Genomic DNA, 45,628 nt, shown 5'->3' with positions numbered 1-45,628 from the left:
ACGCCGCTCCTCCATCTGCTCGGATGTTAGATGCGTCGGCCGCCAAACGTCGTCATCCATCGCGCGCCTCCTCACGAGGATCGACATCACCCTATGTTACACCACCTCCGTGAAGATCATTAGACAATGGCCTAATGGGCTCAAGGCAGCCCGCCATGCTATGGCCAGCCTTCTTCAATCCGCTCTTATGTTTCCCGCTAGATAGAAATCATGGACTTATCCACCGCGGCGCTTCTCGCCGCCTCGGGCCTTGCGGCCGGCCTCGTCAATGCGATCGCAGGCGGCGGCACCTTCTTTACCTTCTCCGCCCTCGTCGCTGCAGGTCTTCCGCCCGTGGTCGCCAATGCAACGAGCGCCGTGGCGGTAACGCCCGCCAATCTGTCCAGCGCATGGGCGTACCGGAAAGAACTCGCGACCAATGTCAGGCGCTTTGCGGCGCTGGGCATCGTCAGCCTCATCGGCGGCGTGGTCGGCGCTTACATTCTCACCGTCACCAACAACGATGCCTTCCGACAGCTCGTGCCGTGGCTCCTGCTTTTTGCGACCCTGCTCTTCGCTGCAAGCCCGAAGATCGTGGCGCTCGCCCGCGCCATCGGCAAGCATGAGGGACACCATCCCTCGACGAAGGCCTGGGCCACGGGCCTCGCGTTCCAGACAGGTGTCGCCATCTATGGCGGCTTCTTCGGTGCGGGCATGGGCATCGTCATGTTGGCGGCGCTTGCAATCACCGAGGGTGACGATTTCCATCTGATCAATTCCGCGAAGCATCTGTGCTCCACGCTGATCCAGCTCGTGGCCGTGATCCTGTTCATCGCAGCCGGTCTCGTGAGCTGGCCCGAGACCTTCATCGTCGGTGCAGCCTCGGTGATCGGCGGTTATCTCGGTGTCGTCTTCGGCCGTCGCCTGCCGGCAAGCGTGATCCGCTGGCTGGTGATCGCGGTTGGCGCGACACTGACACTGTATTTCTTTATCCGCTGAATTCGCTAACCATACTCGAAATAGAATGAGATCGGGCGGCTTTTTGCGGGCTGCTGCCCGATTCACGCCACAACCATGCTCCTTCCTGCGACGTCTCGATTCTCAACGCTCGCGAAAAGGAAATGCTCGTGGCCGAATCCCAAAACCTGTCCGGACTCGACGGAACGCAATCGGTAAGCGCTCTCGGCCTGCGATGGGCTGCCCTGCGCGGCATGCTGAACTCGCCGCTGATCATGGCCGACGAACAGCGCCCGCTGCGCGACGAGCTCCTGCGTGAGCTTGCGGCCATCGAACAGGATTTCAGCGATCTGCCATCGCGCACCACAACGGAGATTTCCGCGAAACTCGATATCGCGAAATCGGCACTTCGGGAGCGCATTCAGAACGGGGAATCCTGGCTGGTCGATCTGATCGAAAGCATTCAGTCAGATCTTCACAGCGTCGCTCAGAAGCCGTCCGTGACACCTGCAGCGACCGCCAGTCGCTCGCCGGCCAATCTCAGCCGCCCGCAGCAACAGCGTTCCGACGAGACGAGCTCCTCCTCGACATCGCCGAGTTCTTCGACGAACTCCACGAGTTCGGAAACTGCCACCTCGTCGGCGGCCTGATCTTTTGAAAGCGCCGCGCTCGAGCCTATCGATCGCGGCGCCGAAAAATGCCGGTCTTTGTTACACAAGTCCGGGATCGATGGTGCTCTTTCTCTCGAGCCATGCGGGAACGGGCAGGCTCTTCGAGCGCAGGAAGTCCGGGTTGAAGAGCTTGGACTGATAGCGCGTCCCGTAATCGCACAAGACGGTCACGATGGTGTGGCCTGGCCCGAGCTGCTTGGCGAGACGGATCGCGCCCGCCACATTGATGCCGGATGATCCGCCGAGGCACAGACCTTCATATTCCAGCAGATCGAAGATGACCGGCACCGCCTCCTCGTCCGGAATCTGGAAGGCGACATCGATCGGTGCATCGACCAGATTGGCCGTGATGCGGCCCTGACCGATGCCTTCCGTGATCGACGAGCCGGACGCTTTCAACTCGCCGGTCGTGTAGTAGCTGTAGAGAGCCGCGCCCAAAGGATCGGCAAGGCCGATGACGATCTTCGGATTGCGCCGCTTCAGCGCCATGCCGACACCGGCCAGCGTACCGCCCGTGCCGACAGCACTGACGAAGCCGTCGACCTTGCCGCCCGTCTGCTCCCAGATTTCCGGCCCCGTCGTCTCGATATGCGCCTGCCGGTTCGCCACGTTGTCGAACTGGTTGGCCCAGATGGCCCCGTTCGGCTCCGATTCAGCGAGGCGCTCCGCCAAGCGTCCTGAGACCTTCACGTAGTTGTTGGGATTGGCGTAAGGCACGGCCGGGACTTCGATGAGCTCGGCGCCCGCGAGCCGCAGCATGTCCTTCTTCTCCTGGCTCTGCGTCTCCGGGATCACGATCACGGTCCGGAAACCGAGGGCATTGGCGACGAGCGCTAGACCGATGCCGGTATTGCCGGCGGTTCCCTCGACGATCACGCCGCCCGGGCGCAGAGCGCCGCGTCTCACTGCATCCTGAATGATGAACAGGGCGGCCCGGTCCTTCACCGACTGGCCGGGATTCATGAACTCGGCCTTGCCCAGGATGGTGCATCCAGTCAGTTCGGAGGCACGGCGAAGCTTGATCAGGGGTGTACTGCCGATAGCGGCAGGGACATCGGGCTGAATGGTCATGATACCTAACTGCGGGCTGGGATACGTTAGCGGGGGAGAACCGGGTGTAAGCCATTCGGCGAGAATGTTCACGACCGATATTCACGTTTATATTATGTGATTAAAATTAAAAATACAATCCTTGACGTTCTTTATGTCGAACTACATTGTGCCCCTCACGAGGGGCTGATGATCCTGGCCATCACTCACCGTTACGAAAGCTCAGGAGCGACCATGTCCAGCTCTGCAGTGGCTTCGCCTCTTTCCGTCGGAAACCGTGCGAGCTTGTCCATCAATACCCCGGCCTCCCTGGCGGCCGCCGCCGGCATCATCGGCGGCGCGGCTCTGCTGGGCGCCATCATCAACCCACGACAGGCCGCGCTTTACGTGCTCGGCGCGGCGCTTGGGCTCGTGCTCTATCACGCCGCCTTCGGATTCACCTCGGCCTGGCGCGTGTTCATCGCGGATCGTCGTGGCGAGGGCCTGCGGGCGCAGATGGTGATGCTGGCGATCGCCTCCATCCTGTTCTTCCCCGTCCTCGCCTCCGGCTCCCTCTTCGGACAGTCCGTAGCCGGCAACGTCTCGCCGGCCGGCCTTGGCGTGATCTTCGGCGCCTTCATCTTCGGCATCGGCATGCAGATGGGTGGCGGCTGCGCCTCGGGCACGCTCTATACGGTCGGCGGCGGTTCCACCCGCATGGTGATCACGCTCGCCGCCTTCATCGCCGGCTCCGCCATCGGGGCGGCGCATCTGCACTGGTGGGTCGCGCTTCCGAGTCTGCCGGCGATCTCGATCATCAAGACCTGGGGTCCCTGGACGGCTTTGGCCGTGCAGCTCGCCGTCTTCGCCCTCATCGCCGCCGTGACCGTCGTGTTCGAGAAGCGCCGGCACGGCCGCCTCATCGCGGCCGATCCATCCCCACGCGAGGGCCTTTCGCGCTTCCTGCGCGGGCCATGGCCGCTGGTGGCGGGTGCGGTGGCGCTGGCTCTGTTGAACTTCGTGACGCTCTATCTCGCCGGCCGTCCCTGGGGCGTAACCTCGGCCTTCGCCCTCTGGGGTTCGAAGATCGCCGCCGCCATCGGCTTCGACGTCGCGAGCTGGCCCTATTGGTCCACACCGGCCCGCCAGGCCGAGCTCCACGGCAGCATCTTCAACGACATCACGACGGTGATGGATTTCGGCATCATCCTCGGCGCGCTTCTTGCCGCCTCCCTGGCCGGCCGCTTCGCTCCCACCTGGAAAGTCCCGCTGCGCTCCGCTATCGCGGCCGTCGGCGGCGGCCTGCTTCTCGGCTATGGCGCACGGCTGGCCTATGGCTGCAACATCGGCGCCTATTTCTCCGGCATCGCATCCGGCAGCGTGCACGGATGGGTCTGGCTCGTTGCAGCCTTTGCCGGCAACGTGGTCGGTACGCGACTGCGTCCCCTCTTCGGTCTTGAGGTGGAGCGCGTGAAACTCACCGGCTGCTGACAAAGAGGGCCTTTCAGTTGTTCTGAAAGGCCCTCTTCCTTTCGAGACCACGCCCCGCCAAGAAAAGGACTTATAGGTCTTCTACTTTCTACAGGAACTCTGCTCACTCGTTTCGAACGGAAACGGCGATGATGGGATTCGGCGGGAGGTTCCTTCGGAAACAGGAGAGGGCCATGGGTCCTCTGCTGATCGCGTCCCTGATCGTGAGCCTGCTCGGCCTGCCCGTCGCTGCCTGGTTCGATCTGCGCGCGCTGTCGGAGCGCATGCTTCAGGCCCAGGTCGGTGACATCAACCGGGTCATCGACGAGGTCCGCGCCTTCTACGGCAGCGACGTGGTCGAACGCATCCTTTCAGCCTCCGGACCGATCACGGTTACGCACAATTATCGCGACATTCCAGGCGCCATTCCCATCCCGGCGACCCTCTCCATCGAACTCGGCAAGCTCATCAGCAGCAAGAACGATGCCGTGAAGTATCGCTTTGTTTCCGACCATCCTTTCAAGGGCCGTGAAGCGCGAGCCATCGACAGCTTTGGGCAGGATGCACTCTCCCGTCTGCGTGCAGATCCCAAGCAGCCCATCATCGAGGTCTCCGGCTCACTGCTGGAGCGCCAGATACGCACGGCCGCACCGGTGATCATGGGACCGGTCTGCGTCTCCTGCCACAACGCGCATCCTGACAGCCCGAAACAGGATTGGAAGGTCGGTGACGTTCGCGGCATACAAGAAATCTCGGTTACCCAGCCCATTGCCAGCAATGTGTTCTCGTTCAAGTACCTTTTGTCCTACTTCGCTTTCATTGTGCTGGCAGGGCTGATCCTGATCGTTCTGCAGCGGCGGCAGACAAGCCTGATCCGCGGCATGAACCGGGAATTGTCGGAAGCCAACGACTTCCTGGCCAGCGTTTCGGCAAAGCTTGCCAAATATCTCTCCCCTCAGGTCTACAAGAGCATCTTCAGCGGCGAGAAGGACGTCACTATTGAGACCGAGCGCAAGAAGCTGACGATTTTCTTCTCGGATATCAAGGATTTCACTGCCATCTCGGAACGGCTGCAGCCGGAGGATCTGACGGCTCTTTTGAATGAGTACTTCACCGAGATGTCGGCCATCGCGCTTCGCCATGGCGGCACGGTCGACAAGTTCATCGGCGATGCGATCCTCGTCTTCTTCGGCGACCCAGAAACGAAAGGCGTCAAGGAGGATGCCCGTGCCTGTCTGCGCATGGCTGTCGACATGCAACAGCGGCTTGAGGTGTTGAGCGATCAATGGCTCCGGCGCGGCATTGAACATCCCTTCCGGGCCCGCATGGGAATCAACACCGGCTATTGCAATGTCGGTAATTTCGGCAGCAACGACCGGATGGAGTACACGATCATCGGGGCCGCTGCGAATCTCGCCGCACGGCTGCAAACCATCGCCGAGCCGGGAGGAATCTGCCTCAGTTACGAAACCTATGCACTGGTGCGCGATCTGGTGCAGGTCGAGCCTCTTGCACCGATCGGCATGAAGGGCATCGGCCGCGAGATCATCCCCTATGCCGTCAAAGGCCTGTCGGGGGACTTGTCTCCAAAGTCTTCGGTGATCCGGGAGCACGCAACCGGGCTCGAATTGTTCATCGACCCGGATGCCATGAGCGAGGGCGGGATCGAGCAGGCCAAGAGGCGCCTGTCAGAGGCGCTCGCCGTGCTGAACCTGCGGACGAGTTGACGGCTGCTCCCGTCCTCCCGATCAGGAAGCGACCTTTTCTTCGGTCATGGCGCGAGCGATCACCTCCTTCACCGTCTCATAGGGCTGAGCACCGGCGACGAGGTAGGCCTGCGCTCCGGCCGTCACGATCAGCGCGGGAACACCCGAAATGCCGATCTGTCGTGCGAGCTGCTGGTCCTCGATCACGCGCTGTTCGTAGCGACTGCTCGTGAGAGCCTCGCGCAGATCATCCGCATCGAGCCCGATGGATCGTCCAATGTCGAGCAGGACCTCGATGTCGGCGAGATCGCGCCCGTCTTCGAAGAAGGCCTTGAACAGAGCGGCGTTCATGGCGTCGAGCTGGCCTGCCTCGCGTGCACATTCGGCCGCCTCATGGGCTTTGCGGCTGCGCGGCTGAATCGGCGGCAGCTTCAGGACCATGCCGCGCTCCTGCGCCATCGGATAGATGGACTGGCTCCAGACCCGGTGCAGGTAGTCCGCATCGGGATCGAGCGTCGGCTCAGGCTCGGGCCGGAGTTCGAAGGCGCGCCAGTCGATCTCGACACGATTGCCGAGTTCGTTCCGGATCCGCTCAAGAACGGGTCGTTCGAGATAGCAGAACGGGCAGACATAATCGCTCCAGACCAGGATCCGGACGGGGTTGTCTTTCGCCATGAGCGCTCTCCTTCGGGCAATCCTGTCAATGCATCAATGGCCGGCAGGTTTTTCCGTGTCCGGATCTGACTGCTTGAGCGACTGGATCAGGCTGCCCAGAGCCCGGAAGTCGCCTTTCCGGGTCGATGTGCGGCGCCAGGCCAACCCGACGGTGCGCATGGGCGCGTCTTCCGGAAATTCGATCAGAGCGACCCGCTGCCGGTCGACCTCGGTTTCGGCGCAGAGTTCGGGAAGGAGCGTGATGCCGTGGCCGGCTGCTACCATCTGCATGATGGTGGTGAGCGATGCGGCGCCGAGCGCTTTTCGCGCCTGCATGTTGGCGATGTGGCAGAACTGCAGGGCCTGATCCCTGAGGCAATGTCCTTCTTCCAGCAGCAGCAGGCGCTCCTGCTCGATGCGGCTGCGCAGATCGCCGGTCGTCCAGCCCTGCGCCGCCTGGCTCTGCACGGCGATAAGGAAGCGATCCTGGAAGAGCGCCATGGTTTCGACCTGAGGCTGCTGGATCGGCAGTGCGAGAAGAGCCGCATCGAGATCACCCCGCACCAGTTCCTCGACCAGTGCTGCGGTCTGCGTCTCGCGGATCTGGAGATCGAGGGCCGGATACTGCTTGTCCACCTCGGTCAGGATTGCCGGCAGAAGGTAGGGCGCAATCGAAGGAATGATCCCGAGGCGGAGCGGGCCCGTGAGCACACCCTGATACTGATGCGCGTAATCGGACAATTCGCGCACCTGATTCAGGATCGTCTCGGCCCGCGATGCGATCTCCTGTCCAGCCGGCGTAATGGCAACAGAGTTTCCTCTCCGTTCGACGAGATCGACGCCGAGTTCGCGCTCCAGCTCCTTGATCTGCATCGAGAGCGCCGGCTGGGTGACGGCGCATTGATCGGCTGCCATGCCGAAATGCTTCGTGCGCGCGAGTGTTTCGAAATATCGAAGCTGTCGAAGAGTGATCATGACACCGATAAGAATAACTGATCGCAGTTTGTAATCAATACAATTGGACCTTATCGAGTCCTCCCGGCATCTTGCGCCGACCTCAACGGGGACGACCATGACAAAAACAACGACCATGACCACCACGGCCGGCGCGCCGATTGCCGACAACCAGAACAGCCTCTCGGCCGGCGCCCGTGGCCCGCTGCTGCTCCAGGACTACCAGCTGATCGAGAAGCTCGCGCACCAGAACCGGGAGCGCATTCCGGAGCGGGTGGTCCATGCCAAGGGTTCGGCCGCCTATGGCACGCTGACGATCACCAACGACATCACCAAGTATTCCAAGGCGAAGGTCTTCTCGGAAATCGGTAAGCAGACGGAAGTCTTTCTGCGCTTCTCCACCGTCGCCGGCGAGCGCGGCGCGGCCGATGCCGAGCGCGACGTGCGTGGCTTCGCGCTGAAGGTCTACACGGAAGAGGGCAACTGGGACATCGTCGGCAACAACACGCCGGTGTTCTTCGTGCGAGATCCGGTGAAGTTCCCCGACTTCATCCGCACGCAGAAGCGCCATCCGGCCACGAACCTGCGCTCTGCCACCGCCATGTGGGATTTCTGGTCGCTCAGCCCCGAGACGCTGCATCAGGTGACGATCCTGTTCTCGGATCGCGGCCTGCCGCAGGGCTACCGCTTCATGCACGGCTTCGGCTCGCACACCTATTCGTTCATCAACGAGGCCGGCGAGCGTTTCTGGGTGAAATTCCACTTCAAGTCCATGCAGGGCATCAAGACCTGGTCGAACCGCGAAGGCGAGGCTGTCGTCGCCAAGGATCGCGAGAGTGCCCAGCGCGATCTCTACGAGGCCATCGAAGGCGGCGACTTCCCGCGCTGGAAATTCTGCGTGCAGATCATGCCGGAGACGGACGCGGAAAAGACTTCGTACAACCCATTCGACGTCACCAAGGTGTGGCCGCACGGCGACTACCCGCTGATCGAGGTCGGCATCCTCGAGCTCAACCGCAATGCGCAGCACTACTTTGCCGAGGTCGAACAATCCTCGTTCTCACCGTCGAACATCGTGCCCGGCATTAGCTTCTCGCCGGACAAGATGCTTCAGGGCCGCATCTTCGCTTATGCGGATGCGCACCGCTACCGCGTCGGCACGCATTACGAGGCGCTGCCGGTGAACAGCCCACGCTGCCCGGTCCATCACTATCATGCCGATGGCTCAATGCTGTTCGACATCCCGAACCGCGGCAATGCTTACTATGAGCCGAGCTCCTTCAACGGTCCGGTGCAGACGCAGCGTGCCGCCGAGCCGCCGCTCAAGATCTCGGGCGATGCCGATCGCTACGATCACCGCGCCGGCAACGACGACTACAAGCAGCCGGGCGACCTGTTCCGCCTCATGACGCCGGACGAGCAGAACCGGCTCATGGACAACATCGTGGAAGCGATGCAGGGCGTGCCGCAGGAGATCGTGAAGCGCCAGATCGTGCATTTCTACCTCGCCGACAAGGCCTATGGCCTCGGCGTGGCGGATCGCATGGGCCTCAAGGGCGCCGTGCTGATCCAGGCTGCGGAGTAAGCGAATAAAAAGCCGTAGGGGCAAAAGAAGCGGCCTGGGAGCAATCCCGGGCCGTTTTATGTTCAGGCCGGCACAACGGGCACAACCCTTGACGTCATGGCCGGCCTTGTGCCGGCCATCCCGATGGATTGAAGCGCCGCGCTCTTCCGATCGGGATCACCGGCACGAGGCCGGTGATGACGTGAGCGGAATCATCAGCGCTTTACAGGCCAGTCCTCGGGATGAGGGCACGGAGTGTTCTCAATCAGAAAAGCCCCTCGCCCTGCAGGAACGGGTTGCTTTGCCGCTCCTGGCCGATAGTGCTCATGGGGCCATGGCCGCAGATGAAGGCGATGTCGTCGCCGAGCGGCAGCAGCTTGTCCTTGATCGAGCAGATCAGCACCTTGCCGTCGCCGCCGGGAAGATCCACGCGCCCGACGGAGCCCTGAAACAGCACGTCGCCGACAAGAGCGAAGCGCTGCGTCGCCGAGACGAGCACGACGCTGCCCGGCGAATGGCCGGGGCAATGGAGCACGTCGAGGGTGAGATCGCCGACGGTGATCGTGTCGCCCTCGTTCAGCCAGCGATCCGGCGTGACGGCGCGGGCCGGGAATCCATAGGCCTGACCCTGCTCCGCAAGCCGCTCCAGCAGAAGGCGATCGGCCTCGTGCGGACCCTCGATCGGTACGCCGAGTTCCTCGCGCAGCTCGGCTGCTCCGCCAGCATGATCGATATGGCCGTGCGTGAGGATGATCTTCTCCACGCTCACGCCTGCTTGCTTGATAGCTTCGCGGATATGGGGAAGATCGCCGCCGGGATCGACCACGGCAGCCTTTTTCGTTTTCTCGCACCACAGCAATGTGCAGTTCTGCTGGAAAGGCGTCACGGGAATGATGGTGGCGCGGACGTCTGGCACGGGAGATTCCTTCATCTGTCGCATCCACACATAGGCGTTGCGGAGGTTCCTGGAAAGGCACGCCTCTATTGACCTGACGGAGCCCGGCTTCACATAGTCCCTCACCGAATCATGAGGTAAGGACACGAGCATGGAAACCAGGGCCGCCGTGGCGTGGGAGGCTGGCAAGCCGCTCACCATCGAGACCATTCGCATCGAGGGCCCGAAGGCCGGCGAGGTGCTTGTGGAAGTAATGGCAACCGGCGTGTGCCACACGGATGCCTATACGCTCTCGGGGCTTGATTCCGAGGGCAAGTTCCCGGCGATCCTCGGCCATGAGGGCGCGGGCATCGTGCGCGAGGTCGGCCCCGGCGTCACCACCTTGAAACCCGGCGATCATGTGATCCCGCTCTACACGCCCGAATGCCGCAACTGCAAATCCTGCCTGTCGCGCCGCACCAATCTCTGCACCGCCATCCGTTCCACGCAAGGACAGGGCCTTATGCCGGACGGCACCAGCCGCTTCCGCTGCGACGGCGAGACGGTGTTCCACTATATGGGCTGCTCGACCTTCGCGAACTTCACCGTGCTGCCGGAGATCGCGCTCGCCAAGGTGCGCGAGGACGCGCCCTTCGACAAGATCTGCTACATCGGCTGCGGCGTCACCACCGGCATCGGCGCAGTGATCTACACCGCGAAGGTGTGGCCCGGCGCGAATGTGGTGGTGTTCGGTCTCGGCGGCATCGGCCTCAACGTGATCCAGGGTGCGCGCATGGTCGGTGCCGACAAGATCATCGGCGTCGACATCAACCCGGCCAAGGTCGAAATGGCCAAGAAATTCGGCATGACGGATTTCATCAATCCGAACGAGATCGGCACCGACAAGGTGGTGCAGGCGATCGTCGATCTCACCGGCGGCGGCGCGGATTTCTCCTTCGATGCCACGGGCAATGTGAACGTGATGCGCCAGGCCCTCGAATGCTGCCACCGCGGCTGGGGCGAGAGCATCATCATCGGCGTGGCGGAAGCGGGCAAGGAAATCTCCACACGTCCGTTCCAGCTCGTCACCGGCCGCGTGTGGAAGGGCACGGCGTTTGGCGGCGCGCGTGGCCGCACGGATGTGCCGAAGATCGTCGACTGGTACATGGAGGGCAAGATCAACATCGACGATCTGATCACCCATAAGATGCCGCTCGACGAGATCAACACTGCCTTCGACCTGATGCATGAAGGCAAGTCGATCCGCTCGGTCATCATCTATTGATCAAGGAGCGGATCGTTGAGTTTCGAGGTCGTCTCGCAATCGCGCTGCCTTAACGGCACGCAGTTCGTCTATTGCCATGCCTCACAAGAGACTGGCACGCCCATGCGCGTGGCGGTCTTCGTGCCGCCGCAGGCAAGGAACGCTAAGGTGCCGGTGGTGTGGTTTCTCTCCGGGCTCACCTGCACGGAGGAGAACTTTACCGTGAAGGCGGGCGCGCAGCGGGTGGCCTCGGAGCTCGGCCTGATGCTCATCGCTCCGGACACGAGCCCGCGCGGCGAAGGTGTGCCGGATGATCCCGAGGGAGCTTACGATTTTGGTCTCGGAGCTGGCTTCTATGTCGATGCGACGCAGGAGCCCTGGGTACGAAACTACCGCATGCGCTCCTATCTGGAGCGCGAGCTGCCGGCTCTCATCGCCGAGAACCTGCCCGCCGACATGAGCCGCCAGGGCATCACCGGCCATTCCATGGGTGGCCACGGAGCGCTCACGATTGCGAAGCGCAATCCCGGTCGCTTCAAGGCCGTTTCCGCCTTCGCACCCATTGCCTCGCCCGTGAATTGTCCTTGGGGCGAGAAAGCACTGTCGAACTATATCGGGGCTGATCGCTTCGCCTGGCGCGAATACGATGCCTGCGCATTAATCGAAGGCGGCGCATGTGTGCCTGATCTGCTGGTCGATCAGGGTACGGCCGATAGTTTTCTCGACAATCAGCTGAAGCCGCAACTGTTGCAGGAGGCCTGCGCCAAGGCTGGCCAGCCTTTAACCCTGCGGATGCAGGAAGGCTACGATCATTCCTACTTCTTCATCGCGACCTTCATCGAGGATCATCTGCGCTGGCATGCCGAGCGGCTTAGTTTGTAACAAGCCGTTTTCAGGCCCTGTCGAACAGCTCCGGATGCCGGAGTTGCAAGGCCTGGATCAGGGCCAGGGTCTTCATGTCGGCAATGGAGCCCTGATTCAGGAGGCCGACAAGCTCGTCGACGCTGATTTCCAGCACCTCGATTTCCTCGTGCTCCTCGGTGAGCCCGCCACCTTCGCCGACCCGGTCATCGCCGGTATAGGGCGCCAGGAACAGATGCAGGCGCTCTGTCGTCATGCCTGGGGCTGACCAAGCCATTCCCGCCGGCTCCAGCTTGGCAATGCGGAGGCCCGCTTCCTCCATGGTCTCACGCTTGGCGCAGGCTTCAGGCTCGTCTCCATCAAGCAGGCCCGCCACGGCTTCCAGGAGGTCCGCGTGACCCTCCACATGCATGACGGGCGCGCGGAACTGCCGGATCAGGATGACTGTCCGCCGCTCCAGATCGTAGGGAAGCACGGCGGCAGCATCGGTGCTGTTCAGAACCTCCCGCGACATGATTCGGCCATCCGGCATCTGGACCGTGATCTTGAGGAGCTTGCGCCACCCCTCATAGAGAGTTTCGACCTGTTTGATCCGGTAGCCTGCCACGTCCCGCTCTCTCCTGTTCGACGTTCCAAAGCTTAAGACAACCCGCGAAACGCTCAAGTTATTCCGCAGGTTTCTTTGAAGCAGAGTAGCGGGTTCGTGCGTTAAGGGCAGGCAATGGTGGAGGAGAGTTGCGTGCATGAGGATCTGGTAGCCGCCATCCGGAAACGACAGGCCATTCTGTTCGCCGGCGCCGGGGTCTCCATGACGGTCGGCCTGCCCTCATGGAGCACTCTGATCGAACACATTGCCGATGAGCTGGAGATCGATCTGTCGGAATTCCGAGGAGCCGAACTCAACCATCTGACGCTTGCGGAATATTATCGCATCAAACAGGGCAGCATCGGCCCGCTGCGCAGCTGGATGGACCGGAACTGGAGCATTCCGGAGGAAGCCCTGCAATGCTCGCGCGTCCACGAGATCATCTGCAAGCTCGACTTCCCGATCATCTACACCACGAACTTCGATCGCAACCTGGAGACCTCGTTCGAGCTGCAGGGCAAGGAATACGTGAAGATCGTCAATGCCAAGGACATCGCCCGGATCCGCTCGGGCATTCCGCAGATCGTGAAGTACCATGGCGATTTCGACGATGACGGGTCCATCGTCATCGCGGAGACCGACTATCTCGAACGTCTCTCCTTCGAGTCGCCCCTCGACATCAAGTTCCGCTCGGACGCGCTCGGCAAGACCATCTTGTTCATCGGCTACAGCATGAGGGATCTCAACATCCGCTTCCTGCTGCACAGGCTTTGGAAAACCTGGGCTGATTCCGGATACGAGCGGGACAGGCCGCAATCCTATGTGTTCGTGCTGCGTCCGAACCCTGTCGAGCAGGCGGTTCTGGAGCAATGGGGCCTGCAGGTCCTGACGGAGAAGGACTGCCCACCAGAGCAGGCGCTTGAGAGATTTCTTGCCAAGTTGAGCGAAGCCGTTGAACGGGGGGAGGACAGTGGCTGATTTTGCATCGGCACGGCCTTGTGCCAATGTGGCGCCTTTCTCATTTCCAAGATGACTTCATGGCCGCCTCAACCAAACGCCGTCTTTCCCTTCGCGATGTTCTGACCGACGGACGCATCGCGCTCATGCTGCCGCTGGGCTTCTCCTCGGGGCTCCCCTTCCTGCTCGTCTTCAGCACCCTGTCAACCTGGCTCAGGGAGGCCGGCATCTCGCTAACGATCATCGGCATGCTGAGCTGGGTGGCGCTGGCCTATTCCCTGAAATTCCTCTGGGCTCCCATCGTCGACCGCTATGACGTTCCGGGCCTCTCCCGCCTGCTCGGCCGCCGCCGCGGCTGGATGGCCCTGTCGCAGTTCGGCGTCATGGCCGGCCTGATCGGCATGGCCCTCACGGGCCCCCAGATAAGCATGCCGCTCACGATCGCGGCGGCCGTGCTGATCGCCTTCTCGTCGGCGACCCAGGATGTGGTGATCGACGGCTGGCGCATCGATGCGGCGCCGACGGAACGCCAGGGCATGATGGCGGCAAGCCTTCTGCTGGGCTATCGCCTCGCCCTCATCTGCGCCGGCGCCGGTGCGCTCTACATCGCCCAGTTCGCGAGCTGGCCCAGCGCTTATTTCGCCATGACAGCGCTCATGGGCGTCGGTCTCGTGGGCACATTGCTCGCCCCGCGCATCGACGAAGGGCCGGCACGCAAACACCTTCCCTTTGTCCAGGCGATCATCGAGCCGCTGACCGATCTGTTCCGGCGCAAGGGCATGATGCTGATCCCGATCCTGGCGCTCATCGCCTGCTACCGCCTGCCCGATTTCGTTGCCGGGATCATGGCGAACCCGCTCTATATCGACCTCGGCTTCTCCAAGGCCGACATCGCCAATGTATCGAAGCTCTACGGCGTCTGGATCGGCATCATCGGTGCCTTCGGCGGCGGCCTCGCGCTGACCCGTCTTGGCCTGTGGTGGACCCTACTCATCGGCGCGTCCATCGCCGCCGGCTCCAACCTGATGTTCTCCTGGCTTGCCGCCGGCAACGCCACGATCATGGGCCTGACGCTCACGATCAGCGTCGACAATTTCGCGCAAGGCTTCGCGGGCGCAGCGCTCGTCGCCTACATGTCGGGCCTCACCTCGCCGGGCTTCGCCGCGACGCAGTACGCCCTTCTGAGCTCGCTTTACGCTCTGCCCGGCAAACTCATCGGCGGCGCCTCGGGCGCGGTGGTGGATGCCTTCGGCTATCCCCTGCTCTTCACCGGCACCGCCGCCATCGGCATCCCGCTGGTCTTCCTGTGCCTCATCGTGCGGCGGGATACGATGAAGACGGTCGAGGAGAAAGAGGAAGCGGCCGAGATGACCGGAACGCCGGTCGGTGCCGGATCGAGGGCATAAATTCAAACGTCATCCCGGACAGAGCGAAGCGAAGATCCGGGATCGTAGGATAAGTAAAGCACTGTCATCCCGGGGCCGCGCGGCGGAGCCCGGGATCCATAACCACGATCTTCGATCGGTTCGGCACCGTCAGCGGATATGGATCCCCGCCTTCGCGGGGATGACACTGGTGGTTTAGGCGCCACATCCTGCACACGATCCCGGATCGGCTTTCACCGTCCGGGATGACGCTATTCAAGGGGCGATCAGACCCACCCGCCATCCACAAGGTAAGTCTGCGCGGACATGGCGCTGGAATCGTCCGAGCCGAGGAAAAGCGTGAAATTGGCGATGTCCTGCGGCACGAGCTTGCGCTTCACGCATTGGCGCTTGAGCAGTTCCTTCTCGCCTTCCGGCGTGAGCCAGAGGTCGATCTGGCGCTGGGTCATGATCCAGCCAGGAACGAGACAATTGACGCGGATGTTCTTCGGTCCGAGCTCGCGCGCCAATGCGCGGGTGAGACCGACGGCGGCGGATTTCGCGGTCTTGTAAGCCGCGAAAGAATCGTCGCTCACCATGTAGCTCGTCGAGCCCATATTGATGATCGAGCCGCCGCCCGCCTTCTCCATGTCCGGCAGCACGGCTTGGGCGGCGAAGAACTGATGATCGAGATTGGTGGCGAAGCGCTCCCGCCAATATTCCGGCGTCACCTGATCGATGGTGTGGCGATCGTCACGCGCGGCGTTGTTGACGAGAATCGTGATCGGCCCGACCGCATCGCTGGCGCGCCGGATGGCTGCCTGAAAAGCCGGGATATCGCGCACGTCGCTATGCTCGAAATGCACGCGCTCGCCGAGTTCCTTCGCCAGAGCCTGCCCCGCTTCAGCATTGTAGTCGAGGATGGCGACCTTGCTGCCCTGCGCGTGGAACGAACGTGCGATGCTCTCGCCGATACCACTCGCGCCACCGGTAATGAGAACAGCCTTGTCCTTCAGGGAGCCGTAAATCGTCTGGGTCATCAATCTTCACCTTATTCCAATGAACGTGCTGTCATCCCGGGACTGCATAGCAGAACCCGGGATTGCTTGACGAGGTTGGCACCTTAATTCTGCGACCTGTCCCGGACCTCCGCTCACGCTTCGCCCGGAATGACGCGAACGGAATCAGATCGCACCCGGTCCTGGCGTAGCTCCGGGCGGGCATTTGCCGAGGATGATCATGCCGAGCACCTCGTCCTGCGTGACGTCCTGCACATTGGCCGAGCCGACGAGCTTGCCGTTCTTCATCACGCTGACGCGGTCGGCGAGGCCGAAGACATCGTGGATGTCGTGACTGATGAGGAAGATACCGATCCCTTCCTTTTTCAGCTGCAGCACAAGATCGGCCACCTGCTGCGTCTCGGCGGGACCGAGCGCCGCTGTCGGCTCATCCATGATCAGCACGCGGGCATTGAAGTAGATCGCGCGCGCAATCGCAACCGATTGGCGCTGACCGCCGGAGAGCGCTTTCACAGGCTCCTTGAAGCGGCGGAAATGCGGATTGAGACGCGCCATGACCTTGCGCGTCTCGGCCTCCATCGTCGCATCATCGAGGGTGCCATAGGGCGTGAGGACTTCCCGTCCAAGGAAGATATTTCCTGCTGCGTCGATGTTATCGGCGAGCGCGAGCGTCTGATAGATCGTCTCGATGCCGTAGCGCTTGGCATCGCGTGGCGTCGAGATGTCGGCATGCTCGCCATTCACGTAGATCTCGCCCGCATCCGCCTTGTAGGCGCCGGAGAGGATCTTGATCAGCGTCGACTTGCCGGCGCCGTTATGGCCGAGCAGGCCCACCACCTCGCCGGGGCGCAGATCGACGGAGACGCCGTCGACAGCTTTGATGCCACCGAAAGCGATGGAGATGTTGCGCATCTCGACAAGAGGCGCCGTTCCATTCGTATGCATGATGCGCGTCCCTTACTTGATGCGACGGCGATAGAGACTATCGACCCACACCGCCAGCACGAGAACCGCGCCAACGACGATGTTCTGCAGCGGTGTGTCGACACCGAGCAGCACCATGCCCGACTGCAGCGACTGCATGACGAGCGCGCCGAGCATGGCGCCAGCGATGGTGCCGATGCCGCCGGCGAGCGACGTGCCGCCGATCACAGCAGACGCGATCACGTAAAGCTCGTCGAGGGTGCCGGCTGCGTTCGTTGCAGCATTGAGACGTGCGGTCGAGATGCAGGCGGAGATGCCGCAGAGCAGGCCCATCAGGCCGAACACCTTCATCAGCGTCCAGCGGGTGTTGATACCCGACAATTCCGCCGCTTCCGGATTGCCGCCGATGGCGAAGACATAACGGCCGAAGCGCCGGCGAGTCGCAATGAAGGTCATCACCAGACCAACGACGACCGCGATCAGCACCGGCAGTGCGACACCGTGCGGAATGAACAATCCGCCTTCGGGCCACGCAATGCCGTTCGCTTCGGCCCAGCGGCGCGCCGTACCGGCGGGCAGCGGATAGGCATTGGCAATGGCGGCGGCTCCGAGCACGGCGACGCAGGCGATACCGGCAATCACCGCATCCGCCCAACCGGGACGCACCGGGAAGCCGAAACTCAGGCGGCGGCGGCGGGCAAGGCCCAAAGCCACGATGATGCCGCCGCAGGCAATCGCGGCAATGATCCAGGTGGCGGTCGCGCCGAGCGCACCTTCCACACCGCCGCCGAAAGCCTTGAAGCGGGTATCCATGGGCGCGATGGTCTGGCCGGTCGTGACCCACCAGGCCGCGCCGCGCCACACGAGCAGGCCGCCGAGCGTGACGATGAAGGAGGGAATGCCGAGATAGGCGATGAGCCAGCCCTGGAAAAGGCCGATCGATCCGCCGACGATAAGCGCGATCAGCACGGCGAGCGGTGCGGTGAGCCAATGTTCCAGCCCGAGATAGGCCGGCAGCCACTGCACCTGCGCGACGCCGATGATCATGCCGACGACGCCGAGGATCGCGCCGACGGAGAGATCGATGTTGCGCGTGACGATGACGAGCACCATGCCGGTCGCCATGACCGCCACGGAGGCGGTTTGAACCGACAGGTTCCAGAGATTGCGCGGGGTAAGAAAAACGCCGCCGGAGAGAATGTCGAAGCCGATCCAGATCACGGCGAGCGCCGCCAGCATGCCGAGCATGCGGACATCGATCTCGAGTTTCGACAGGAGCGAGCCGGAAGCGGTGCTCGGCGGGGCAGTCGTGGCAACAGGTGCAGTCATGACGTCACGCTGAAAGGCGAATGAAAAGTCTCATGAAAAATGTCATCCCCGGCCAAAGCGTCAGCGGAGGGGAAGGATCCATTACGCAGAGCGTCGAATGGATCCCTCCCCTCGCCAAAAGGCTAGCCGGGGACGACAAGGAGCAAGCCCCGATCAGTTGCAGGCCTTCACGGTGCCCGCCTTCACGCCCTGGCAGACCACGTCCTTGGTGACCCAGCCGGCATTGATGACCACGTCGAGATTATCCTTCGTGATCGCAACGGGCGTGAGGAAGAGAGCGGTCATGTTCTGCTTCTTCGGACCGAGGTTCCAGGGCTTTGCACCCTGGATCTCGGTGAGCTTCTTGCCGCCCGCGAGCTGCACGGCGATCTCTGCTGCGTTGCGGCCGAGTTCGCGGGCATCCTTGAACACCGTGACGGTCTGCGTGCCAAGCGCCACGCGGTTCAGAGCCGCCTTGTCGGCGTCCTGACCGGAGACCGGCACGGAACCGGCGAGGCCCTGCGCTGCAAGAGCAGCAATCGCGCCGCCCGCGGTGCCGTCATTGGCGGCGATCACCGCATCGATCTTGTTGTTGTTCTTGGTGAGGAATTGCTCCATGTTCCGCTGCGCATTGGCGGGGAGCCAGCCATCCGTATAGGCCTCGCCGACATTCTTGATCTTGCCGGAATCGATCGCACTCTTAAGCACTTCCATCGAGCCCTGGAACAGGAAGTTGGCGTTCGGATCGGCGCCCGAGCCCTTGACGAAGGCATAATTGCCCTCGGGCTTCACTTTCAGCACGTCGCGGGCCTGAAGGCGGCCGACCTCGACATTGTCGAAGGTGAGATAGAAGACCTGCGGAATTTCGATGAGGCGGTCATAGCCGACGACCGGAATGCCTTCTGCGACCGCCTTCTCGACGGCCGGGCGCACCGCATCCGCGTCCTGCGCCAGCACGATCAGCGCCTTGGCGCCGCGGGAGATGAGGCTCTCGATATCGGTGAGCTGCTTGGACGGCGAGGATTGCGCATCCGCCGACACATAGGTGCCACCGGCTTTCTCGACGGCGGCCTTGATAGCGGCCTCATCGGTCTTCCAGCGTTCTTCCTGGAAGTTCGACCAGCTGACGCCGACGACCGGACCCTTCTGGGCGAAGGCGGCGGTGGCGGACAGAGCCAGAGCGGCAAGACTGATCAGTGCGTGTTTCTTCGATAGCATCGGCTTCCTCCTGGACCTTGCGTTCCCTTTACAAGTCCCTTGCTCATGACAGGCTGTCGGTCCGAGGCGGATCGACGATATGGCTCGCTCTGCCATGCTTTATATTTCGAGCGCGGAAATAATTATCTCAGCCGTTCCTGGCTTCAAGCACCTTCAGGCTTATATTTTCGTCTGATACCCATCTAACTTGGAATTGTTTTATTCATAAACCGAACAAATGAACGCGATGACCATGCTTTCCCTCTCTCCTCGTGAAACGGCCCGGCGGCGCCTGCTCGATGCTCTGCGTCGGGAAGGCCCCATGGCGCGGGTGGAGATCGGCCAGCATCTCGGCATGAGCCCGGCGAGTGTCTCCGACCTGACGGCCAGCCTCCTCGATGAGGGCATCCTGGTCGCGGAAGAGACGACGGACCCGGCCTCGGGCCTGATTCGCGGGCGGCCCAAGACGCGCCTTTACTTTGCGGAAACCCTGGGATCGGTGATCGGCGTCTGGACCGGCTTCAACCGCATCGAGCTGCGGCTGGTGGACAGTGCGGGACGCAACCGGGCGAGCCGGCACATCGAACGTCCCTTGCGCAATCTCGGGGCGGAAGAACTGATGAATGTGCTGGCGGAGACGATCACCGTCTTCGCCGAGGAGACCGGCGCACACAACGTGAAGGCCGTAGGCCTCGCCTGCCAGGGCTATGTGGACACGCGGGACGGCATCGTCGCCTGGAGCCCAGTGCTCGGCACCCGCGACCTGCCGCTGGCTTCGGGCCTCGGCGAGCGCCTCGGCAAGCCCGTTCTGATCGAGAACGATGCCAGCGCCATGGCCTTCGCCATCACGCAGCGGAACTCCGATCTGCGATCGGGACGCACGGCCTGCCTGATGATCGGCGACGGTGTCGGCCTCGGCTTTCTCATCCAGGGCGAGCTCTATCGCGGCGCGCGTTTCGGGGGCAGCGAGTTCGGCCATGTGCGCCTGCGCCGAAGCGGTCCGCAATGCCGCTGCGGCGGGCGCGGCTGCATCGAGGCTTATCTCGCCGATTACGCGCTCCACCGGGACGCCCAGCTCATCGATCATCGCCCCGCCCCGACCCTGCTGCTGCCGAGCGAGGGCGCCATGGGCTCCATCGTCGAGCAGGCCCGCGCGGGCGATCCCGCCCTCCTCAATCTCTTCCAGGCCGCCGGCGAAGTGTTGGGCGATGCGGTCGGCATCCTGATCCAGACGCTGGAGCCCGACCACATCGTCATCTGCGGTCCCGGCACCCGCGCCATGGACCTGCTGCGCCCCTCCTTCGAGGCCGCGCTGGAGTCGCAGACCATTCCGGAACTGCGGGCGCTCGCTGCCATCCACGTGATGGAATCCTCCATGGACCTTCTGACCGAAGGCGTGGTGATGCAGGCCCTGCGCGAACTCGACCTCGACCTCGCGCGCCTGAGGGCTGCCTGAGGCTCATCCCAAAAGAAAGTGCCGCCACAGCCTTCGCCGGGCGGCACATCTCGCTCAAGTCTCTGCGTGGTCGACTCAGATCACGTAGAAGTCGTGGTAATAGAGCTTGGTCTTGTTGGAGATCGTGGCGATCTTCACCTGCGCCTTCGAGCCGGTGCCGTCCTGGTCGTAGTAGAGCGCGCCGGTCTTCTTGTCGTAGACGATGCGATCCTCGCGATCCTGCGCCTTCTTGCCCTCGACGAACATGTCGGACTTGAACTTCTTCGGCTTGGAGAGCGAGCCCGAACCCAACTTGGTGAAATACTTGTTGTCGAGATAGAAGCTGTCATCCGAAGACCTGAAGTCGTAGATCCGATCTACGTTCGTGCTCTTGTTCAGGCGTGTGTCGAACACGAACACGTCCTTGCCCGAACTGCCATACAGCTTGTCGTTGCCGGTCCCGCCGAAGATACGGTCGTTGCCGAACTCGCCATAGAGAGTGTCATTGCCGTTGCTGCCGTAGATCGTGTCGTTGCCGGCTTCGCCACGGAGCGTATCCGCCCGTGACGTGCCGCGGAGCGTGAACGGCGTCGTCTCGTCTGTGTAGTTGGTCACGGTGATGTTCACCGTCAGGCTCGTGACACCGCCATAGGGATCGCTGGCCAGGATCGTCACCTGCTGCACGGGCCTCGTCTCGAAGTCGAGCGGCCCGGTCACCACCAGGCTGTTGCCGATGATGCCGAAGGACCCGCTCGAGCCCGGCGCCAGGCTGTAGGTGATCCTGTCCCCGTCGAGATCCGTGGCCGCCAGCGTGCCCACCACCGCGTTCCCGGGGGCGTTTTCGGCGATGACGGCGTTCGACAGCAACAGCCCCGTGGGGGCGGCGTTGACGAACTCCGTCCCATCAGCGAACTGCAGCTGTCGCACATCCTTGAGCAGATCGGTGCCATCCGGGCCAGTGACCGTGGTCGTGCCGTCAGCATTGCGGGTGATCATCGACTGCGCACGGCTGCCCGAGAACACCGCCGTGTTGAGGCCGGAACCTCCGTCCAGCGTGTCGTTGCCAGCTCTGCCCATCAGGATGTCATTGCCATCTCCGCCCAGGATATGGTTGGCGGAGATATCGCCATACAATGTGTCGCCAGAGCTGGAGCCGATCAGGCCGTCGATCTCATCGTAAATATCACCTTCCGCATCGCCGGTTCCGGCGACACTGGCAAAACCAACCGGTGCGAGGTTCGCTGCATTGGTCAGGTCCGCGACTACAGCTGCACCGGCATTGGCATAGCTGGCATAGTCAGCGCCTCCCTGTACTCCAACGAGACGATCACCTCCGTCGCCACCCTCCAATGTATCGGAACCACCGCCATTCCCGCGGAGAATGTCGGCCCCAGCGCCGCCGATCAGCACATTATTGTTCGCATTACCTATGAGGAGGTCATGATCTGCAGAACCTATCAATCCTTCGATCGAGTCGTAGGTATCGCCCGCTGCGTCGCCCTCATTACTATCGGGATTCTCGAGTGAAGCCTCGACCCCGATTGTGGCGTCCTGGTAGGAGGCATAGTCGAAGCGATCACCTCCGTTCAGCGTATCGGCTCCGACGCCGCCCACCAGCGTGTCGCTGCCGCCCTGGCCCCAGATCAGGTCGTCGCCGCCCCGGCCCTTAATCAGATCGTTTCCGTCGTTGCCGGCAATCCAGTTGTATGTCTCGGTGCCCGTCAGGATGTCCGAATGTTCGGAGCCGACCAGGTTCTCGATGCTGTCGTAACTGTCTCCCTCAGCGTCGCCGGCGTTGTCGTTGGCATCCTCAGGCCTCAGGCTGGCGGTCACTCCGGCTGTGGCACCCTGATAGGAGGCCGTATCCCCGACATTGGCTCGGGCCTTGGTGTCGGACGGCGACAAGTTGTCGAAACCGCCGCTCAAAATATCTCTACCGGCTCCGCCGTACAGCCAGTCATCCCCGTCTGCGCCCTGGAGATGATCGTTTCCGGTGCCACCATTCAGCGTATCATTGCCGCCCATACCAGACAGCTGGGTTCCCCCGTCACGCCCGGTCAGCACGTCATTGAGGCTTGAGCCGCGCATACCCTGGATGTTGACGTAGGTATCGCCAAGGGCCTCACCTGTATTTCCCACTGAGCCCTTGAGGTTGGCGGTCACACCCGCCACGGCATCAACGTAATCGGCCCAATTGAATCCGGCTCCGCCATCGAGGCGATCCGCACCGGCGCCGCCGTTGAGGAAATCGTCTCCGGTGCCGCCATAGAGCGAGTCGTTGCCGGCCTTCCCATTCAGGGTATCGACCTGGCCCACGATATCCGTTCCGACATAGATGTCGTTGTGAGAGGTTCCGTTCACCGTGACGGCGATTTCGCGAGCGTCGATGGTCTGATTACGGATCACGCCATTGCCATCGGTTCCGTCATCCCAAACAATCGAGATGCGCCCGTCGGGAAGCTCCGTGACCGAGGTGATCCCACCTTGGTCTCCTTTTTGAAGAGCACCGTCATTAATCAGCTTGGGCCCGACGATTGTTCCATCGGCCTTGACCAGTTGCAGATAAATATCGCCGTTGTCGTTCCCGACCCAATCCTCATAGATGACGGCGTATCCGCCTGCGAAACCACCTTTTGTCAGGGCAACGATTTCAGGAGGATATTCCGTCCATGTTCCATTTTGCTGCAAGGAGCCTGTCGCTACTTTGCCTCCATTGGCATCATAGACCTGCGTGGAAAACTTTCTTGCATTCCCCTCCTGCCAGCTGACGACAAAGCCGCCATTGGACAACGCCGTTATTTTAGGCTCATTTGCATTTTGACCGCTGGCATTCCCCGTTAGCACAGTGACTGTGTTGTTGGTCCCTACAAGGGCGACCTTGATAACGCCACTTTCTTCCCACGTGACCGCATGCCTGCCATCCGCAAGCTCCGTGACATCGGGCTGGGTGACGCCTGAACCTGTTACAATGTTGAATTGAGTGCCATCCTGCCGCTTGAAATGGATGACACCTTGCGTGTCATTGCTTGCAGCCCAGACAGCGACCCATTCGTTACCGTCCGATGCAAAGGACGGAAAGTCATTTCTGGGAAGCCCAGTGGTGGTCGGCGACGCAATGGTAAAAAGCCCACCGTCCTTCGCGCCCGTAACCGAAAACTTTTGAGCTTGGACCGTTGCATTGGCGCCGCTCCACCCAACGATAAAGCTGCCATCGTCGAGGACTGTCACCTTGGGGGCCCTCGGCGTCCCGACCGTACTTGCAAGATCCTGTCTGGCACCGACAGGATTCCCCAAGCCGTCATAAACCTGCACGCAGGTAACGCCCCTTGAATCCCAAACAACGACGTAGCCACCGTTAGGCAGGGCCGCCACAGTGCTCTCATCCGCACCATTTGGACCTGTAACCGTTTTAGGATTGCCCCACTTCTCGATCGCCATAATTCTTCTCCCTAAAATTGCCAACGCCCCGGCCTGCCCTGCAATGGAATCACGGCGACCATTGTGATGTTGTAATATGCAGTGGCGAGATTTAATGCAAGGTTATAGCTTGTAAAGGGGTGGCCTGGTGCGTTGCCGCACATGGCAAAGCTTAAGATTGACCATCAGGAGCCAGCATTCGTTACGTCATGGGAAAATAGTATTGAATTTCAAAGGCTTCTGTACCGACAGGATCTCTGCGATCCGGGTCCCGAAACCTGTCCTTGCATAATCGACGCACCCTGGCCTCAAGGGCCTGCGGGATTGGATCCGAGCGCGGACCCTTCCGCGCGATCCAAAATGGCAACGCCATAGCCATCCGCCCCCGGACTCGCTATCTCTTCCCCGTGAGCAGCCCTTCAAGCCCCCGAGACCCGATGTCCTCGTCCTCCCGTCCCGTCCAAGCCGGCGACCATGTCTTTCTCGTCGACGGCTCCTCCTTCATCTTCCGGGCCTATTTCCAGTCCATGAACCAGGACCAGAAGTACAATGCCCGCTCTTCGGACGGCATGCCGTCGGGAGCCGTACGGCTCTTCGTGTCGAAGCTCCTGCAATTCATGCGCGACGGGGCGGCGGGGTTGAAGCCGACCCATCTCGCCATCGTGCTCGACAAGTCCGAGGGCTCGTTCCGCAAGGAGCTTTACGAGGATTACAAGGGCCACCGCCCGGATGCGCCGGAGGACCTGAAGGTCCAGATGCCGATCATGCGCGAGGCGATCCGCGCCTTCGGGCTCGAGCCGGTGGAGCTTCAGCGCTACGAGGCGGACGATCTCATCGCCACCTATACCCAGCAGGCCAAGGCCCGTGGGGCGGATGTACTCATCATCTCCTCCGACAAGGACCTGATGCAGCTCGTGGGGCCGAAGGTCTGCTTCTACGATTTCGAATCGGGCTCCAAGGGCAAGCCCGGCTACCGGCCCGAGCGCAATCTCGACGAGGCCGCCGTCATCGAGAAGTGGGAGGGCATTCCGCCGGAAAAGATCGGCGACGTGCTGGCTCTCATGGGCGACACATCGGACAACGTGCCGGGCGTGCCGGGCATCGGGCTGAAGACCGCCGCGCAACTGATCAAGGAATACGGCGATCTCGAAACGCTGCTGGAGCGCGCGCCCGAGATCAAGCAGCCGAAGCGCCGCGAGACGCTCATCAACAATGCGGAAGCCGCGCGCCTGTCGAAGAAGCTCGTGACGCTCGATTGCGAGGCGCCGGTGCCGGTGCCGCTCGACGATCTGCGCCTGCCCGAGCCCGATGCCAAGACGCTGATCGGCTTTTTGAAAGCCATGGAGTTCAACACGCTCACCCGGCGCGTGGCGGAGCTCTACGATGCCGATCCGGCCGCGATCGCGCCGGATCAACGCCTCATGCCCGGCGGCGAGGCGATCCGCTGGACCGGCAACGGCACCGGCGTAACGGCGCCCACCGACGATGCCGTGCCCTTCTTCGGAAAGGTCGATACCACGGCGGGCGAGGTCGATCCCTTCGCCGGTCTCGACCTGCCGGAGACCAGCACCTTGCGCAAACCTGTCGAGGGTCTCGGCACGCCCTCGCAGCTTGCGGGAAAGCGCGTGACGGAAGCCTCATCCGCTCCCTTCGACGTCACCGCTTACGAGACCGTCACAAGCCTGGAGCGCCTGAAGGAATGGGTCGCTCTGGCGCGCGAGCAGGGCTATGTCGCGGTCGATACGGAAACGAGCGATCTCGATGCGAACCGCGCCGATCTCGTCGGTTTCTCGCTCTCGGTTGAGGCCGGCAAGGCCTGTTACGTGCCGCTGCAGCACCGCGATGAATCGGATCTCTTCGGCGGCGGCCTCGTGAAGGGTCAGATCCCGATCACCGATGCGCTGGACGCCATCCGCCCGCTTCTCGAAGATCCATCGGTTCTCAAGATCGGGCAGAACCTGAAATACGACTGGGTCGTGTTGAAGCGCCACAACATCGACGTACGCCCGTTCGACGACACGATGCTGATCTCCTACGTGCTCGATGCCGGCAAGGGCTCGCACGGCATGGACGAGCTCTCGCGCCGCCATCTCGGCCACTCGCCGATCAGCTTCTCGGAGGTCGCGGGCACGGGCCGGAACAAGGTGACCTTCGACAAAGTCGAGATTTCGAAGGCCACCGCCTATGCGGCGGAAGATGCGGACGTGACCTTGCGCCTGTGGCAGGTGCTGAAGCCGCGGCTTGTCTCCGAGCACCGCGCCACGGTCTATGAGACGCTCGAGCGCCCCATGGTCGATACGCTGGCCCGTATGGAGATGCGCGGCATCATGGTCGACCGGCAGATCCTCAGCCGTCTCTCGGGTGATTTCGCGCAGACGCTGGCGCGGCTCGAGGACGAGATCCACGAGATGGCGGGAGAAAAATTCGCGCTCGGCTCGCCGAAGCAGATCGGCGACATTCTCTTCGGCAAGATGGGTCTGCCCGGCGCGAAGAAGACACCGTCCGGTCAATGGGCCACGCCCGCAACCCTCCTCGATGAACTGGCGCAGGCCGGCCACGAGCTGCCCGCAAAAATTCTCGAATGGCGGCAGCTCTCCAAGCTGAAATCGACCTATACCGATACGCTGCAGGAGCACTTGCATCCCGAGACCAAGCGGGTGCACACGTCGTTCGCGCTGGCAGCGACGACGACGGGACGTCTCTCGTCGTCCGATCCGAACCTGCAGAACATTCCGATCCGAACGGAAGCCGGCCGCAAGATCCGCCGCGCCTTCATCGCGCCGGAAGGCCACAAGATCATCTCGGCCGATTACAGCCAGATCGAGCTGCGCATCCTGGCGCATATCGCCGACATTCCGCAATTGCAGGAGGCTTTCGCGGAAGGAATCGACATTCATGCGGCCACCGCCTCTGCTATGTTCGGCGTGCCGCTCGACCAGATGACGGGCGATCTGCGCCGTCAGGCGAAGACCATCAATTTCGGCATCATCTACGGCATCTCCGCCTTCGGCCTCGCCACACGCCTCGGCATCGGCAATGCGGAAGCCTCGGCCTTCATCAAGCAGTATTTCGAGCGCTTCCCCGGCATCCGAACCTATATCGATGAAACCAAGAAATTCTGCCGCGACAAGGGCTACGTGACGACGCTGTTCGGGCGCGTCTGCCATTATCCGCAGATCAAGTCGTCGAATCCGTCCGAACGCGCGGGCGTGGAGCGCCAGGCGATCAATGCGCCCATTCAAGGCACCGCCGCCGACATCATCCGCCGCGCCATGGTCCGCATGGAAGACGCGCTCAAAGCCCAACGCCTCTCCGCCCGCATGCTGCTGCAGGTGCACGACGAACTGGTGTTCGAGACGCCCGACGACGAGGTCGAGGCGACGCTGCCGGTGATCTCGCGCGTGATGACGGAAGCCCCGTTCCCTGCCGTGACGCTCAAAGTGCCGCTCGCCGTGGAAGCGCGGGCCGCGCAGAACTGGGACGAGGCGCATTAGGCGGGCAGATGACTGCGCAACTGTGAAGAATTCCGCTCTCAGGATCCGGTCGGCGACAGCCGACGATGCCGACACGATTTTCAGCTTCGTCGCCGGGTTGATCGACGATCATCGTCCCGGCCAAACGCCCTGGACCTCTGCCGAGCGGATCAAAGCCGATGGGTTCGGGCCTGATCCGCTGTTCGAAGCGCTCATTGCGGAACGCGGCGGAAAGGCTGTCGGCTTCGTTTCGCTCTTTCGCGGCTATGCCGGCTGGCGCGGCAAACCCATGGGTATCGTTCATGCCTTGTATGTCGTACCTGAAGCACGCCGTACGGGTGCAGCACGCGCATTGATGGCGGCCGTTGCAAGGGTTGCGCTGGAGAGGGATTGGATCCGCGTCGAACTCTTCGTCGAGGAAGAGCGACCGGCGATCCGCTTCTACGAATCCATCGGCATGCGCGACCTGCATCATCGTCATATGCGACTGGAAGGCGCGGCCCTGGAGCGTCTGGCTCACGACGCCCTTTGACATTCGAATCTGCTGCTCCACCCTCTTCAGGCGATGCATCGTTGGAAGAGAATGGACGCGCCTCATGCCTTACGAACTCTACTACTGGCCCAATATCCAGGGACGCGGCGAGTTCGTGAGGCTGGCGCTCGAAGAGGCTGGGGCTGATTATGTCGACGTGGCGCGACAGCCCAAGGGGATGGCCGCCATGATGCGGCTGATGGAGGATGCGGAGCAACCGCCTTTCGCGCCGCCCTTCCTGAAGGATGATGAGACCATCATCGGCCAGACGGCGGCGATCCTGCTTTACCTTGGTGCCCGACACGGGCTTGCCCCCAAGGATCCGGCAGGCGGGCTCTGGACGCATCAGATCCAGCTCACCATCGGCGATTTCGTCGCCGAGGCACATGACACGCATCATCCGGTCGGGGCCGGCCTCTATTACGAAGATCAGAAGGAGGAGGCGCTCCGGCGCTCGGAAGAATTCCGCGACAGCCGTATTCCGAAATTCCTGAACTGGTTCGAGACCATCCTCACCCGCAATCCTGAAGGCGGCCATCTCGTCGGCCGCGCCCTCACCTATGCCGATCTGTCCCTGTTCCAGGTCGTCGAAGGGCTGACCTACGCCTTCCCCAAGGCGACGAAGCGGGCCCTGAAGGGCGCTCCCCATGTGGCAGCCCTTCACAATGTCGTATCGGAAAGGCCGCGCATCAAGGCTTATCTCGCAAGCCCCCGGCGCATCCCCTTCAACGAGGAAGGGATTTTCCGCCGCTACCCCGAGCTGGACGGGTAAGCGCCTCGAATTGCTTGCAAAAATTCACATTGACCAGTCACCGGGCAGTCTTTGCCTTTCATAAGACTGTCATCTCCGGCCCGTAGGACTTGCACATCTTAACAATACATCGTTTCATGGCTAAATGCTTTCACGCGGAAGCCGGAAAAGCGAACGAAGCGCGAGGACCTATCATGGCTAATGTCTGGATCAACGAGTTTCACTACGATAATAGTGCCGCAAATGACCCGAACGAATTTATCGAAATTGCAGGCTTTGTGGGCACCAATCTGAATGGTTGGAAGATTCAGCTCTACAATGGCAGCAATGGTCAAGTTTACCATACGTTCGACCTGACTGGTACGATCCAAGGACCGTCTGAAAGCGCTTTTGGTTTCATCGGTATCGACCCACCCAGCACGAATTTCATTCAGAACGGCGGACCCGACGGAATCGCATTGATCGACGCGGCCGGAAACGTCGTCGAGTTTTTGAGTTATGAGGGAGCTTTTAAAGCCACTGACGGCGCTGCAGCTGGAATGGACAGCACAAATATCGGAGCTTTCGAAAATGGCGGCGGCTCGTCCACAGGGTCGCTCCAGCGCCAGGGAGTTGGCTATGACTCGGAGGATTTCGATTTATGGACCGCTTTTAGCGCTGTCGGTACGGCGACAAAAGGCGGTGTGAATACCGGCCAAACATTTGAGCTTCCAGCAGGCCAAAGTCTTAGAATTTCAGCTGATACGGCCATCACCGAAGGCAGCGACGGTACGACAACGGTTACATTCACAGTTACGCGCTTCAACCCGGGTGAAGACGTTACATTCGACTGGAGCTTGGCAGGCCTTGGTCAAGATGGTTGGGCATCAACTGACGATTTCACAGGGCCTACCAGCGGAAGCTTTACCTTTACGGGAACCCGAACCACCTACGACATTACCGTTACGGTTAGTACTGACAAGCTATACGAATTGAACGAGCGATTCTCTGTTGTTCTGTCAAATGTCACCCCCGGCGTGACAGTCATACAGTCGTCCGCGACCACGACGATCATGAACGATGATCCAGTGCGGATTTACGATATTCAGGGCTCTGGCCTGACGGCTGCAAGAAATAACCAAGTGGTCATGACTACTGGTATCATCACCGGCATCTAGATGATTGGCGAGAGCCGAGGTTTCTATATCCAGGATGCAACAGGTGACGGCAATACGGCGACTTCCGACGGCATCTTTGTGTTCATGGGATCCGATTGGATACCAAACTTCGAGGTGGGAGACGAAGTTTTCGTTAATGGCAAGGTCACTGAATTTAATGGCCTGACACAAATCACTAAAGTCAGCGATACAATTCCTGTTACCGTCAGTCTCATCGACAGAGGCAACGCGCTTCCTGAGGCCGTTCTGATTGGGCCTAACGGCATAACGCCCCCGACCGATACAGTTGCAAATGCAATCGCGTTCTACGAAGCTCTGGAAGGCATGCGCGTAACGGTCGAGCCGACACGGGTCGTCGGCGCACCTAACAACTTCGGCGAGGTCTATACGGTTATCGAAGGAGCATACGACTCCGATAGCCTCAATGACCGTGGCGGGCTCTCGATATCAGAGGAAGGCGACTTCAATCCGGAGCGGATTCAGTTCGATAATATCCGCGATTCGCTCAACATGCCGATGGTCGATGTCGGTGCCCGGCTGGGTGCACAGACCGGTATCATGTCCTACGGCTTCAGCAACTATGAGGTCTTGATCAGCACTACGCCTGTCGTAACACAAACCTCGAACCTTCAACCGGAGGTCACCAGCGTCACAAGGCCTAACGAGTTTTTCCTTACCTTTGGTAACTACAACGTAGAGAATCTCGACATCAACGATGATGACGGCGACGCCGATATCGATGGAGGCCAGTTCGCTGCCGTCGCCAACCAAATCGTCAACAACCTGGGTGCGCCGGCTGTGCTGGCCCTTCAGGAGGTCCAGGACGACTCCGGCTCCGTCGACAATGGCGTGACATCTTCCCACAAAACTCTGCAGAAGCTGGTGGACTACATCAAGGCCGCAGGCGGCCCAGAGTACAAGTTCGCCTATCTGGAGCCCGTGAACAATAAAGATGGCGGACAAACCGGTGGTAATATCCGTCAAGCCTTCCATTATAACGATGATGTGGTGGATTTCGTCGCGGGATCATTAAAACGCATCGTCGACGATCAGCCTACAGTCGATGGCGACGCATTCGAGGCCAGCCGCAAGCCACTGGTCGCACAATTCGATTTTCAGGGCGAGCGCTACACCTTCATCAATAACCATTTGAACTCCAAGAGCGGTGACGGCGGAATCTTTGGCACGACTCAACCCCCTGTTCTTAGAAGCCAAGCCCAGCGTATCGAGCAGGCGAAGATCATCAATGCCTATGTAGATGAGCTTCTGGAAAATCCTCTTACACAAAATGTCGTCGTTCTCGGCGACCTCAACGACTTTTCCTGGAGCAACCCGCTCAAGACTCTCGACGGCACCATCAACAGCGGCCAGCAGGTGCTCTGGAACATGGCCGAGGACTTCATCGCTGACCCGCGCAACCGCACCGATTACATCTACGAAGGCAATTCCCAGTCTCTCGACCACATTTATGTCTCGGCCGCCCTGCGAGCCCGCATGGAGGCCTTCGACATCGTGCGCATCAACTCCGAGTTCGACGCCAACCAGCAGGTGAGCGACCACGATGCGCTCGTGGCGCGCTCGACCTTCAAGGTCACGCGCGCGACGATCAACAATCCCAATATCGGTGGCGATGGCGGCAGCAATGCGCTGATCGGCACCGGAAGCGCCAACGTGCTGCTTGGCGGTGCCGGGCGCGATTACCTGGAAGGCAATGCCGGCGACGACATCCTGCTCGGCGGCGAAGGCGCGGATGGTCTCTATGGCGGCGAGGGCATCGACTATGTCTCCTATGTCGGCGCGACTTCGGGCGTGACGGCCAGCCTCGACGCCCCTCTCGTCAATACCGGCGAGGCTGCAGGCGACACCTATAATTCCATCGAGAACATGCGGGGCTCGGCCTTTACCGACGTGCTCATCGGCAATATGGCCAGCAACCTCATCGATGGCGATGCCGGTGCCGACACTCTTCAGGGCAACGGCGGCAATGATACCTATATCGTCGACAACGCTCTCGATAGAATTATCGAGGCTATGGGTGCCGGCACTGATACTGTTCGGACCAGCATCAGCTTCACGCTGACCGCCAATATGGAAGTGGAAGTGCTCACGACCACCGGCAGCGGATCGATCGATCTGACGGGCAATGCCTTCGTCAACACGATCACCGGCACGGCGGCGGGCAACGTCATCAATGGCGGCGCTGGCGCCGACCGCATGGCCGGGCGGGAAGGAGACGACACTTACATCGTCGACAATGCAGACGATGTGGTGACCGAGGTCGCGGGAGGCGGTTCGGATACAATTCAGACCTTCGTCAGCTTCGCGCTCGGCTCGACCACCGATATCGAGCGGCTGAACGCCACCGGTGCCGCAAATGTCTCTCTCACAGGCAATGCCGTGATCAACACGATCACCGGCAACACCGGCGCCAACAAGATCTATGGCGGCCTCGGCAACGATATCCTGCGCGGGGGATCCGGCAAGGACACCTTCGTGTTCGACACCAAAGCGAACAACAGCACGAATGTGGACAGGATCTTCGACTTCAGCGTGCGGGATGACAGCATCTACCTGGACAACAAGGTCTTCACCAAGCTCGGCTCCGGCTCGGCCTCGAAGCCGAAGAAGTTCACCTCCGACATGTTCATCAAGGGCGCCAAGGCGCAGGACCGGGAGGACCGGATCGTCTACGACAACAAAACGGGCGCGCTCTATTACGATCAGGACGGTACCGGCGCCAAGGCCCAGGTGAAGATCGGCACGCTCAACAAGAGCCTCAGCCTCTCCCACAGCGACTTCTTCGTGATCTGATCGACATACCTATCATGACTTCAGCGAAAGGCCCCTGCTCATACAGGGGCCTTTCGTCTGCTCGAGCATCGGACCCAAAAGTGGATCTGTACTTTTGGGATCCATCCGATGCTCCCTTCTTTGATGAGCACATCGTTGGGCGCGGAACCGGAGGTCCGCACGATATGCTGGTGCCGATCCCTTCCGAGATATGGATCGGACTGATACACGCCTCATTTATTCCATTCTGCTTATAGATCTTATGGAAGGATCAGGAGCAGGCCATGAGTGAGGAAACTGAAAGCGTTGCGAACCGTCTCTGGCGCGACCGGGCACAATTGCGCGAACAGGAGCGGAACGAAATTCAGGCCCGTCTCCGGATCGCCGAAGAGAAGATTGCCATTCTCATGGCCGAGAATGACCGGCTCACCAGCGAGAATGCCCGGTTACGAGCCCTTAATAATCCGGATACCGGGTCAGCCCAAACCGAGACCGAACTTCAGATGGAAGCGCTCAAGGGCGCGCTGATGTCCCTGATCGCGCGGCCGGCCGACAGCCTGAATTCGTGAACACTGGCCGGCATCCCTTTCAGGCCGCCAGACATCCCATGGCCTCATTCAGGCATTCCACCGTGACATGGCCTGCCTTGGCGACGAGGCTGCAACCTTTCGGCACCTCGCGCCAGCCTCTGGTCTTGTCGTCGATGGGCTCGGAGACCACGAGCAGGTTACCGTCATCCTCGCGGAAATACAGGGTCGGCGGTTTCGCATCGCAGGCCCAGCGATAGGCCCAGAGGTTCTCGCCATCGGTGAAGGCGGCGGTAAAGCGCAAGGCTTCCTCGATGCCCGCCTGATCCATCAGGCCGCGCACCTGCTTGAGGGTCCGCGCCATGGCGGTGACAGGTTCCTCGGGCAATCCATTGGCGAGAGCGAGGAGGAAGATCACCTCCGAATCCGTGGTGCCAAGGCGGCGGTCGTAGAGATCGTCGGGGATCAGGGCTTCCAGCCGGCGCTTGATGCGCCCGTAGCCGCCGATCTGGCCGTTATGCATGAAGAGATAACGGCCATGGGCGAAGGGATGGCAATTGGCCCGCGTGGTCGAGGTGCCGGTGGAAGCGCGCACATGGGCGAAGAAGAGCCGCGATCGCACCTGCTCGCACAGGCTTCTCAAATTCTCGTCCGACCAGGCGGGGCGGACCTCACGATAGGTCCCCGGCTCGCTGCGCTCCCCGTACCAGCCGATGCCGAATCCGTCGCCGTTCGTCTCGGTCTTGGCCTCCACCGCGTGAAGCGATTGATGGACCAGAGAATGGGCCGGGGCGCAGACGAGTTCGTCGAGGAAGATCGGCTCCCCCTGATAGGCGAGAAAGCGGCACATCGGCTGGACAGCCCCCTAACGCGGCAGTTTTTGTAACCCTGTTGTACTATCTTTGACTTATGGTGAATAGCCGGTTAACGGCAGAGCATCGGAATTGACCCCAAAAGCGGAATGCGCTTTTGGGGTCAATTCCGATGCTTCTTCTCTTGGCGAGCGCATGCTTAGTCTCATAAAAACATCGGCAAGCACTCTATAACGAGCCGGTGGGACCGGCGGCTCGCTCAGCCCCTCGGTGATCCGCCGCTCTTCCTCGGCTTCCTGCGCGGCGTCGATTTCTTCTGGACCACCACACACCTGCTGCCGGCAACGCTCTTCGCCAGCGTCCTCCTGCTCGCTCTCTTCTTCGCGATCGATCTCATCGTCTACAAGAAGGAAGGCCGCGTCCGTCCCGATCCGACGCCGGACAATCCGGTCCGCATCACGGGCGGCATCAACGTCCTGCTGATCGCCGTCATCATCTTGCGCCGTCCGGGATGACGCTTGTCTTCAAGCTCTCAACCTCTCCGCCGCATCCTCGGCAATCGAAAGGCATGAGGTCAGCCCCGGGCTCTCGATGCCGAAGAGATGCACGAGCCCTGATAATCCATGCTCTGCCGGCCCATCGATCATGAAGTCGGCAGCCTTCTCGCCTGCTCCGGTGAGCTTGGGACGAATGCCGGAATAGTCAGGAACAAGTGACCCATCGGGGAGCCCAGGCCAGTAACGGCGGATGGAGGCGTAAAAGCTTTCTGCCCGACGCGGATCGACCTCGTATTCCTCGCGCTCGATCCATTCCACATCGGGTCCGAAACGCATGCGGCCGGCAAGATCGAGCGTCACATGAGTGCCTAAGCCGCCTTCGACGGGAGCGGGGTAGATGAGACGCGAGAAGGCGGGCTTGCCGAGACAGCCGAAATAATTGCCCTTGGCGAGGACCAGGGGCGGCACGCGACCGACCGGATAGCCTTCCGTCGCGCGGGCAAGTGCCTGGGCGCCGAGCCCCGCCGCATTGACCACCGCATCGACGGTGAGTTCAGCCGGCTCCGCTCCACCGACCTGAACGTTCCATCCTTGTGCGTTCCGTATGATCCGCTCCACCGGCGCATGAAAGGCAATCACGCCGCCAGCGTTTTCGAGATCGCCCTGCAGCGCCAGCATCAGCGCGTGGCTGTCGACGATCCCGGTCTCCTGCGACAGCACGGCACCCGTGCAGGCAAGGTTCGGTTCCAGGGCTCGCGCTTCCTCACCCGTCAGGTAGGCGAGCCCCTCGACGCCATTCGCCAACCCCTGCTCGTAGATGCCCTCGATCTTGGCCTGCTCGAGATCATTGGTAGCGACGATGAGCTTGCCGCACTTGGCATGAGGCACGCCGTGGTTCTCGCAGAAGGCGTAGAGCATCCGTCGTCCGTTGACACAGTGACGTGCACGCAAGGAGCCGGAGGGATAGTACATCCCGGCATGGATCACTTCACTGTTGCGCGAGGAAACGCCATTGCCGATGCCGCCGGTCGCCTCGGCCACGATCACGCTATGACCGCGAAGGCCGAGAGCGCGCGCGACGGCAAGCCCGACGACTCCTGCGCCAATTACCAGGACGTCTATGACCGCCTCCCAACTCTGTGAGTTCATCAGGCTGGGGCATACAACGGCGTTCGACCGCCATCCAGGGCTGCCATTTCAACCCAGCAATGACAGCGCTGCCGGTCTCACAAAAAAGGCGGCCTCGCAGATGCGGGCCGCCATCAAGTGACTTGTGATCAGAGGCGCTTACCGGTCTGCTCGTCGAACAGATGCACCAGCTTCGGATCCGGCGTGACGCGGATCTGCTGGCCCGGTTGGGCATCGACGCGCTCGCGGAACACGCCGACGATATCGGTGCCCCCGAGCTTGGCGAAGACCTGCGTCTCCGATCCCGTCGGCTCGACGACGGCCACTTCCGCCGGCAAGCCATTGGCCTCGTCCAGGATGAAATGCTCCGGCCGGATGCCGTAAATGATCGGCTGTCCGTCCGAGGCGGCCGGCGCATGGGCGACCGGCAGGGTGATGCCGCTCTCGGTGACGAAGCGGCCGCCCTGCAGGTGACCTTTGAGGAAGTTCATGGCCGGGGAGCCGATGAAGCCGGCAACGAACAGGTTGGCCGGACTGTCATAGAGCTCGAGCGGTGCGCCGACCTGCTCGACCACGCCATCGTGCATCACCACGATCTTGTCGGCCATGGTCATGGCTTCGATCTGGTCGTGGGTCACGTAGATGGTGGTGGTCTTGAGACGCTGGTGCAGGGCCTTGATCTCGGTGCGCATGGCGACGCGCAGCTTGGCGTCGAGATTGGAGAGCGGTTCGTCGAACAGGAAGACCTGCGGATCGCGCACAATGGCACGGCCCATGGCCACGCGCTGGCGCTGGCCGCCGGAGAGCTGACGCGGATAGCGGTCGAGCAGCTTGCCGAGCCCAAGGATCTCGGCGGCGCGGTCGACCCGGGCCTTGATCTCGGTCTTGGGCGCCCGCTTCAGCTTGAGCGAGAAGGCCATGTTGTCGGCCACCGTCATATGCGGGTAGAGCGCATAGTTCTGGAACACCATGGCGATGTCGCGCTCCTTGGGCGGAACGTCGTTGACCACCTTCGGCCCGATCCGCAGCTCGCCGCCGGAGATGTTCTCCAGCCCGGCGATCATGCGCAGGAGGGTGGATTTGCCGCATCCCGACGGCCCGACGAGGATGACGAACTCCCCGTCCTGGATGTCTATCGATACGCCATGAATGACCGGAACCGTTCCGAAATTCTTACGGATGTTGCGGATCTCGACTGAGGCCACGGGGCTTCCTCCAAAACTTTGTGCGTTCTCGGCACTCTCAGGGTGCCCTGCCAGAACCTTGATATGGCTACGCTATCGTAGGTGTTTCTACAACTTGATCAAGTTAAGCACATATCATGTTGCACGACAAATCTTGACATGCAAGCCGGAGTGCCGTTGCATCGCGAAGATTACGGCTCCTGACGCTCAGCCACGATGAGTCGCTGCCATCCGTTTGCGGATCGTCTGTCGTCACACACAGGAACCGGATTTGCATCGTCAAGCTCTGAACAGCCTGCACGGCTCGGAGCGAAGGGAGAAAAGCGCTCATGATCAAGAATGTTGCGGTCGTTGGCTGCGGAATCGGCCGCACTCACATCGAATCCTATGCGGCTCATCCGGACAAGTTCCGCGTGGTCGCCATCTGCGATCTCAATGACGAGCGTCTGGCGAGCATCGGCAATGAGTTCGGCATCGAGCGTCGGACCAAGGATTACGCCGAGATTCTCCGGATGGACGATGTGGACGTCGTCGATGTCTGCACCCCCCCGGCAGTCCATCTCGAGCAGATCCTGGCGGCTCTCGCCGCCGGCAAGAACGTCGTCTGCGAGAAGCCGCTCGTGGGCTCCGTGGCCGATGTGGATAAGGTAATCCAGGCCGAGAAGCAATCCAAAGGCCGAGTTCTGCCGATCTTCCAGTATCGCTACGGCAACGGCATCATGAAGGCCAAGCACATCATCGACAAGGGCATTGCCGGAAAGCCCTATCTCGCTTCCGTCGAGGTGTTCTGGAAGCGCACCGCGAAGTACTATGACAACCCTTGGCGCGGGCGCTGGGAAACCGAGCTTGGCGGCGTTCTCGTCACCCACGCGATCCACCTGCATGACCTTCTCACCTTCGTCATGGGCCCGGTGAAATCCGTGTTCGCGCGCGCCGCCACCCGCGTGAACAACATCGAGGTGGAGGATTGCGTCGTCGGCAGCCTGGAGATGCAGAACGGGGCCTTAGCCTCCACAGCCGCAACATTGGGCTCGCAGGACGAGATCAGCCGCCTGCGCTTCTGCTTTGAGAACGTGACCTTCGAGAGCTGCCAGAAGCCTTACGCCCCCGGCGACGATCCGTGGAAGATTATTCCAGCCTCTCCCGAGGTGCAGACCCAAATCGACCAGGCCTTCGAAGGATGGAATTTTGTTCCGACGCGTTTCGAGGGATTGTTCGCGCCCTATCACCAGGCGCTTGTCACAGGCGGAGAACTTCCCATCACCCTGGCCGATGCGCGCCGCTCGCTGGAACTGTTGAGCGCCTTCTATCAGTCCATCGAGACCGAGCGTCCGCAGCCCGTTCAGGTCGGCTCCGACCATCCGCGTTACGCGAACTGGAGCCTCGCAAATAAAGGCGCGGACATCCTGCGATATGCTGCTCGGGCTTAGTCATCACCTCATGAAAAACCCGGGGTGCTTGCAGTGCACCCCGGGCTTTTATTTTTGTTCAGCCCGTTGAGCCAGTCCGTTACACGCTCAACGGAACCTCAGCCTAGCCATTCCTTCCGGCCTTCGAATTCATCCGACACGAAATTTCCGCCTTGGTATTGGCGGGCGAGCTCCGTCTTGAGCTCGATATCCCCGACGTCCGCCGCATAGACCTCTGCATTGTCCTGCGGCTCGTAGCCGAGACGGTAGGCTGCGGAATTGTCCCACCAGGAACGGGTGTTTTTGGAGACGCCATAGACGATTTCGTGCACGTAATCGGCACTCAAACCCACCTGGATCAGACGCACGAAATCGTCCTGGGATAACCACGTGGACAAAGCCCTTTGGTTGTCCGGCTTGGGCAAGCACGAACCGATCCTCAGGCAAAAGCTGCGGATGCCATGCTTGTAGGCATAAAGCGCCGCCACATCCTCCCCGAAGGCTTTCGTCAACCCGTACCTCGAATCGGGTCGGGCAGGGCTTTCGCCCGAAAGCACTCTGTCGTTCGGGTGCATGCCGGTGGCATGATTGCTGCTCGCGAAGATCACACGGTCGACGCTTGCGCGCCTCGCACCCTCATACAGATTGATAGTGCCGATGATGTTGGACCGGAGCAGTTCGGGCCATTCGGTTTCATACGGGATGCCGCCGAGGTGGATGATGGCATCCACCCCCCGGCACATGGCTTCGACGGCAGCAGCGTCGGCAAGATCGCAGGCGACGATCTCCTCGCCCTCCCCCGCCGTCCCCAAAGGGACAATGTCGGAAAGCCGCAGCAACTGGAACTGTCCAGCGAAGGAGCGGCGCAGAAGGCCTCCGAGAAGGCCGGCGGCTCCGGTGAGCAGAATTCGTTTCGTGGTCATGGCTGGTTCGCAGTGCTGATGGCGAGAGGCTTATTTATACGATATATGATGAATCATACCGTTTCGGCCGGCGAGACTAATCGAGAAAATCCGTCGGAATCCCCAGGACAGCACCGGGACGGCAACCGTCAGGCGTCCGCCCAACGCTCGATCCGTACCCCGGCCACCGGGGAAGACGCGATGAAGAGGCTGCCGGATTGCGGGGCGGAGGCCAGCACATCGGGATTGTCCGGCTTGAGGGACGTGATGACCAGAGTCTTCAGATCGTCACCGCAGAAGCACGGCATGGTAGGGGCCGGCACCGGAACGGGATGAGACGAAACGATCTCCCCGTCCCGCGTGATGCGGTTCAGACGCCCGGCTGACACGCCGCAACTCCAGTAAAATCCCTCTGCATCGCAGGCCCCGCCATCCGGCCGGCCGGTGGCTTCATCGAGCGTGGCGATCCGAGCCCGGTTCGCGAGGCGACCTGACGAAGCTTCGAAATCATAGCGGTCGATCCAGGGACCGCGGGAATCCGAATGGAACATGGTGCGTCCGTCGGCGGACCATGCCAGTCCGTTCGAGACGAGGCATATATGCTCAAGGACACGTGTTACCTGACCGCGCCCATCGACGCGATAGAGGGAGCCCCGCGGCTCCTTCTGCGGACGGTCATCCATCGAGCCGACCCAGAAGGCACCGTCCGGCCCCACCTTTCCGTCGTTCAGACGGTGCCAGGTTGGCTCGCCCGGAACCTCCGCGATGATGCTGAGGCTTTCACTCTCCGGATCGAAGACGGCGATCGTGCGCTCCAGCGCCACGACCAAGCGGCCGCTGGCACCGAGCCCAATGGAGCCGACGACCCGCGGCATCGTCCAGGTGCGATGCTCCGTGCCGTCGAGCCGGATCGAGTGGATGGCCGGAGCCTTGATATCGATGAAGAACAGAACCTCACGGCGGTCGTCCCAGACGGGGCTTTCACCAACTCCGCAGCGAACATCCTTGAGCAGGCGGAAGTCGAGCATCAGCGGGTCCCCTGCCCGGCTAACGCGGCTTCCGCCAGCGCCTGCGCCTTGAGAGTCAGTTCCATGGCCTTGAAGCAATGTTCCTGGCTCATGGCGGTTTCGGTGCGGTCGCGAACATCGTTGAGGAAGTTGCGCCCGTAAGGCAGGTCCTCGTTGGAGCAGTCGAGATGACGCATGCCCGTCTTGTCCACGAGGAAGAGGTGATCCTTGCCCTCGCGACCGGCGATATCGATGTACTTGCGCATCTCGATAGTGCCCTCGGTGCCGACGACCATGACGCGTCCGTCGCCCCAGATCGGCAGACCATCCGGCGTGAACCAGTCGACGCGGATATAACCGGTGGCGTCAGGCGTCCTGAGTGTCATCTCGCCGAAATCCTGCAGACCCGGCGTGTGAGGATTATTGCGGTTGGCCACCATCGCATAGGTGACCTCGGCATCCTTCGCGCCTGTGTAGAACAGGAACTGCTCGCATTGATGGGACGCGATATCGGTCAGGATCCCGCCATAGGCCTCGCGCTCGAAGAACCAGGACGGGCGGATAGGTGCGTTCAGGCGGTGCGGGCCTAGGCCCAGGGTATTCATGACCTTGCCGATAGCACCAGAACGGATCAGCTCGCCGGCCTTGTCGGTGACGCGGCTGCTGAAATGCTCGGAATAGAAGATCGAGTAGATGCGCCCGGTCTCCTTCTGCACCCGGCGTACTTCTGCCAGTTCGTCGAGCGTGATCATGCCCGGCTTGTCGACCATGTAGTCCTTTCCGTGGCGCATCGCTTCGATGCCGATGCGCGCGCGGTCCTTGGGGATCGCGGCACTGAGAACGACGGCGATGCTGTCGTCCTTCAGGATCCGGCGCGCGTCGTCGGCGCGCCGGGCCTGCGGGTAGCGCTCTGCGAAGGGAGCGACGAGGTCGTCCTCCTTGGCAAAGAAGGACACGAACTCGCCGCCGGCGCCGAGAAGGGCATCAACCTGGCCGAGGATGTGGTTGTGATTGATGCCGATGACGGCGAAGCGAATTCCGGATGTTGACATTCGCTTGTCCTTAACCTTTCAGACCAGTGGTCGCGATGCCTTCGATCAGCAGGCGCTGGAAGACCACGAAGAACAGCAGGACCGGGATCAGGGCGACCACGGACATGGCGAACAGCGCGCTCCAATCGGACTTACCCGTCGAGTCCACGAAGGTGCGCAGACCGAGCTGGACCGTGTATTGGCTCGCATCGTTCAGATAGATGAGCGGGCCGAAGAAGTCGTCCCAGGTCCAGATGAAGGTGAAGATCGCGGCCGTGGCCAGCGCCGGCATCGACAGGGGCAGCATGACGCTCCAGAAGATGCGCCAGGGCCCGGCTCCATCGATGATCGCCGCCTCATCGAGCTCGCGCGGAATACCGCGGAAGAACTGGTAGAGCAGGAAGATGAAGAAGGCGTCCGCGGCCAGGAACTTGGGCACCACCAGCGGCAAGAAGGTGTTCACCCAGTCGAGGTTGAGGAACAGCACGTATTGCGGGATGAGCGTCACGTGATAGGGCAGCATCAGCGTGCCGAGCATGAGCGCGAACCAGAAGTTCTTCAGCGGGAATCTTAAGCGCGCGAAGGCATAGGCCGCCAGCGAGCAGGAGACCACGTTGCCGATCACGCTCAAGACCGAAATCACCAGCGAGTTCCAGAAGAAGGTCCCGAAGCTGACGGTCAGTCCGGACCAGCCACGGATATAGGCATCGATGGTGAAGGTGTCCGGCCAGAGCGAGGCGTTGCCGAAGATCTCGTCGTCCGGCTTGAAGCTGCTCGCGAGCATCCACAGGAGCGGATAGAGCATGAGCAGCGACACGCCGCACAGAATCACGTGGTACAGAAGCGAGCGGGCTCCGCTGACATTCTGCGTCGTTCCGGCTGTTGCTGCATCAATCATTGTAATGGACCCAGTAACGAGAGGTGAGGAACGAGAAGGCGGTGAAGCAGGCGATGATGATCAGAAGGATCCATGCCAAAGCCGACGCGTATCCCATGCGGAAATAGGCGAAGCCTTCCTGGTACAGGTACAGGGTGTAGAAGAGCGTCGAGTCGATCGGACCGCCCGTACCCTCGCTGATGATGAAGGCCGGGGTGAAGGCCTTGAACGCATCGATGGTCTGCACGATGCCGTTGAAGAAGATCACCGGCGTGAGCAGCGGAAGGGTGATCTTGATGAACTGCTGCACCTTGTTGGCGCCGTCGATGCTGGCGGCCTCGTATACGTCCGGCGGGATCTGGCGCAGGCCGGCGAGGAAGATGATCATCGGCGAGCCGAACTGCCAGATGCTGAGCAGCACCAGGGTGTAGAGGGAGTAGTTCGGGTCGGAGATCCAGCTCGGACCCTCGATACCGAAGAGAGCCAGCGCCACGTTGACGAGACCGTCCTTGGCGAAGAGCTGGCGCCACAGCACCGCGATGGCGACGCTCGCGCCGAGAAGCGAGGGCAAATAGAACAGGGCGCGATAGAGGGGCAATCCGGCGATGCCGCGGTTGAGCACCATGGCGAGACTGAGCGCGAAGGCGAGCTTTAGCGGAACGGCCATGATGACATAGGCGAACGTCACCTGCATGGAATGCCAGAACTTCGCATCATTGGTCATGATGCGCTGATAATTGGCGGTTCCGATGAATTGCGGATCCTGCAGCAGGTCGAAATTGGTAAAGGACAGATAAAGGGATGCCAGTGTCGGGCCGAGGGTCAGTCCGAGAAAGCCGATGAGCCAGGGTGCCAGGAAGGAGTAGGAAACGAGCGCACGGGAAAATCCTCCCCGACGCTTGCTGCGCTTCTCCGGCTCGATGATCGTCAAAGGAATTTGAGCAGTTGTTGTCATAGAGTATGGCTCACAGCAATGTCATGATAGACGGACAGGCCGACCCGGTTCGGCTGGGTCGGCCTGGTGAGTCAAAAAGCGCTAACGTCAGGCGCGGCTCAGAATGGCCTGTGCTTCGCTGACATATTGCTTGCCGCCATCGGCCGTGGACACGCGTCCGAAACCGACCTGCTCGGAGATGCGGCGCAGCATGGTCTGGATCTCGCCGGCGCCCTTCGGCGGAGCAGGCGGGATCGGCCCGACCTTCGGCGTGACGTGGGAGATGAAGTCCACGACGAGCTTGCCCTGGGCGTCGAGATCCGCCGACACCGCGTCGCGGATCTTCGGCGAGGCCGGAACGCCGCGCTCCACGCCGAGAGCCTTCGCGCCATCCACGTCCTTCACGGTGAAGTTCGCGAATTTCACCGCCGGCTCGGCCACCTTGCTGCGGGCATAGATGCTCCACATCATCGACGGCTTGAGATAATGGCCGGGATTCGGGCCTGCGCCCTGCGGATACATGGTGATGCCGAGCGGGTTCTTGTTGAGCACTTGGTAGCCGACATACTGATTCGAGTGGTTGAACGCGCAGGCTGCACGACCCTGCGTGAGCAGGTTCGTCTCGATATTGTTCTTGTCGAGCGCCTGGAGATCGGCCGGCGGGCAGGCCTTGGCTTCGCGCGCCTTGGCCCACATGGCGAACCAGTCTGCCGCATCCTTTTCCGTAAGGCCAAGCTTGCCGTCCTCGGTAAACAGCGCCTTGCCGCGCTGCCGGAGCCAGTTCTCGAAAGCCGGCTCTTCCCCGCTGGCATCGGACGAGCCGAAATACTCGCCGTTATGCGCTTTTGTGACCGCAGCCGCGAGTTCGAAGAACTTGTCCCAGGTCACGTCGATCGGCTCGGCCACACCAGCCTTCTGGAATGCGGCCTTGTTGTAGATCATGGCGTTCGAGTTGTTGCCGATATTGATGCCGTAGAGCTTGCCGTCGACCTTGCAGCTGTCGAGGGAAGCCTTGTCGAAATCGCCGATATCGAGCGACTTGCCGAAAAACTCGTCGAGCGGCAGCAGCGCGCCGCGGCGGGCATATTCCGCCACATAACGGTAATCCATCTGGATCAGGTCCGGCGCGTTGCGGCCGGCAGCCTGCGTGGCGAGCCGCGGCCAGTAATCGCCCCAGGCTAGGGTCTCACCGTCGATCTTCACGCTTGGGTTCCGCTCCTGATACAGCGAAACCGCCTTCAGGGTGCGATCAGAGCGCTCCTTCGAGCCCCACCAATACAGGCGAATGCGGGCATCCTGCGCGAAAGCCGGAAGGCTTCCGAAAGCGCTGAGGCCGGCGGACCCAAGGGCCGCCTTCAGCAAAGTCCTACGGTTAAGGTCGTGAGTCATGTGGCGTTTCTCCCTCTTAGGCGCCGCTTCGACGGTCGCCCGAATGTGTTGCCTCTCTCGACGACAGCTCTTTTTCTTTGGCATCCGTACCGTCGAGGTTTCGGTCCCCTCATGCCATACGTTACGGAAGCGGTTTTCTTATGTCGCCGTCCGACATGAAGCTAAAATTTAGAGTGGTTGTATGTCAACCAGTTGTATGATGTAATTTGGCGATCTAAGCTCTCATAAAGAAGCTTTCCAAGAGACAACCACACCGAGGACCGAGCCCCGCTGATGGTTCGTCGATGGCCGAAACCCTTATTTGTCTGACAAATTTCAACGCTCAAGCACCTAAAAGAGCGAAGCAGCAGGAGAACCCAAGGTAATGGATCGCTCAAGCAGGAAACGCATCGCCCTCATCGGCACCGGCCATCGCGGCACGGGCATGTGGGGGGTCAACGTGGTCAAGGACTACAGCGACTACGTCGAAATCGTCGCCCTCTGCGACAAGAATCGCCTTCGCGCCGAGCGGGCCCGGGGCTTTCTGGGAATCGATGCCCCCATTTATGCCGATGCCCAGGAGATGATCGCGACGGTCAAGCCGGACCAGGTCATCGTCTGCACCCGTGATTCGAATCACGACGAGATGATCGTGCGGGCGCTTGAGGCCGGGGTGGACGTCATCACCGAGAAGCCGATGACCACCACGGCCGAGAAGGTGCGGCGCATCCTCGATGCCGAAAAGCGCACGGGACGCCGCGTCGACGTGACCTTCAACTACCGCTACGCTCCGACCGTCCGCAAGATCAAGGAACTGCTGAATTCCGGAGTAATCGGCGATGTCACCTCCATCGATTTCCACTGGTTTCTCGACAATAAGCATGGTGCCGACTACTTCCGCCGCTGGCACGCGGTGGAGGAGAATTCCGGCAGCCTCTTCGTGCACAAGAGCACCCACCATTTCGACCTGATGAACTGGTATCTGGACGACGATCCGGAGCATGTCTTCGCCTTCGCCAGCCTGCGCAAATACGGCAAGGTCGGTCCCTTCCGCGGCGA

38 protein-coding genes (1 of these 38 running past the window's edge) are annotated in these 45,628 nt (G+C 61.3%); 19 read left to right on the top strand and 19 right to left on the bottom strand.

Annotation, left to right across the window (positions count from 1 at the left end; translation table 11 throughout):
* Positions 1–210 precede the first annotated feature (210 nt).
* Positions 211–978 (top strand): sulfite exporter TauE/SafE family protein, encoded by a 768-nt coding sequence (locus tag ACS5Q1_RS09295; protein ID WP_473097884.1) that lies wholly within the window; start codon positions 211–213, stop codon positions 976–978.
* 128 nt (positions 979–1,106) lie between these two features.
* On the top strand, positions 1,107–1,586 hold the full coding sequence (locus ACS5Q1_RS09290) for a hypothetical protein (protein WP_473097883.1): 480 nt from the start codon (positions 1,107–1,109) through the stop codon (positions 1,584–1,586).
* A 60-nt stretch (positions 1,587–1,646) separates the two neighbouring features.
* Here ACS5Q1_RS09290 and ACS5Q1_RS09285 read toward each other — a convergent pair whose 3' ends face one another.
* Positions 1,647–2,678: a cysteine synthase A gene (locus ACS5Q1_RS09285; protein ID WP_473097882.1), complete on the bottom strand. Its 1,032-nt coding sequence runs from the start codon at positions 2,676–2,678 to the stop codon at positions 1,647–1,649.
* 213 nt (positions 2,679–2,891) lie between these two features.
* Between ACS5Q1_RS09285 and ACS5Q1_RS09280 the strand changes: the two genes are divergently transcribed.
* Both ACS5Q1_RS09280 and ACS5Q1_RS09275 read left to right on the top strand, forming a co-directional pair.
* Positions 2,892–4,127, top strand: a complete 1,236-nt coding sequence (locus ACS5Q1_RS09280) for a YeeE/YedE family protein (RefSeq protein WP_473097881.1) — start codon at positions 2,892–2,894, stop codon at positions 4,125–4,127.
* 173 nt (positions 4,128–4,300) lie between these two features.
* Positions 4,301–5,833 (top strand): adenylate/guanylate cyclase domain-containing protein, encoded by a 1,533-nt coding sequence (locus ACS5Q1_RS09275; RefSeq protein ID WP_473097880.1) that lies wholly within the window; start codon positions 4,301–4,303, stop codon positions 5,831–5,833.
* A 21-nt stretch (positions 5,834–5,854) separates the two neighbouring features.
* Here ACS5Q1_RS09275 and ACS5Q1_RS09270 read toward each other — a convergent pair whose 3' ends face one another.
* Both ACS5Q1_RS09270 and ACS5Q1_RS09265 read right to left on the bottom strand, forming a co-directional pair.
* Positions 5,855–6,487 carry a DsbA family oxidoreductase gene (locus ACS5Q1_RS09270; RefSeq protein WP_473097879.1) on the bottom strand — a complete coding sequence of 211 codons (633 nt, stop codon included), beginning with the start codon at positions 6,485–6,487 and terminating at the stop codon, positions 5,855–5,857.
* Positions 6,488–6,520: 33 nt separating this feature from the next.
* Complete coding sequence (locus ACS5Q1_RS09265) at positions 6,521–7,441, bottom strand: LysR substrate-binding domain-containing protein (protein ID WP_473097878.1); 921 nt, start codon at positions 7,439–7,441, stop codon at positions 6,521–6,523.
* A 97-nt stretch (positions 7,442–7,538) separates the two neighbouring features.
* On the opposite strand from ACS5Q1_RS09265, the gene ACS5Q1_RS09260 reads away from it, so the two are divergent.
* Positions 7,539–9,005 carry a catalase gene (locus tag ACS5Q1_RS09260; protein WP_473097877.1) on the top strand — a complete coding sequence of 489 codons (1,467 nt, stop codon included), beginning with the start codon at positions 7,539–7,541 and terminating at the stop codon, positions 9,003–9,005.
* A 244-nt stretch (positions 9,006–9,249) separates the two neighbouring features.
* Here the strand turns inward: ACS5Q1_RS09260 and ACS5Q1_RS09255 are convergent, their stop codons facing one another.
* Positions 9,250–9,915: an MBL fold metallo-hydrolase gene (locus ACS5Q1_RS09255; RefSeq protein ID WP_473097876.1), complete on the bottom strand. Its 666-nt coding sequence runs from the start codon at positions 9,913–9,915 to the stop codon at positions 9,250–9,252.
* 115 nt (positions 9,916–10,030) lie between these two features.
* Here ACS5Q1_RS09255 and ACS5Q1_RS09250 point away from each other — a divergent pair, with 115 nt between their 5' ends.
* The gene (locus ACS5Q1_RS09250; RefSeq protein WP_473097875.1) at positions 10,031–11,143 is read left to right on the top strand and encodes an S-(hydroxymethyl)glutathione dehydrogenase/class III alcohol dehydrogenase; all 1,113 of its coding nucleotides are present in this window, start codon (positions 10,031–10,033) and stop codon (positions 11,141–11,143) included.
* A gap of 15 nt (positions 11,144–11,158) precedes the next feature.
* Complete coding sequence (fghA, locus tag ACS5Q1_RS09245) at positions 11,159–12,004, top strand: S-formylglutathione hydrolase (protein ID WP_473097874.1); 846 nt, start codon at positions 11,159–11,161, stop codon at positions 12,002–12,004.
* A gap of 10 nt (positions 12,005–12,014) precedes the next feature.
* Here fghA and ACS5Q1_RS09240 read toward each other — a convergent pair whose 3' ends face one another.
* Positions 12,015–12,590 (bottom strand): NUDIX domain-containing protein, encoded by a 576-nt coding sequence (locus ACS5Q1_RS09240; protein ID WP_473097873.1) that lies wholly within the window; start codon positions 12,588–12,590, stop codon positions 12,015–12,017.
* Between the two features lie 114 nt (positions 12,591–12,704).
* Between ACS5Q1_RS09240 and ACS5Q1_RS09235 the strand changes: the two genes are divergently transcribed.
* A complete protein-coding gene (locus ACS5Q1_RS09235) occupies positions 12,705–13,547 on the top strand; it encodes an SIR2 family NAD-dependent protein deacylase (protein ID WP_473097872.1) in 843 nt (280 codons plus the stop codon).
* A gap of 59 nt (positions 13,548–13,606) precedes the next feature.
* Positions 13,607–14,932, top strand: coding sequence for an AmpG family muropeptide MFS transporter (locus tag ACS5Q1_RS09230; protein WP_473097871.1), 1,326 nt, complete (start codon positions 13,607–13,609; stop codon positions 14,930–14,932).
* Positions 14,933–15,177: 245 nt separating this feature from the next.
* Here ACS5Q1_RS09230 and ACS5Q1_RS09225 read toward each other — a convergent pair whose 3' ends face one another.
* The 4 genes from ACS5Q1_RS09225 to xylF all read right to left on the bottom strand — a co-directional run bounded on the left by ACS5Q1_RS09225 (position 15,178) and on the right by xylF (position 19,359).
* Positions 15,178–15,930 (bottom strand): SDR family NAD(P)-dependent oxidoreductase, encoded by a 753-nt coding sequence (locus ACS5Q1_RS09225; RefSeq protein ID WP_473097870.1) that lies wholly within the window; start codon positions 15,928–15,930, stop codon positions 15,178–15,180.
* Between the two features lie 144 nt (positions 15,931–16,074).
* Positions 16,075–16,854 carry an ATP-binding cassette domain-containing protein gene (locus ACS5Q1_RS09220; RefSeq protein WP_473097869.1) on the bottom strand — a complete coding sequence of 260 codons (780 nt, stop codon included), beginning with the start codon at positions 16,852–16,854 and terminating at the stop codon, positions 16,075–16,077.
* 12 nt (positions 16,855–16,866) lie between these two features.
* Complete coding sequence (locus ACS5Q1_RS09215; RefSeq protein WP_473097868.1) at positions 16,867–18,162, bottom strand: sugar ABC transporter permease; 1,296 nt, start codon at positions 18,160–18,162, stop codon at positions 16,867–16,869.
* A gap of 153 nt (positions 18,163–18,315) precedes the next feature.
* On the bottom strand, positions 18,316–19,359 hold the full coding sequence (gene xylF, locus ACS5Q1_RS09210; protein ID WP_473097867.1) for a D-xylose ABC transporter substrate-binding protein: 1,044 nt from the start codon (positions 19,357–19,359) through the stop codon (positions 18,316–18,318).
* Positions 19,360–19,585: 226 nt separating this feature from the next.
* On the opposite strand from xylF, the gene ACS5Q1_RS09205 reads away from it, so the two are divergent.
* Positions 19,586–20,794, top strand: coding sequence for an ROK family protein (locus ACS5Q1_RS09205; protein WP_473097866.1), 1,209 nt, complete (start codon positions 19,586–19,588; stop codon positions 20,792–20,794).
* 75 nt (positions 20,795–20,869) lie between these two features.
* Here the strand turns inward: ACS5Q1_RS09205 and ACS5Q1_RS09200 are convergent, their stop codons facing one another.
* Entirely contained in the window at positions 20,870–24,211 is a 3,342-nt protein-coding gene (locus ACS5Q1_RS09200) for a beta strand repeat-containing protein (RefSeq protein WP_473097865.1), read from the bottom strand.
* Positions 24,212–24,627: 416 nt separating this feature from the next.
* On the opposite strand from ACS5Q1_RS09200, the gene polA reads away from it, so the two are divergent.
* From polA to ACS5Q1_RS09170, 6 genes are all read left to right on the top strand, one after another.
* Positions 24,628–27,684 carry a DNA polymerase I gene (polA, locus tag ACS5Q1_RS09195; protein ID WP_473097864.1) on the top strand — a complete coding sequence of 1,019 codons (3,057 nt, stop codon included), beginning with the start codon at positions 24,628–24,630 and terminating at the stop codon, positions 27,682–27,684.
* Between the two features lie 22 nt (positions 27,685–27,706).
* Entirely contained in the window at positions 27,707–28,195 is a 489-nt protein-coding gene (locus ACS5Q1_RS09190) for a GNAT family N-acetyltransferase (protein ID WP_473097863.1), read from the top strand.
* Positions 28,196–28,259: 64 nt separating this feature from the next.
* Entirely contained in the window at positions 28,260–28,967 is a 708-nt protein-coding gene (locus ACS5Q1_RS09185; protein WP_473097862.1) for a glutathione S-transferase, read from the top strand.
* A 173-nt stretch (positions 28,968–29,140) separates the two neighbouring features.
* A complete protein-coding gene (locus tag ACS5Q1_RS09180; RefSeq protein ID WP_473097861.1) occupies positions 29,141–30,103 on the top strand; it encodes a lamin tail domain-containing protein in 963 nt (320 codons plus the stop codon).
* A gap of 114 nt (positions 30,104–30,217) precedes the next feature.
* The gene (locus ACS5Q1_RS09175) at positions 30,218–32,914 is read left to right on the top strand and encodes an endonuclease/exonuclease/phosphatase family protein (RefSeq protein WP_473097860.1); all 2,697 of its coding nucleotides are present in this window, start codon (positions 30,218–30,220) and stop codon (positions 32,912–32,914) included.
* 263 nt (positions 32,915–33,177) lie between these two features.
* Positions 33,178–33,462: a hypothetical protein gene (locus ACS5Q1_RS09170; RefSeq protein ID WP_473097859.1), complete on the top strand. Its 285-nt coding sequence runs from the start codon at positions 33,178–33,180 to the stop codon at positions 33,460–33,462.
* A 19-nt stretch (positions 33,463–33,481) separates the two neighbouring features.
* On the opposite strand, the gene ACS5Q1_RS09165 is transcribed toward ACS5Q1_RS09170, so the two are convergent.
* A complete protein-coding gene (locus ACS5Q1_RS09165) occupies positions 33,482–34,270 on the bottom strand; it encodes a class II glutamine amidotransferase (protein WP_473097858.1) in 789 nt (262 codons plus the stop codon).
* A gap of 177 nt (positions 34,271–34,447) precedes the next feature.
* On the opposite strand from ACS5Q1_RS09165, the gene ACS5Q1_RS09160 reads away from it, so the two are divergent.
* Positions 34,448–34,747, top strand: a complete 300-nt coding sequence (locus ACS5Q1_RS09160; protein WP_473097888.1) for a sodium:proton antiporter — start codon at positions 34,448–34,450, stop codon at positions 34,745–34,747.
* Between the two features lie 9 nt (positions 34,748–34,756).
* On the opposite strand, the gene ACS5Q1_RS09155 is transcribed toward ACS5Q1_RS09160, so the two are convergent.
* Both ACS5Q1_RS09155 and ACS5Q1_RS09150 read right to left on the bottom strand, forming a co-directional pair.
* Positions 34,757–35,851: an NAD(P)/FAD-dependent oxidoreductase gene (locus ACS5Q1_RS09155; protein WP_473097887.1), complete on the bottom strand. Its 1,095-nt coding sequence runs from the start codon at positions 35,849–35,851 to the stop codon at positions 34,757–34,759.
* 155 nt (positions 35,852–36,006) lie between these two features.
* The gene (locus ACS5Q1_RS09150) at positions 36,007–37,062 is read right to left on the bottom strand and encodes an ABC transporter ATP-binding protein (protein ID WP_473097857.1); all 1,056 of its coding nucleotides are present in this window, start codon (positions 37,060–37,062) and stop codon (positions 36,007–36,009) included.
* Positions 37,063–37,370: 308 nt separating this feature from the next.
* On the opposite strand from ACS5Q1_RS09150, the gene ACS5Q1_RS09145 reads away from it, so the two are divergent.
* A complete protein-coding gene (locus tag ACS5Q1_RS09145) occupies positions 37,371–38,471 on the top strand; it encodes a Gfo/Idh/MocA family protein (protein WP_473097856.1) in 1,101 nt (366 codons plus the stop codon).
* Positions 38,472–38,569: 98 nt separating this feature from the next.
* Here the strand turns inward: ACS5Q1_RS09145 and ACS5Q1_RS09140 are convergent, their stop codons facing one another.
* From ACS5Q1_RS09140 to ACS5Q1_RS09115, 6 genes are all read right to left on the bottom strand, one after another.
* Positions 38,570–39,373 (bottom strand): NAD-dependent epimerase/dehydratase family protein, encoded by an 804-nt coding sequence (locus tag ACS5Q1_RS09140; protein WP_473097855.1) that lies wholly within the window; start codon positions 39,371–39,373, stop codon positions 38,570–38,572.
* A 128-nt stretch (positions 39,374–39,501) separates the two neighbouring features.
* Positions 39,502–40,380 (bottom strand): SMP-30/gluconolactonase/LRE family protein, encoded by an 879-nt coding sequence (locus ACS5Q1_RS09135; protein ID WP_473097854.1) that lies wholly within the window; start codon positions 40,378–40,380, stop codon positions 39,502–39,504.
* On the bottom strand, positions 40,380–41,411 hold the full coding sequence (locus tag ACS5Q1_RS09130; RefSeq protein WP_473097853.1) for a Gfo/Idh/MocA family protein: 1,032 nt from the start codon (positions 41,409–41,411) through the stop codon (positions 40,380–40,382). Before ACS5Q1_RS09130 ends, ACS5Q1_RS09135 begins: the two co-directional genes overlap by 1 nt.
* Before the next feature lie 10 nt (positions 41,412–41,421).
* Positions 41,422–42,288, bottom strand: coding sequence for a carbohydrate ABC transporter permease (locus ACS5Q1_RS09125; RefSeq protein ID WP_473097852.1), 867 nt, complete (start codon positions 42,286–42,288; stop codon positions 41,422–41,424).
* Positions 42,281–43,222, bottom strand: a complete 942-nt coding sequence (locus ACS5Q1_RS09120; protein WP_473097851.1) for a carbohydrate ABC transporter permease — start codon at positions 43,220–43,222, stop codon at positions 42,281–42,283. Before ACS5Q1_RS09120 ends, ACS5Q1_RS09125 begins: the two co-directional genes overlap by 8 nt.
* An 87-nt stretch (positions 43,223–43,309) precedes the next feature.
* Positions 43,310–44,590, bottom strand: a complete 1,281-nt coding sequence (locus ACS5Q1_RS09115; protein WP_473097850.1) for an ABC transporter substrate-binding protein — start codon at positions 44,588–44,590, stop codon at positions 43,310–43,312.
* 364 nt (positions 44,591–44,954) lie between these two features.
* Between ACS5Q1_RS09115 and ACS5Q1_RS09110 the strand changes: the two genes are divergently transcribed.
* On the top strand, positions 44,955–45,628 hold the 5' portion of the coding sequence (locus ACS5Q1_RS09110; protein WP_473097849.1) for a Gfo/Idh/MocA family protein. 577 nt of this gene lie beyond the right edge of the window; the window shows 674 of its 1,251 coding nt (coding positions 1–674); its start codon is at positions 44,955–44,957; its stop codon lies beyond the right edge, outside the window.

Source organism: Microvirga sp. GN3, from assembly GCF_055792825.1.
Note: the sequence above shows the minus strand (reverse complement) of the source record. Positions and strands in the feature narration are given on the sequence as shown.

What these genes read in the sequence shown, in the direction of transcription:
- ACS5Q1_RS09295 (WP_473097884.1), top strand. Translation starts at nt 211, where the DNA reads ATGGACTTATCCACCGCGGCGCTTCTCGCCGCCTCGGGCCTTGCGGCC.
- ACS5Q1_RS09285 (WP_473097882.1), bottom strand. Translation starts at nt 2,678, where the DNA reads ATGACCATTCAGCCCGATGTCCCTGCCGCTATCGGCAGTACACCCCTG.
- ACS5Q1_RS09280 (WP_473097881.1), top strand. Translation starts at nt 2,892, where the DNA reads ATGTCCAGCTCTGCAGTGGCTTCGCCTCTTTCCGTCGGAAACCGTGCG.
- ACS5Q1_RS09275 (WP_473097880.1), top strand. Translation starts at nt 4,301, where the DNA reads ATGGGTCCTCTGCTGATCGCGTCCCTGATCGTGAGCCTGCTCGGCCTG.
- ACS5Q1_RS09270 (WP_473097879.1), bottom strand. Translation starts at nt 6,487, where the DNA reads ATGGCGAAAGACAACCCCGTCCGGATCCTGGTCTGGAGCGATTATGTC.
- ACS5Q1_RS09265 (WP_473097878.1), bottom strand. Translation starts at nt 7,441, where the DNA reads ATGATCACTCTTCGACAGCTTCGATATTTCGAAACACTCGCGCGCACG.
- ACS5Q1_RS09260 (WP_473097877.1), top strand. Translation starts at nt 7,539, where the DNA reads ATGACAAAAACAACGACCATGACCACCACGGCCGGCGCGCCGATTGCC.
- ACS5Q1_RS09255 (WP_473097876.1), bottom strand. Translation starts at nt 9,915, where the DNA reads ATGAAGGAATCTCCCGTGCCAGACGTCCGCGCCACCATCATTCCCGTG.
- ACS5Q1_RS09250 (WP_473097875.1), top strand. Translation starts at nt 10,031, where the DNA reads ATGGAAACCAGGGCCGCCGTGGCGTGGGAGGCTGGCAAGCCGCTCACC.
- ACS5Q1_RS09235 (WP_473097872.1), top strand. Translation starts at nt 12,705, where the DNA reads ATGGTGGAGGAGAGTTGCGTGCATGAGGATCTGGTAGCCGCCATCCGG.
- ACS5Q1_RS09230 (WP_473097871.1), top strand. Translation starts at nt 13,607, where the DNA reads ATGGCCGCCTCAACCAAACGCCGTCTTTCCCTTCGCGATGTTCTGACC.
- ACS5Q1_RS09225 (WP_473097870.1), bottom strand. Translation starts at nt 15,930, where the DNA reads ATGACCCAGACGATTTACGGCTCCCTGAAGGACAAGGCTGTTCTCATT.
- ACS5Q1_RS09220 (WP_473097869.1), bottom strand. Translation starts at nt 16,854, where the DNA reads ATGCATACGAATGGAACGGCGCCTCTTGTCGAGATGCGCAACATCTCC.
- ACS5Q1_RS09215 (WP_473097868.1), bottom strand. Translation starts at nt 18,162, where the DNA reads ATGACTGCACCTGTTGCCACGACTGCCCCGCCGAGCACCGCTTCCGGC.
- xylF (WP_473097867.1), bottom strand. Translation starts at nt 19,359, where the DNA reads ATGCTATCGAAGAAACACGCACTGATCAGTCTTGCCGCTCTGGCTCTG.
- ACS5Q1_RS09205 (WP_473097866.1), top strand. Translation starts at nt 19,586, where the DNA reads ATGACCATGCTTTCCCTCTCTCCTCGTGAAACGGCCCGGCGGCGCCTG.
- ACS5Q1_RS09200 (WP_473097865.1), bottom strand. Translation starts at nt 24,211, where the DNA reads ATGGCGATCGAGAAGTGGGGCAATCCTAAAACGGTTACAGGTCCAAAT.
- polA (WP_473097864.1), top strand. Translation starts at nt 24,628, where the DNA reads ATGTCCTCGTCCTCCCGTCCCGTCCAAGCCGGCGACCATGTCTTTCTC.
- ACS5Q1_RS09185 (WP_473097862.1), top strand. Translation starts at nt 28,260, where the DNA reads ATGCCTTACGAACTCTACTACTGGCCCAATATCCAGGGACGCGGCGAG.
- ACS5Q1_RS09180 (WP_473097861.1), top strand. Translation starts at nt 29,141, where the DNA reads ATGGCTAATGTCTGGATCAACGAGTTTCACTACGATAATAGTGCCGCA.
- ACS5Q1_RS09170 (WP_473097859.1), top strand. Translation starts at nt 33,178, where the DNA reads ATGAGTGAGGAAACTGAAAGCGTTGCGAACCGTCTCTGGCGCGACCGG.
- ACS5Q1_RS09165 (WP_473097858.1), bottom strand. Translation starts at nt 34,270, where the DNA reads ATGTGCCGCTTTCTCGCCTATCAGGGGGAGCCGATCTTCCTCGACGAA.
- ACS5Q1_RS09145 (WP_473097856.1), top strand. Translation starts at nt 37,371, where the DNA reads ATGATCAAGAATGTTGCGGTCGTTGGCTGCGGAATCGGCCGCACTCAC.
- ACS5Q1_RS09140 (WP_473097855.1), bottom strand. Translation starts at nt 39,373, where the DNA reads ATGACCACGAAACGAATTCTGCTCACCGGAGCCGCCGGCCTTCTCGGA.
- ACS5Q1_RS09135 (WP_473097854.1), bottom strand. Translation starts at nt 40,380, where the DNA reads ATGCTCGACTTCCGCCTGCTCAAGGATGTTCGCTGCGGAGTTGGTGAA.
- ACS5Q1_RS09130 (WP_473097853.1), bottom strand. Translation starts at nt 41,411, where the DNA reads ATGTCAACATCCGGAATTCGCTTCGCCGTCATCGGCATCAATCACAAC.
- ACS5Q1_RS09125 (WP_473097852.1), bottom strand. Translation starts at nt 42,288, where the DNA reads ATGATTGATGCAGCAACAGCCGGAACGACGCAGAATGTCAGCGGAGCC.
- ACS5Q1_RS09120 (WP_473097851.1), bottom strand. Translation starts at nt 43,222, where the DNA reads ATGACAACAACTGCTCAAATTCCTTTGACGATCATCGAGCCGGAGAAG.
- ACS5Q1_RS09115 (WP_473097850.1), bottom strand. Translation starts at nt 44,590, where the DNA reads ATGACTCACGACCTTAACCGTAGGACTTTGCTGAAGGCGGCCCTTGGG.